The organism is Massilia sp. (genome assembly GCF_031995545.1).
Lineage (GTDB): Bacteria > Pseudomonadota > Gammaproteobacteria > Burkholderiales > Burkholderiaceae_D > Telluria.
Map to the genome: position 1 here is coordinate 1 of NZ_DAMAGA010000042.1, position 42,424 is coordinate 42,424.

Below are 42,424 nucleotides of genomic sequence, written 5' to 3' on the forward strand. Positions count from 1 at the left end.
TGAGTCTGGGTGGGCGTAGTCCAGTGCAGTACAGGACTCGCCCCCTTTCAACTTGATCAAAAAAGCTGTCCGACTAAACGGGGTCAGTTCAGAAGGCGGGAACCTAAGTTCGTATCCGGAGCTCCTTAAGGCGATCGGCGGCTGCTCGAGGGAACTTGGGTCCCCGCCTTCGCGGGGATGACGTGCTCAAGTAATCGGCCTGGCGTGGCGTGTATCAATAACGCCAGGTGCCGCGGCGCGACGACGCCATCGGACGCTTCATCACCTTGGTCTGGAACTTCTTCCACAAGAATCCGGCCAGTGCGGCCATGATAATTTTACGCATGGGTTTCTCCTGTTGGTCAATGTGCGGCCGACGGTCCGGCCGCTTTCGTTCTCAGCATAGCGCGCCGGCGGGGCGCGTGGCGCAGGATTGGCGCAGGACGACTGCAGCAGCCGCAAGCGGCGCCGATGCAGTAAAATCGCTATCTTTCTGGCAACCCAATCTGGCGAACGATGGACGACGCGCACAATCAACTCAAACGTGGACTGAAGAACCGTCACATCCAGCTGATCGCCCTCGGCGGCGCGATCGGCACCGGCCTGTTCCTCGGCATCGCCTCGACCATCCAGATGGCCGGTCCCTCGGTGCTGCTGGGCTACGCCATCGCCGGCGCGGTCGCCTTCCTGATCATGCGCCAGCTGGGCGAGATGATCGTCGACGAGCCGGTGGCCGGCTCGTTCAGCCACTTCGCCGACAAATACTGCGGACCGCTGGCCGGCTTCGTCTCGGGCTGGAACTACTGGGTGATGTACATCCTGGTCAGCCTGGCCGAGCTGACCGCGCTCGGCATCTACATGCAGTACTGGTTCCCCGAGGTGCCGACCTGGGTCTCGGCGCTCGGCTTCTTTGTGCTGGTCAATTGCCTCAGCCTGTTGAACGTGAAAGCCTTCGGCGAACTCGAATTCTGGTTCGCCGTGATCAAGGTGGTGGCGGTGGTCGGCATGATCGTGTTCGGCCTGTACCTCTTGACCAGCGGCGGCGCCGGTCCCGAGGCCGGGATTTCGAACCTGTGGCGCCACGGCGGCTTCTTCCCGAACGGCATTGGGGGGCTGGTGATGGCGATGACAGTGATCATGTTCTCGTTCGGCGGCCTGGAGATGATCGGCATCACCGCCGCCGAAGCCGACGATCCGGCGCGCACCCTGCCGCGCGCCACCAATAACGCCCTGTACCGGATCCTGATCTTCTATATCGGCGCCCTGGCCGTGCTGCTGGCGCTGTATCCGTGGCAGAAGGTCGTCACCGGCGGCAGCCCGTTCGTGCTGATCTTCCAGGCGCTCGACAGCGGCTGGGTGGCGAATATCCTGAACCTGGTGGTGCTGACCGCCGCGCTGTCGGTCTACAACGGCTGCGTGTATGCCAACAGCCGCATGCTGTTCGGCCTGGCGACCCAGGGCAACGCCCCGCGCGCCCTGCTGCACACCACGAAGCGCGGCGTGCCGGTCAACGCGCTGGCGGTGTCCGCCATCGCGACCGGCTCGGCGATCCTGATCAATTATTTCCTGCCGCGCGAAGCGCTCGGCACCGTGATGAGCCTGGCCGTGGCGGCGCTGGTGATCAACTGGGCCATGATTTCGTGGAGCCATCTGCGCTTCCGGCGCGCCAAGGATGCGGCCGGCGAACGCGCGCTGTTCCGCAGCCCGTGGTTCCCGCTGGCGAACTACCTGTGCCTGGGCTTCGTGGCGGCGCTGCTGGTAATCATGTTCATGACCCCGGGCCTGCGCATCTCGGTGTACCTGATCCCGGCCTGGCTGCTGGTGCTCGGCGTCGGCTACTGGCTGCGCCAGCGCCGCGCCGCCGGCAGCGCCGCGGTCGCCGGCTGAGCAGACGTGCCGGAATGAGCGCGCCCGATTCCGACACACCCGACAGCACCGTCGGGCCCGCACTTCCGGCCGCCGGCGCCTGGCGCCGCTTTCTGGCGCGGCTGTTCGACCTGTCGTGGCAGCTGGTGCTGCTGGGCGCGGCGCTCGGCGCCTGCCTGGCCATGTTCGCCAGCGGCAACCTGGGCTGGATGCAGTCGACCGCCGGCGGCTTCCTGCTCGGCGCTGTCCTGATGCTGCTCGGGCTGCTGCTGGACGCGGTGCTGCTGGCACGCTTCGGCAGCACGCCCGGCAAACGGCTGCTCGGACTGCGTGTGCTGACGGTTGCCGGCCAGCGGCTGCCATTGCGCGCCGCCGTGCTGCGCAATCTTGGGGTATGGGTGAGCGGACTGGGTCTGGCCCTGCCGCTGGTGAACCTGGTCACCATGGGCCGCCAGGGCTGGCGCGTCGCTCAAGGCCGTCCCGCCAGCTACGACCAGGACCGGTTCCAGGTGCAGGCGCAGCCGCTGCGCGCCTGGCAGCGGGCCAAGTTCGGCCTGGCCCTGCTGGTGCTGTTGCTGGTCGTGGGCGCCTTCAACCGCAGCGGCCCGCAAAGCGCGCCAAGCCGCACGGCCGCTGCGCCGATCAGCTGGACCAATCCCGAGAACGGCCAGGTCGCCACCATCGCGCCGGGCTGGTCGCACGACATGGTGTACGGCGACGACGGCAAGCCGCGCCACCGCTTCGTGCGCAACGGCGGGCGCGCCGCGCTGCTGCTGTCGTCGGAGCCGGTGGGGCCGATGCCGCTCGCGGTGTTCGTCCGCACCGTGGTCGACGACATGGCCGCACAGGTCAAGCTCGAAGGCCGCTATGAAACCTTTCTTGGCAGTCCTTCATGGGCCGCCGAGAACTTCATGGACGATCGCAAGGTCACGCGGATCGAGGTGCGGGTGCTGCAGCACGACGGCGTCTACTGGCGCATGACGTCGGCGCAGGAATATCCTTACCGCGACACCGACGCCACCGTCGAAGCGCTGCGCGCGCAGCTGTGGGCCACGCTCGCGGCGCCGGGTGAAGGCAGTTAGAACGTCGCGAAGTCGTCCTTCTCGTCCTTCAGGCTGGCCATGTCGATCACGTAGCGGAAGCGCACGTCGCCCTTGATCACCTTCTTGTAGGCGTCGTTGATCTGCTGGATCGGGATGATCTCGATGTCCGGCCCGATGCCGTGTTCGGCGCAGAAGTCCAGCACTTCCTGGGTGTCGGCCAGGCTGCCGATCAGCGAGCCGGACACGTTCTTGCGGTGAAACGCCAGCTCCTGGTTGTCGACGCCCTTCATGGTATCGAGCGCGCCCACCACGCAGATGGTGGCGTCGCGCTTGAGCAGCGCGATGAAGGGATTGATGTCGTGCTTCTCGGGCACGGTCGAGAGCATGAAGTCGAAGCTCATCGCCAGCTGCTCGAGCGCCTTCTTGTCGTCTTCCAGCACCCCTGCGAAGCCCAGGCGCGCCGCTTCATCCAGTTTCTCCTTGGTGCGCGTGAACACCGTCACCTCGGCGCCCATCGCCTTGGCGATCTTGGCCGCCATGTGTCCCAGGCCGCCGAAACCGAGCACGCCAACCTTGTCGCCCGCCTTCACCTGCCAATGCTTGAGCGGCGAATAGGTGGTCACGCCGGCGCACAGGATCGGCGCCGCCACTTCGGGCGTCAAGCCGGCCGGGATCTTCAGCACGAAGTCTTCGTTGACGGTAACGATGTCGGAATAGCCGCCGAAGGTGTTGTCGCGGCCGTAGATGTTTTCGCCGTCGGCCTGGCTGGCCGGCACCATCGGGCCGTTGTAGGTGGCGAGCCAGCTGTTCGGGCTCTCGCAATAGTTTTCCTCACCACTCTTGCACGGTTCGCACTGGCGGCAGCTGTCGATCATGCAGCCGACACCGACCAGGTCGCCCACCGCATGCTTGCCGACATGGGCGCCGACCCTGGTGATGCGACCGACGATCTCGTGGCCCGGCACGCAGGGGTACACGGTGTTCGACCATTCGTTCTTGGCCTGGTGGATGTCCGAGTGGCACACCCCGCAATACAGGACTTCGATCTCGACTTCGTGCGCGCCGGCTTCCTGGCGCTCGAACTGATACGGCTTCAGATCGGTAAACGAATGTTTGGTGCCATAGCCTTTTGCTGTAATCACGATCACTCCCGGGTTCAATTGGACGAATTTGACCAAGAATAGGATGGGGCCGGTGACGACGCCGCACGATTGATGGATCGGTCCGTTTCACCGGGGCCGGTTATGGAGCATGGGCAATCATTCGCCGGGCAAACGCTTTGCTGCTATGCGCCAAACGGATTCCGCGGGCAAGCGCGCCATGCCGGTGCTGGGGCATGCTTCCCGGCACACGGCCATTGCGTGATGCCGGCGTGTTGCATAGCAATATGAAAATACTTTGTTCAAGTTGACGTATACGTCAATTCTCCGCGTATTATCGTAGAGTCGCACCACCACCTCACAAGGGAAACAACGCGTATGAGCCAGAGTAAGCCTCTGTCGCTGCACGTACCGGAGCCTACCGGCCGCCCGGGCTGCAAGACTGATTTTTCGTATCTCCAGGTTAGCCCGGCCGGCTCGGTCCGGCGGCCCGCCATCGATGTCGCCCCGCTCGAGACGGGCGACATCGCTTCGCAACTGATCCGCGTCCTCGACGACGACGGCAACGCCGTCGGCCCGTGGGCCGAGCAGCCCGACCGCGAACTGCTGCGCTTCGGCCTGCGCACCATGATGAAGACGCGCATTTTCGACGCGCGCATGGTGATCGCCCAGCGCCAGAAGAAGATGTCGTTCTACATGATCTCGCTCGGCGAGGAGGCGATCGGCACCGCCCACGCGCTGGCCCTGCAGGACGGCGACATGAACTTCCCCACCTACCGCCAGCAAAGCCTGTTGATGGCGCGCCAGGTGCCGCTGGTGGACATGATCTGCCAACTGCTGTCGAACGAAAAAGACCCGCTCAAGGGCCGCCAGCTGCCGGTGATGTACTCGGTGAAGAGCGCCGGTTTCTTCACCATTTCGGGCAACCTGGCCACGCAATACCCGCAAGCGGTCGGCTGGGCCATGGCATCGGCGATCAAGGGCGACACGAAAATCGCCTCGGCCTGGATCGGCGACGGCGCCACCGCCGAAAGCGACTTCTCGACCGCCCTCACCTTCGCCCACGTGTACCGCGCGCCGGTGATCCTCAACGTGGTCAACAACCAGTGGGCGATCTCCAGCTTCCAGGCCATCGCCGGCGGCGAGAGCGTGACCTTCGCCACCCGCGGCATCGGCAGCGGCATCGCTTCGCTGCGCGTCGACGGCAACGATTTCCTGGCCGTGCTGTCGGCGTCGCGCTGGGCCGCCGAGCGTGCGCGCTCGAACCTGGGCCCGACCCTGATCGAATGGGTGACCTACCGCGGCGGCCCGCACTCGACCTCGGACGACCCGTCGCGCTACCGTCCCGCCGACGACTATTCGCGCTTCCCGCTGGGCGACCCGATCGCGCGCCTGCGCCAGTACCTGACCAAACAGGGCTGGTGGTCGGATGCGGAACACGACGCCGTGCAGGCCGAACTGGAAGCCGAAGTGCTGGCCGCGCAGAAGCAGGCCGAAAGCTACGGCATCCTGGGCGACGAGCGCGCACCGAGCGCCGCCACCATGTTCGAGGACGTTTATAAAGACATGCCGGAGCACCTGCGCCGGCAGCGCCAGCAGTTGGGAGTATGAGGATGGCACGAGACGATCAACCGAAAGACGCGGCGCAAGCGACCGCGCCGATGACCATGATCCAGGCCCTGCGCTCGGCCATGGACGTGATGATGGAACGCGACAACAACGTCGTGGTGTATGGCCAGGACGTGGGCTACTTCGGCGGCGTGTTCCGCGTCACCGACGGCCTGCAGGCAAAATATGGCAAGAGCCGCGTGTTCGACGCCCCGATCTCCGAGGGCGGCATCGTCGGCACCGCGGTCGGCATGGCCGCCTACGGCCTGCGCCCGGTGGTCGAGATCCAGTTCGCGGATTACTTTTATCCGGCGACCGACCAGATCGTGTCCGAGGCGGCGCGCCTGCGCTACCGCTCGGCGGGCGAGTTCACCTCGTCGATGGTGATCCGCATGCCTTGCGGCGGCGGCATCTACGGCGGCCAGACCCACAGCCAGAGCCCGGAAGCTTTCTTCACCCATGTGTGCGGCCTGCGCACCGTGATGCCGTCGAATCCCTACGACGCCAAAGGTCTCTTGATCTCGTCGATCGAGAACGACGATCCGGTGATCTTCCTGGAACCGAAGCGCTTGTATAACGGCCCGTTCGACGGCCACCACGACCGGCCGGTGGTGTCGTGGAGCGGCCATCCGAAGGGCGACGTCCCTTCCGGCTACTACACCGTGCCGCTCGATAAAGCGGCGATCGTCCGCGCCGGGAACGACGTCACCGTGCTGGCCTACGGCACCATGGTCTGGGTCGCGGAAGCGGCGGCGCGCGAGAGCGGCGTCGATGCCGAAGTGATCGACCTGCGCAGCATCTGGCCGCTGGATCTCGACACCATCGTCGAATCGGTCAAGAAGACCGGCCGCTGCGTGATCGTGCATGAAGCGACCCAGACCAGCGGCTTCGGCGCCGAACTGGCGGCGCTGGTGCAGGAACACTGCTTCTACCAGCTGGAGGCGCCGATCGGGCGCGTGGCCGGCTGGGACACCCCGTATCCGCATGCGCAGGAATGGGCTTACTTCCCGGGGCCCGACCGTGTCGGCGCGGCCTTGAAACGCGTGATGGAGAAATAAGATGGGTATTCATGTGATCAAGATGCCGGACCTGGGCGAAGGCATCGCCGAGGTCGAAGTGGTGGCGTGGCATGTGCAGCCGGGCGACACGGTCAAGGAAGACCAGGTGCTGGCCGACGTCATGACCGACAAGGCGACGGTCGAGATTCCGTCACCGGTGCATGGCGTCATCACCAGCCTGGGCGGCGCCATCGGGCAATCGCTGGCGGTGGGCGCGGAGCTGATCCGCCTCGAAGTCGAAGGCGCCGGCAACTATTCGGGCGACAAGGCCAAGCAAGAGCCGGCCAAGTCGGCGGCTGCCAAGGCACCGGCCGAGGAAGTGGCCGAGCCGCAGCTGGAAGCGGTGGCTGAAGCGGCCACACCGGCGCCGGCAGCCCCGCCTGCACCGGCACCGAAGCCTGCGCCGCGCGCGCCGCAGAAATCGTCGTCCAACGCGCCTGCGATGCGCGCCGCGGGCGAAAAACCGCTGGCCGCACCGGCCGTGCGCCAGCGCGCCTGGGATCTGGGCGTCGAGCTGCAGTTCGTTGCCGGCAGTGGCCCGGCCGGGCGCATCACGCACGCCGACCTGGATGCACACGTCGAAGGCCACCGCATTGGTGCCAACGGCGGCGGGCGCGACGAGCGCTACGCCGAGCAGCACGGCGAACACGCCGCGCCGGTGATCGGCCTGCGCCGCAAGATCGCCGAGAAGATGCAGGAAGCCAAGCGCCACATCCCGCACTTCACCTACGTCGAGGAAGTCGACGTCACCGAACTGGAAGCGCTGCGCGCCCAGCTCAATGCCCGCTACGGTCTTGAACGCGGCAAGCTGACGCTGCTGCCGCTCTTGATGCGCGCCGTGGTGCTGGCGCTGCGCGCCTATCCGTCGATGAACGCGCGCTACGACGACGAGAGCAATATGCTCACCACTTACGACGCGGCCCACATCGGCATCGCCACCCAGACCGAGACCGGCCTGATGGTGCCGGTGGTGCGCCACGCCGAAGCGCGCGATCCGTGGTCGAGCGCGGCCGAGATCCTGCGCCTGGCGGAAGCCGCGCGGAGCGGCAAGGCCACGCGCGACGAACTGTCGGGCTCGACCATCACGATCACCAGCCTCGGTCCGCTCGGCGGCATCGTCACCACGCCGGTGATCAATCGTCCCGAGGTCGCCATCATCGGCACCAACCGCATCGTCGACCGTCCGGTAATCCGCGACGGCGCCATGGTGGCGCGCAAGATGATGAACCTGTCGTCTTCGTTCGACCACCGCGTGATCGACGGCATGGTGGCGGCCCAGTTCGTGCAGACGATCCGCGGCTACCTCGAGTTCCCCGCAACCCTGTTCGTGGAGTGAGCCGATGGAGACGATCAATACCACATTGCTCATCATCGGCGGCGGGCCTGGCGGCTACGTGGCCGGCATCCGCGCCGGCCAGCTCGGCATCCCGACCGTGCTGGTGGAAGGCGCGCAGCCGGGCGGCACGTGTCTGAACGTCGGCTGCATCCCGTCCAAGGCGCTGATCCATGCGGCGGATGAATTCTGCAAGGTACGCGGCTACGCGGCCGAAACGTCGAGCCTCGGCATCACCGCCAGCAGCCCGCGCATCGATCTCGATCGCACCGTGGCCTGGAAGGACGGCATCGTCAAGAAGCTGACCGGCGGCGTCGGCGCGCTGCTCAAGAAAAACGGTGTACGCCTTGTGAACGGCTGGGCCACCATCCTCGACGGCAAGACGGTCGAGGTGACCCCTGGCGGCGCGGCCGAAGCGACCGTCCGCATCCGCTGCGAGCACCTGCTGCTGGCCAGCGGTTCGCAAAGCGTCGAGCTGCCGTTCATGCCATTCGACGGCACTGTCATTTCGTCGACCGAGGCGCTGTCGCTGGACCGTGTGCCGGAGCGGATGGTGGTAGTCGGCGCCGGCTACATCGGCCTGGAGCTGGGCACCGCATTCCGCAAGCTCGGCGCGCAGGTGACGGTGGTGGAAGCGGCCGAGCGCATCCTGCCGGCCTACGATGCCGAGCTGGTAAAGCCGGTGGCGGCGTCGCTGGCGCGCCTGGGCGTCGAGCTGCGCCTGGCCACGTCCGTGCTGGGCATGGAGGACGGCCGCGAGGGCAAGCAACTGCGGGTGCGCGATGCGTCGGGCGTGGAAGCCTTCCTCGAAGCCGACAAGGTGCTGGTCGCGGTTGGCCGCAAGCCGCGCACCGTCGGCTGGGGCCTGGAAAACCTGATGCTCGACATGAACGGGCGGGCCTTGAAAGTCGACGACGGCTGCCGCACCTCGATGCGCAATGTCTGGGCGATCGGCGACCTGACCGGCGAACCGATGCTGGCGCACCGGGCGATGGCGCAGGGCGAGATGGTGGCCGAGATCATTTCCGGCAAGCGCCGTCACTTCGCCCCCGCCGCGATTCCGGCGGTGTGCTACACCGATCCCGAGATCGTGGTCGCGGGTCTGTCGCCTGCCGAGGCGGTGGCCGCCGGCATCGACGCCATCAGCGCCAGCTTCCCGTTCAGCGCCAACGGACGGGCGATGACGATCGAAGGCACGGACGGGTTTGTGCGAGTCGTGGCGCGCAAGGACAATCACCTGATCGTCGGTTGGCAGGCGGTGGGGGTCGGTGTATCCGAGCTGGCCGCAGGCTTCACGCAGTCGATCGAACTGGGAGCATTGCTGGAAGACGTCGGCCGCACGATCCATGCGCATCCGACGCTGGGTGAGGCGGTGCAGGAAGCGGCGCTCAGGGCGCTGGGGCATGCGCTGCACATCTGATACCGGGGTCCCCGCCGAGTGCGACGTTCGTCCGGGGACGACAGGCATGATGACGCGGTGACCGCCTAGCCGGCCGCCGTTCCCGCGCTGCCCTGCTCCTGCGGAGCGGCCGCCAACACCGTCCCCATCTTCAGCGCCGACTCCACCGCCTGCTCGATCGGCGGCTGATACCCATTGCCGATCCAGCGCAGCGCGATGGCGATCACGCCGCCCACCACGCCCGCCTGCAGCAGCTCGTCTTCGACGGCGCCGGCCGGCGTTGTCATGCGCGCCACTTCCTTGCCGATCGCCTTGAGCGCGTCATCGAACGCGGCGTCCATTGCACGGCTCACGCCCCTGATCTCGACCAGGAACACGCGCGCCTTGCGCGACTCGCGCTGCAGCGCCGAGAAGTACGCATGCAGCATGGCACGCGAGCGCGCCAACGGGTCCGGGGCGGCGGCAGCACCGGCGCGCACGATCTCGCCCATCACGGTGGCCGTCACCACGTGAAAACAATCGATGAGAAGCGCTTCGCTGTTGACGAAGGACTCGTAGAAATAGCGCTCGGTGAGGCCAGCGGCCTCGCATACGCCTTTGACGGTTGCCTGGTGGTAGCCGCGTTCGCCATAGACGGCGATCGCCGCGGCGATCAGGCGTGCGCGGCGTTCGGCACGGCGTTGCTCCTGCGACTGGCCGCGATAGGAACGGGTGGAAAGCTCTGCTGTCATGACGCTATTTTGACACATTCTTGCCATAGGTAATTTGACAATGTAGAGTGTCAACATTCAACCAGTGGATACAGAGACCAGATGGCTCCAGTTTTTCCGGCCGCCGCAGACCCTGATGCGCCTCTCCAGGCGCCTCTGGAAGACCCCGGCGCGCCAGCGCATACGCCCGATATTCTCGACGTCCTGATCGTCGGCGCCGGCCTGTCCGGCATCGGCGCCGCGGCCACGCTGCAGCGGCGTTGTACCGACAAACGTTACCTGATTCTGGAGGAGCGCGCCGCCATCGGCGGCACCTGGGACCTGTTCCGCTATCCCGGCGTGCGTTCCGATTCCGACATGTACACGCTCGGCTACGGCTTTCGGCCGTGGACCGCGCAGGACGCCATTGCCGATGGCGCCACCATCCGCGACTACATCGCCGCCACCGCGCGCGAACACGGCATCGAGCGCCACATCCGCTTCGGCCACACGGTGGTCGATGCCGCGTGGTGCAGCGAACATGCCCACTGGACCGTGCAGGCGCACCGCGCCGACGGCAGCAGCGTGGTGCTGCACGCGCGCTTCCTGCACCTGTGCAGCGGCTACTACGACTACCAACGCGCGCACCGGCCGCGCTTCCAGGGCGAAGCGGCTTACCGCGGCCGCATCGTGCAGCCGCAGTTCTGGCCGCATGACCTCGACTACGCCGGCCGGCGCGTGCTCGTCGTCGGCAGCGGCGCCACCGCCGTCAGCCTGGTGCCGGCGCTGGCCCAGACGGCCGCGCACGTGACCATGCTGCAGCGCTCGCCGAGCTACGTGGTGGCGCGTCCACGGCGCGACCGCTTCGCCCTGCGCCTGCGGCGCTGGCTGCCCGAGAAAGCGGCCTACGCGCTGGCGCGCTGGCGCATCGTGCTGGAGAGCATCGCCCTGTACCGGCTGCTGCGCGTCCTGCCCGGCTTCACCCGCCGGCGCATGATCGCGATGGCGGCGCGCATGCTCGGCCCCGGCATCGACGCCGGCACCCACTTTGCGCCCGGCTACAAGCCGTGGGACCAGCGCATCTGCGTTGCTCCCGGCGGCGACCTGTTCCGCGCGCTGCGTTCCGGCCGCGCCGAGGTAGTCACCGACGAGATCGCGCACTTCAGCGAGCGTGGCGTGGTGCTGGCGTCCGGGCGCGCACTGGAGGCCGACGTGGTGGTGCTGGCCACTGGCCTGCGCATGAAGATCCTGGGCGGCGCCACGCTCAGCGTCGACGGGCGCCGGGTCGATCCGAGCCGCGCCATGTCGTACAAGGGTATGATGCTGAGCGACGTGCCGAACTGCGCGCTGACCTTCGGCTACACCAACGCTTCGTGGACGCTGAAGGCCGACCTCACCGCCGAATGGGTGTGCCGCCTGCTGCGCTGGATGGACCGGCGCGGCCTCGACATCGCGGTGGCGCGGCGCGACCCATCGGTGCCCGATGCGCCGTTCCTCGACCTGAGTTCGGGCTATGTGCAGCGCGCCGCCACCATCCTGCCGCGCCAGGGCCGGCGCGGTCCTTGGCGCGTGCACCAGAACTACCTGCGCGACCTGGCCGCGATCCGCTGGCGCCGCATCGACGACGGCACGCTGCGCTTCGGCCGCGCCGGTGAGCTGCCCGGTGACGATGTTTTGACCACTCCCACGAAAGCCGCATCCCGATGATCGTTGTTGCTTCCTTCTGCTTCCTGTTCCTCAGCCTCGCCCTGGTGCTGGGCGTGTTCGCCTGGTACACGCGTGGCACGGTGCGCCGCATCGAGGAAGCGCTGCCGCCGCTGGGGAGCATGATCGAGGTCGACGGCCAGCAACTACACGTGCGCGACCAGGGCGGCGGACCGGCGCTGGTGCTGCTGCACGGCCTGGGCGGCCAGATGCGCCATTTCGATTTCGGTGCCATGGCCGACCTGCGGCTGGGATTCAGGGTGATCAGTGTCGACCGCCCGGGTTCGGGCTATTCGCGCCGCGCCAAGGGGCAGAGCGCCGTCCTGGCGGCGCAGGCACGTACGATTGCGGCGCTGATCGACAAGCTGGGCCTGGAGCGGCCGACGGTCGTGGGACATTCGCTGGGCGGCGCGGTAGCGCTGCAGCTGGCGCTCGATTACCCGCAGACGGTGGGCGCGCTGGCGCTGGTGGCGCCGCTGTCGCATGTGCCGGAACGGGTACCGGCCGTGTTCCAGGCGCTGGCGATCCGCCCGCGCTGGCTGTGCGCGCTGTTCGCGCATACGCTGGCGCTGCCGGCGACCGTGATCGGCGGCGGGCGCCTGATGGCGCGCGTGTTCGGCCCGGAACCGGTACCGCGCGACTTCGCCACGCGCGGCGGCGGCCTGCTGGCGCTGCGGCCGTCGCAATTCCTGGCCGGCGCCGCCGACCTGGCCTCGCTACGCACCCACATGCCGCCGCTCGAGCGGCGCTACCGCGACCTGACCGTGCCGCTGTCGGTGCTGTACGGCCGCGACGACGAATTGCTCGACTGGCGCGCCAACGGTCGGCAGCTGGTGGACCAGGTGCCGGGCGCACGGCTGCACCTGACCGACGGCGGCCACATGCTGCCGATCACCCGCCCGACCGTTACCGCGGACTTCATCGCGCAAGCGGCGGCCGAGCGCAAGCTGGCGGCGTAGCTCCGGGCATTAGCCCGGCGCGGTGCCGCCGGCTCTCGATTACTGCTTGTCTTTGGACTGGTCCGACTGGCGGTTGCCGGTGCCGGCCGCTGTCTGGCTGCCCTGCTGCGGCGACTGGCCCTGGAAACCCTTGTCGGACTGCTCGGCGCTGGAACCGCCGGCCAGCAGGTCGTCGGTGCGGCCGGCTTGCGCGCTCTGCTGGTTGTCCTGGCGGCCGGCCTGCTGGCTGCCTTGCCCAGCATCCGGTCCCGGAATCGCGCCCACGTCGCCGGTCGAGCCGGCGCCCATGCTGCCGGCACTGGTGCTGCCGTCGGTGATCTGGTGGTAGTTACGTCCTTTGGCGTCCTTGCCTTCGCTTTGCATCGACATGGCGATCTCCTCGTGATTGATAACGTCCATCCATCTTAGCCAAGGCTGCCGGGGCCACGAATAGGCGGCGGGCGCCAGGCGCTGTAGGACTGGACGCGCAACGGCCGAGATCGTTTCGCCAACAATCTTGTCGCCCACACCACGTTTTGCTGCAGAGCAACAAGAATTGCTTTATTGATCTATACTATCGATACACAGATTCCAATTAACATCCATCAGGGCTGGCACACGGCGGCAAACGTCCGTCACGTTGCCCGTGCCGCCCTGCCGCACAGGAGTAGCACCATGAAAAACCTGAATATCGGAGCCCGTCTCGGGCTCGGCTTCGCCGTCGTCATTGTTCTGTTGCTGGTCATGACCTTCACCTCGCTCACCCGCATGGGCGAGGCCGGCGCACTGACCAGCCGCCTGGTCAACACCAGCATGAAGAACCAGGCCACCGTGGCCGAATGGCGCACCCTCACCGAAGTGAACAACGCCATCATGGACACCATCTACCATGGCGCCGATGCCGGCATCGTGGCGGAATACGAACCGCGCCTGCGCGCCAACATCCAGCGCGGCAACGAGCTGCAGGCAGACGTCGACGCCAACCTGCTCAATGCCAAGGTGCGCGTCTACCTGGACCGTGCCAAGGCGCTGCGCGCCGACTTCAGCCAGGCGCGCGAAGACGTGCTCAAGGCGCGCCTGGCCAACGACCCTGCCGCGATCGAACAAGCCTACAAGCGCCGCTTCGAGCCGGCCAGCAAGGCCTTCGTCGACGCGCTCGACGAGTTCGCCAAGCAGCAGAGCACGGCCACGGCCGGCGTCGGCACCAGGATCCTCGATTCGTTCGCCGAAACCCGCGTGATCCTGATCGCGCTCGGCATCGTCGCCGTCGTGTTCGGCATCGCCTGCGCCATCTTCATCACCCGCACCATCACCGCGCCGCTGGGGCGCGCGCTGGAAGTGGCCGAGCGCGTCGCTGCCGGCGACCTGACCAGCCGCTTCGAGAGCAACCGCCGCGACGAAGTCGGCCAGCTGATGGACGCCCTCGGCCGCATGAACGCCAGCCTGGCTGCCATTGTTGGCCAGGTACGCGACGGCACCGCCACCATCGCCCGTGCCTCGGACGAAATCGCCAGCGGCAACCAGGACCTGTCGAGCCGCACCGAACAGCAGGCCAGCTCGCTGGAAGAGACCGCCGCCTCGATGGAAGAACTGACCGCCACCGTGCGCCAGAACAGCGAACACGCACGCCGCGCCAACGGCCTGGCCGGCAGCGCCGCCAGCATCGCCAGGGAAGGCGGACGCATGGTCGGCGACGTGGTGGGCACCATGGGCAAGATCGACGCCTCGTCGCAGCGCATCGTCGACATCATCGGCGTGATCGACGGCATCGCGTTCCAGACCAATATCCTGGCGCTGAATGCCGCGGTGGAAGCGGCGCGCGCCGGCGAACAGGGGCGCGGTTTCGCGGTCGTCGCCAGCGAAGTACGCAACCTGGCCCAGCGCTCGGCCACCGCTGCCAAGGAAATCAAGACGCTGATCGACGATTCGGTCGAGCAGGTGCAGGAAGGCACGCGCCAGGTCGGCCGCGCCGGCGCCACGATGCAGCAGATCGTGGACAGCATTGGCCAGGTGACGACCATCGTCAGCGAGATCGCCGCCGCCAGCGAGGAGCAAAGCGCCGGCATCGATGGCGTCAACACGGCCGTGGTCGAGATGGACCGCGTGACCCAGCAAAACGCGGCCCTGGTGGAACAGGCTGCCGCTGCCGCCGAATCGCTGCGCGAACAGGCGGCCCAGCTGGCGGACGTGGTCGGTACTTTCCGCCTGGCCGCCGGACAGGAAAGCCCGGTAGCCGCTGCCGCGCCGCAGCGCACCACGGCGCCACGCCCGTTACTGTCAGCCCAGCCCGCCTGAATGGCGGCTGCAGCAATTGCAACATCGTGAAATTTTTATGTTGCAGATTTGCCGCAAAGGAACACAACCGATTTTTCCGGATTTATACTATTGTTCTCGCGCTCCTGCTTGTCATGAGCGCCACCGCCCTCACCCGCATGCAATCGGCGGGCGACCTCACCTACCGCCTGGTCAACACCAGCGTCAAGAACCAGCGCAGCGTCGCCGAATGGCGCCGCAACATCGAAGTCAACAGCGCGATCAACGATACGGTCTATCACGCCGCCGACGCCTCGGTACTGGAACAGATGGCGCCCAAGCGGCGCGCCATCACTGAGCGCTCCAACGCGCTGCAGAAGGAAATCGACGCCTCGCTCAAGAACGAGCAGGTGCGCGAACAGTTCAAGGTGGTCAAGGAAGAGCGCCTGGCCTATATGGCCGCGCGCGACGCCCTGTTCGAGGCGCGCCGCGGCAACGACCGCGCGCTGATGGACCGGATCTACCGCGAGCGCCTGCTGCCGAGCACCACCTCCTACCTCGGCACCATGGCCAAATTCGCCGACATGCAGATCGCCGCTTCGGACGTGGTGGCCGACACCATCCTCGACTCGTATGCAAGCACGCGCACCATCCTGTTCGTGCTGGGCGCCGGTGCGCTGCTGTTCGGCGCCGCCTGCGCCTGGTTCATCACCCGTTCGATCACGACCCCGCTGGGCGCCGCGGTGCGCGTGGCCGAGCGCGTGGCCGACGGCGACCTGACCAGCCGCTTCGACAACACGCGTCGCGACGAAGTCGGCCAGCTGATGGATGCCCTCGGCCGCATGAACGCCGGCCTGGCCGCCATCGTCGGCCAGGTGCGTGACGGCACCCAGGCCATCTCCCAGGCATCTAGCGAGATCGCCAGCGGCAACCAGGACCTGTCGAGCCGCACCGAGCAGCAGGCCGGTTCGCTCGAGGAAACCGCAGCCTCGATGGAAGAGCTGACTTCCACCGTGCGCCAGAACAGCGAGCACGCCCAGCGCGCCAATGGCCTGGCCGGCAACGCGGCGGCGATCGCGGTCGAGGGCGGCGCCATCGTCGACGGCGTGGTCCGGACCATGGGCGCGATCGACGCTTCGTCGCAGCGCATCGCCGACATCATCGGCGTGATCGACGGCATCGCCTTCCAGACCAATATCCTGGCGCTGAATGCGGCGGTGGAAGCGGCGCGTGCCGGCGAACAGGGGCGCGGCTTCGCCGTCGTCGCCAGCGAGGTGCGCAACCTGGCGCAGCGCTCGGCCACCGCGGCCAAGGAAATCAAGGCGCTGATCGACACCTCGAGCGCCCAGGTCGCGGCCGGCACGCGCCAGGTCGACCAGGCCGGCGCCACCATGCGCCAGATCGTCGACAGCGTGCAGCAGGTAACCCTCATCATCGGCGAGATCGCCGCCGCAAGCCAGGAGCAAGGCGCCGGCATCGAGCAGGTGAATACGGCGATCGTCGAGATGGACCGCGTGACCCAGCAGAACGCGGCGCTGGTCGAGGAAGCGGCGGCAGCCGCCACCGCGATGCGCGAACAGGCGGCGCAGCTGGCCGGCCTGGTGGGCACCTTCAAGACCGCACCGGAGAGCCGTGCCGCCATCGCGCGGCCGGCGCTGGGAAGCGGTTACGCGGCACTGCCCGCGTAAGCAGTCAGTCGAGGGCGACGCAGCCGACGCCATTCCGGCCGGCTGCGCGCCTGCGGCGAATCGGCCAGATCGTCTAATTTTGACAAGGGCGCGTTGCAAACGCGTCCTTTTTTGTTCGTTAACTCATCGTAGGACTATTTCCTGTAGTAATCCCCTGCTAGACTGACGAGCTTTGCATCCCGCTGCGCAACGTAGATTGCCAACAAGAACATAAAGCGCGGATGTGTTTCTCATGACGAGAAACTGACAGTCTAAACACAGGGAGTTTGTCCATGAAAGCATCACAGGTCCGCCCAGCCAAAAAGCTGCTGGTCGCGGCAATCTCGGGTATTGTCTGCAGCATCGCCCAGGCGCAGGTCGCGCCTAGCGCCGCGCAGTCCAACAGCAACGAAGTGCCGGAAGTCGTCGTCACCGCCCAGCGTACCGCCTCGCTGGCTTCGCGCACCCCGGTCGCGATGAGCGTCGTCACCGGCGAACAGCTGCGCGACATCGGCGCCGACAGCGCCGCCACCCTCGGCCCGCGCCTGCCGAACGTGCACTTCGACCAGGCCTTCTCGGGCCTGCGCGTCACCATCCGCGGCATCAGCAACAACGACACCACCGACAAGGGCGACCCGTCGGCGGCCTTCATGCAGGATGGCGTGTACATCTCGCGTCCGGCCGGCCAGTCGGCCAACTTCCTCGACGTCGACCGCGTCGAAGTGCTGCGCGGCCCGCAGGGCACGCTGTACGGCCGCAACACCACCGCCGGCCTGGTCAACGTGATCTCGAACGCCCCGACCGACCGCCTCGAAGGCGCTGTCGGCGCGGAACTGGGTACCTACAGCAACCGCAAGGTCGATGGCATGATCAACGTGCCGGTCAACGACATGCTGTCGCTGCGCGCCGCCGTCAGCGCCCGCAAGCAGGACCCGTTCCTGAAGAATAACCAGGGCACCACCCACCGTCCGGGCATGGACCGCGACGAACGCGACGCGCGCCTGAGCGCCAGGCTGAAGTTCAACCAGGACGCGACCCTGGTGCTGCGCTACGACCACAGCGATACCGAAGGCAACAACGACCGCTTCGTCCCCGACACCAACTTCTATACCGGCGTGGCGCAAGGCGCGCCGGTATGGCGTCCGGGCAGCACCGACGAGCGCCTGACCAACAGCTTCCGTCCGTTCAACATGACCCCGGTGCAGGGCTGGAACGACCGCCGCATCCGCGGCCTGACCTCGGACCTGACCTGGAACCTGGGGCCGGCGACCGTGTACTACATCGCCTCGCACCGCGAGCTGGACCAGGAAATCCGCCAGAACTACTACTACCGCGTGGCGCCGACCCTGGCGCTGGGCGTGATCAACAACTACGACGGCCACAACAAGCAGGATTCGCACGAGCTGCGCATCGCTACCAACGGCACCGGGCCAATCAGCGCCCAGGGCGGCCTGTACTACTTCAGCGAAGAGTCGGACACCTCGTACTTCTTCCAGGGCCTGCAACCGGTCGGCCTGCCGCCGGTGTACTCGTTCCCGCTGCTGACCAGGGCACAGAGCAAGGCCATCTTCGGCCAGCTGACCTGGCGCGTGCGTGACGACCTGCGCCTGACCGCCGGCGCGCGCCGCACCGAGGACGACAAGAGCCGCCTCGGTTCGACCAACTTCCAGCAAGGCCCGGTCTTCAATCCGGCCACGGATCGCGCCCAGCTGAACACCGCCAGCCTGGAGCACGGCGAGACCACCTGGCGCCTCGGCGCCGAGTTCGACCTGGCGCCGGCCACCCTGCTGTACGGCAGCGTCGCCACCGGCTACAAGGCCGGCGGCTTCAACGACGGCTGCCTGGCAGGCAGCAGCGCCATCGGCCTGACCTGCCCGGCCGCCACCGCCGTTACCGAATCCGCGCTGTACTACCAGCCGGAGCAGCTGCGTGCGTATGAAGCAGGCCTGAAGAGCCGCCTGCTGGGCGGCCGCGCGACCTTCAACGCCGTCGCCTTCTACTACGACTACACCAACCTGCAGCTGTCGGGCAATGCGATCGTCTCGGGCGCCCCGCGCATCCTGACCCGCAACGCCGGCCAGGCCCGCTCGCGCGGCATCGAGCTCGATGGCGAAGTGCGCGTCGGCAGCAACGGCCGCCTGAGCTACAGCGCGACCCTGCTCGACGCCGAGTACGTGCAGTACAGCCCGAACGGCAGCGTATCGTGGGCCGGCCGTCCGCTGGACCGCGCGCCGAAGCACGTGTACATGCTCGGCTACGACCACCGCTTCGCGGTGTTCGGCGGCCAGCTCAATGCCGGCGTGTTCGCGCGCAGGAGTAGCGAGTACGTGATCGCGGTGCCGAGCCAGCTGCTGGAGTACCGCATCCCGCACTACACCAGCACTGACGCCACCCTACGCTACCAGCCGGACGGCGCTAGCTGGAGCCTGCTCGCACGCGTGCGCAATATCGAGGACAAGGTGCGCCCGTCGATCATCGACAGCTTCGGCATGACCACGCCGACCGCGCCGCGTACCGCCGACCTGCGTCTGGACGTGCGCTTCTAAGCGCCGCCCCTCTGGACCATCATCCGGCCGCTTGCGCGGCCGGGTGTACGTCTGGAACTGCAATTAACGCTGTCACCATCTATCCCAACTGATCAAAGAATTAGGAGGCTGCATGCAACGCGACGACCACCAGCTGCTATCGCCCACTTTCCGCGCCGACGCGCCGGCCGACGACACCGTCGCCCGCATGCTCGAGGGCTGCGACGGCCCGCATGAACTGGCCGACCGTATCGCCGCCATCAACCGCGAGATCGTGCGCTGGGATTCGAACGGCATGCTGGCCGGTTGGCAGCCTGCGCCCGACCTCGATCCGCGCGCGGCCGCCGCGCTGAAGGATTACCTGGCGCGCTGCCCGGCGCTGCCGGAGTGGGCCGACCCGGCGAAGATCGCGCGCGCCGAAGCGCTGTTCATGGACATGAGCATGCTGTCGTGCACCCTGCTGTTCTGCGCCAGCCTGCCTGAATGCTATGTGCTGCCCGACCTGTCGGCGGTGCTGCACGCGGCCGGCCAGCTCGAGGCCCACACCGACTACCGCGTGCGCTCGACCGCCGCCATGATCTTCCCGGTCATGATGAAGGGCGGCCTGACTTCACCCGAGGGCGCGGGCGTGGCCCAGACCCTGAAGGTGCGCCTGATCCATGCCACCATCCGCCACCTGGTCCTGCGCGGTGCGCCGCGCGATGCGCTGGGCGCGGCCCCGCTGCCGGCGATGAACCCGGCCGGCGGCGGCATCTACCACCAGCTGTACGCCCACGGCTGGGATACGGCGCGCGACGGCCTGCCGTGCAACCAGGAAGAGCTGGCCTACACCCTGCTCACCTTTAACTACATCTTCCTGCGCGGCCTGCGCCGCCTAGGCCTGGGGCTGGAGCGCGCCGACGAGGAAGCCTACCTGCACGCCTGGAACGTGCTGGGCCACGTGCTCGGCATCGAGCGCGAGCTGATGTCCTGGACCATGGACGAAGCCGAAAGCGCATTCGCGGCGATGCAGGCGCGCGGCCGTGCGCTGGTGCGCCAGCCCGACCCGCGTCCGCCGCTGGCCGCGGCGCTGATGAAGGCGATCGAGAACGAGATTCCGTTGGCGATCCTGAAACCGTTCCCGACCCTGCTCACGCGCCTGCTGTGCGGCCGCGACGCCACCGCCGACCTGGGCCTGAATGCGCGCCTGCCGCTGTTCTCGCGCCTGCTGTTCACGGGCGGCCTGGGCGCGATCCGCGCCTTCGACGCCGTGGTGCGCGTGTTGGTGCCGAACTTCTCGATCACGCGCATGGTCACGCGCGCGCTCGGCTACCGCCTGGTGACGCGCTTCCTGATGGACGAGACCCGTCCGCTGCGCCTGCCGCCGGCGCTGCTCGAACAGATCGAAGACGCGACCGACGCCTGGCGCCACGACCCGCAGGCACCACGCTGGGTCAGCCGCATCGAAGCGCGCCTGAATGCCGGCGCCGATGCCGCAGCCGCCGCTCCAGGAACCGCTACTACCCGCTGAACTTCATGACCGTCACTTCGCCTGCGCCGCTTCCGGCGCCGCTCCTGGCACGCCTGCTGCGCGCCGCCATCCTTCCGTTCATCCTGCTGCTGGCATTCGCCGCGCTCGCGCCATCGGGCGCGCACGCGGCGGCGCTGGAACTCAAGCGCGACACCGCCAGTCTCGACGCCTGGAGCGCGCTCTCGCTGCTGTACGATACCGAATCCAGACTCGACGCGCCGGCGGCGCTGGCGGCCGGCGAACTTTTCAGCGCTCCCAGCCTGGCCACCGGCGTGATCGGCATGCGCAAGGAACCGACCTGGGTGCGCATCCCGCTGCGGGTGGCGCCGGATGCGCCGGCGACCTGGGTCGCGGTGATCGATTATCCGCTGCTCGACTGGGTCGACTTCCACCTGGCCGAAGCAGGCCGGCCGGAGACGCTGCACAAGATCGCCGACGCCGGCCGCCGCCAGCAGGAAGACGGCGCACTCAAGGGCCGGGTGCCCGAAGTCGTGCTGAACCTGACGCAGGGCCGCGACTACGTGCTGCTGGTGCGCATCGCCTCGCGCGGCCCGCAGATGGCGCCGATCCGCATCATGCAGCCGGTCGCGTTCCACCAGTCCGCGTTGGGCGAGCAGATGCTGCAGGGGATGATGGTCGGCCTGGCGCTGTGCCTGTTCCTCTACAGCCTGGCCCAGTTCGTGACGCTGCGCCAGAGCCTGTACGGCAAGTACGCGATGTTCGTCGGCGGCCTGGGCGTGTATGCGGCCTGCTGGTTCGGGCTTACCGAACAGTTCCTGTGGCGCGACAACGACTGGCTCAGCTCCCACGTCACCGGCATCGCCTCGCTGATCGCCGGCGCCGGCGGCTACCTGTTCGTCCAGCACGTGCTGGCCCGCCCCGGCAAGGACCGCAAGTTTTCGCTGCTGATGCGCACCATGGCGGCGCTGTGCCTGATCATCTGCGTGCTGTGGATCTTCGACCTGGTCCCGCCAGCGGTGCTGGTGCTGTTCGTGACCACCGCCGGCTCGATGCCGATGATGTTCGGCCTGCCCGGCGCGGTGCGCCTGATGCGCGCCGGCGAGGCGATGGGTTTCTACTTCCTGATCAGCTGGGCGCTCAGCTTCACCACCACGGTGGTGCAGATCCTGGTGGCGGCCGGCAAGCTGCCGTCGAACTTCCTGACCATGCACGCGATGCAGTTCGGGATCGCGATCGACATGCTGATGTTCATGCGCATCCTGGGCCTGCGCACCAAAGACATGCAGACCGCGCTGCTGCGCGCCGAAGCCGAAGCGCGCATGAAGAGCGAGTTCCTGGCCAATATGAGCCACGAGATCCGCACCCCGATGAACGCGATCCTCGGCATGAGCCGCCTGGCGCTGATGAGCGACCCGGCGCCGAAGCTGCGTAACTACCTGGGCAAGATCCTGGGCGCGGGCGAGCACCTGCTGGCCCTGATCAACGACATCCTCGACCACTCGCGCATCGAGGCCGGCAAGCTGAATATCGAAGCGGTGCCGTTCGAACTGGACGACATGCTGGAACACCTGTCGACCCTGACCGGAGTGAAGACCGACGCCAAGGGCATCGAACTGATCTTCCGGGTCGGCCCCGGCGTGCCGCAGCGCCTGATCGGCGACCCGCTGCGCATCGGCCAGGTCCTGATCAACCTGACCGGCAACGCGGTCAAATTCACCGAGCGCGGCGAGATCGTGGTCTCGGTCGAGGCGCGCGCCAGCGAAGCTGGCCGGGTGACGCTGGCGTTCTCGGTCAGCGACACCGGCATCGGCATGACCCCGGAACAGGTCAGCCGCCTGTTCCAGGCCTTCAGCCAGGCCGATACCTCGACCACCCGCAAGTACGGCGGCACCGGCCTCGGCCTGTCGATCTCGCGCCAGCTGGTGGAACTGATGCACGGCGCGATCTCGGTCCAGAGCACGCCGAATCAGGGCAGCTGCTTCACCTTCACCGTGCCGCTCGGCGTGGCCGACGGCCAGCTGGCGGCCAATGCGGTGCGCCAGGCGATGCTGGCCGACGTCCGCGCGCTGGTGGTCGACGACAGCGCCAGTGCGCGCGCCGCCCTGGCCGAGATGCTGGCCACGCTCGGCGTGCAGGCCGACACCGTGGCCTCGGGCGAAGAATGCCTGAAGGCGCTGGCGCGCGCCCAGGAGCTCGATCAGCCTTACGGGATCGTGCTGATGGACTACCTGATGCCGGGCATGGACGGCGTCGAGACCATCCGCAACATCAACAAGTATGTGCGCGACGCCGCGCCGCCGGCGATCCTGATGGTGTCGGCGGTGAACCGCGACGCCGTGCTGGCACAGGAAGGCGAGCTGCCGGTGGACGCCTTCCTGCACAAGCCGATCGGCCCGGCCCTGCTGTACCACAGCATCCTGCAGGTGCTGCACCCGCAACTGGGCGCGGTCGAGAGCCTGGGCACGCCGCTGGCGCACAGGATGCCGATCCCGGATCTGCCGCGCCTGGACGGCGCGCGCATCCTGCTGGCCGAGGACAACGCCAACAACCGCGAAGTCGCGCTCGATTTCATGGCCGCGGCGCGGATGCAGGTCGATGTCGCCTTCAACGGCGTGGAGGCGGTGCGCATGGCGCAGCAGGGCGACTACGACCTGGTGCTGATGGACATCCAGATGCCCGAGATGGACGGCCTCACCGCCGCGCGCGAGATCCGCAATGTGCCACGCCTGGCCAGGCTGCCGATCGTGGCGATGACGGCGCACGCGATGGCCAGCGACCGCGCCCTGAGCCGCATGGCCGGCATGGTCGACCATGTGACCAAGCCGATCGACCCCGACCTGCTGTTCTGCACCCTGCTCAAGTGGATCGACCCGGCGCGCCTGCACGGGCGCGCCGTGCCGCAGCACCTGGAGGCGCCGCGTGCGGCGCCGGCGGTGCGCGAGCCGGTCGGCGCGCTGCCGGTGGTGGCCGGCATCGACTGGCACCTGGCGCTGGAGAACGTCGACGGCCAGCGCAGCCGCCTGGAAAAACGCGCCGGCAGCTTCGTGCGCGAATACGGCGGCGCGCCACGCATCCTGCGCGAAGCGCTCAGTGGCGGCGACCATGGCCGCCTGCAGTCGCTGGCGCACAACCTCAAGTCGAGCGCGGCCTACGTCGGCGCGTTCGAACTCTCGGGCGCAGCCAACCGGCTGGAACAGGACTTGCGCGCCGGCCTGTACGACCGTGTCGCGGTGCAGGTGCCGTCGCTGGTGACCGCGGCCGAAGGGGTGCTGGCCGGCCTGGCCGACCTGGCCGCTGCCGCGTTGCCGCGCGCGCTCGACCTGCAGGCACTGGCGCCGCTGGCCGCGCCGCTGGTGGCGCGCCTGGAAGGCTACCTGCAGGACGACGATGCGCGCGCCGAAGACGCGCTGCGCGAACTGGCCGCGCTGCTGGCCGGCAGCGCATTCGAGGATGGCCTGGCGCCGGTGCGGCGCGCGGTAAATGAGATCGAATACGAGGCGGCACTGGCGCCGCTGGCGACGCTGGCCGCGGCGCTCGGCCTGCAGACTGCCGGCCCGGACACCATGAAAGGCCCGGCATGATCACGGTCGTCGAATCGCAGAAAGTGCTGGTGGCCGACGACGACGCGGTCAACCGCGAAGTGCTGGGCGACCTGCTCAAACCCGAGTACACCGTGCTGCTGGCGCGTAACGGCGCCCAGACCCTGGAGCGCGCCGCGCGCCACCTGCCCGACCTGATCCTGCTCGACGTCCTGATGCCCGACATGGACGGCTACGAGGTGCTGCGCCGCCTGCGCGCCGATCCCCAGACCGAGCACATCTCGGTGATCTTCATCTCTGGCCTGAACCGGCCCGAGGACGAGGCCAACGGCCTCAAGATGGGCGCCTCGGACTACATCGTCAAGCCGTTCAACCCCACCGTGGTGATGGCGCGCGTGGCGCTGCACTTGCAGGTGCTGCGCCAGCGCAGGATGCTGGAACGGCTGGCGAATATCGACGGCCTGACCGAACTGGCCAACCGGCGCCGCTTCGATGAGATGTACACGCTCGAATGGCAGCGCGCACGCAGGAGCGGCCGCCCGCTGTCGCTGGCCCTGCTCGACATCGACGCCTTCAAGCAGTACAACGACCGTTATGGCCACCCGGCGGGTGATCGCGCGCTGCGCTCGGTGGCGCGGGTGGCCGGCGCCGCCATGCGCCGCCCGGCCGACCTGGCCGCGCGCTACGGCGGCGAAGAGCTGGTGCTCCTGATGCCCGAAACCGACGCCGCCGACGCCCGGCGCATGATCGGCCAGCTGCGCGAGACCGTGGCCAGCCTGGCGATCCCGCACGAAACATCCAACGTGGCGCCGGTGCTGACCGTGAGCGTGGGCGGCGCCACGCTGGTCCCCAACAGCGGCGAACAGCAGCCTGAATTGTTCGAGGCCGCCGACGCCCAGCTGTACCTGGCCAAGCAGGCCGGCCGCAACCGCATCGCCTGGCGTCCATGACCGGCCGGCGCTGAAAATGCCGGCCGCGGGCATGCCACAGCCGGTCCCGACCTGCTAGACTGATGAGGTTTGCGTGCAATGCGCACGCCGGAGCCGCCTCCGGGCGCCACCGGCCTGCGTCGAAGGGCACGCGCCGCCGTTCAATCCCGTCAAGAGGATCACGACCATGTCGACCTTGCCGCTTCAAACTTCGCGCCTGCCGCTCTTGCCACGCTTTGTCCTGCTGGGTAGCGCCGCCCTGGCCCTGCTGGTTCCCGTGCTGCTGCACGGCTGGCCGGCCCAGACCCAGTTGATCGTCGCCAGCGCACTGCTGATGGCCGCCCTGTGCTTCGCCAGCGCCGTCAGCGTGCTGGGTTCGGACGCCGCGCTGCGCCTGACCGCGATCGCCGTCGCCGGCGGCTGGTTCGCCGAACAGATGGGCGCCTCGCACGGCTGGTTCTTCGGCGACTACGACTACACCGAGGTGCTGGGCCCGCGCCTGGGCCAGGTGCCGCTGGTGATCCCGCTGATGTGGTTCGCGCTGACCTATACCGGCTACGTGATGGCCAACCTGATCGTGTGGCAGACGCCGGTCGACGGCGCCAACGGTGTGGGACGCACGGTCACCATGGCCTTCCTGGCGGCGCTGATCGTCACCGCCTACGACCTCGGCGTCGACCCGTACATGGTCTACAAGCTGGGCGCCTGGGTCATGGACAAGAAGGACGGCTGGTGGTTCGGCGAGACGCTGCAGGGCTTCGCCGGCTGGATGCTGGTGGCGTTCGCGATCGTGAGTGCCTTCCGCGCATCGTCGGCGCGACAGCTCAAGGAAGCGGCCACCGCGCGCCCGGCACTGCGCCATGTGGCAGTGCCACTGCTGCTGTACGCCGCCCTGATGGTGTATGAAGTGACCCAGGGCGTGCCGGTCGAAACCCGCACCATCGCCCTGTTCGTGATGGGCATTCCGCTGTTCTGCGCCTGCTGCGGCCTGGCGCGCTGGCATGGCGAACGCATGCCTGCCGCGCGCGGAGAACCGGCATGACGGCAGGCGGCATGTCGTTCCGCATGCGCGTCGTCAGTTCGCTCCTGAGCACGCTGCTGCTGTTCATGCTGCTGGCCGCGTTGCCGCACCTGGCCGCGGCGCAGACGCCGCTGGTGCTAGGTCCGGACGTGCGCCAGGTCGACGCCTGGCCCGCCATCACTATCCTGCGCGACCCCGAACGCAGTTTCCAGGCCCAGGAAGCGCTGGCCGCGAAGGAGCGCTTCGTACGTCCGGACACCAGCTACGCCACGCTCGGCATGCAGCCGGGGACGACCTGGGTCCGCATTCCGGTATCGGTACCGGCCGACGCCCCCAACGCCTGGGTGATGCAGGTCGACTTCGCCCTGCTCGACCAGCTCGACGTCCACGTCGCCGCTCCCGATGGCCTCAGGCAGGTGGCCAGCGCCGGGCGCATGCAGGTCCAGAGCGGCGACGCGCTGCGCGGCCGGGTGCCGACCGTGGTGCTGCGCCTGACGCCGGGCGCCGACTACACCGTGCTGCTGCGGGTGGCCGCGGTCGGCCCCAAGATCCTGCCGCTGTCGTTCATGCAGGTCAACGAGGTGCTGCCAGGCTCGCTCACCGAACAGATGCTGCAAGGCGTGATCCTGGGCCTGGGCATCTGCCTGTTCCTGTACAGCGTCGGCCAGTGGCTGACGCTGCGCGAACCGCTGTTCGGCAAGTACGCGATCCTGGTCGGCGGCGTGACGCTCTACTCGGCCTGCTGGTTCGGCATCGCCGGCCAGTTCCTGTGGCCGGGCAATGCCTGGTTCCTCGAGCACGGCGCCGGCATCTCCTCGATCATGGCATCGTGCGGCGCCTACCTGTTCGTCGAGCAGTCGCTGGCGCGTCCAGGCATGGACCGCCTGTTCAGCCGCCTGATGCGCGGCTTCGCCGTGGCCTGCCTGGTGACCGCGATCGGCTTCGGCCTGGGCCTGATCAGCCACAAATACCTGGTGGCGATCGTCGGCACGCTCGGCATCATGCCGATGCTGCTCGGTCTTCCCGGTGCGGCGCGGCGTGCGCGCGCCGGCGACACCATCGGCACCTGGTTCCTGATCGGCTGGGCGGTGAGCTTTTCGAGCTCGCTGATCACGGCCCAGGTGATCAACGGCCGCCTGCCGGCCAACTTCTTCACCATGCACGCGCTCGAATTCGGCAGCACCTTCGACATGCTGGTGTTCATGCGCATCCTCGGCCTGCGCACCAAGGCGATGCAGACCGCGATGCTGCGCGCCGAAGCGGGGGCACGCATGAAGTCGGAATTCCTGGCCAATATGAGCCACGAGATCCGCACCCCGATGAATGCCATCATCGGCATGAGCCGCCTGGCCCTGATGAGCGATCCCGCGCCGCGCCTGCGCAACTACCTCGGCAAGATCCTCGGCGCGAGCGAGCACCTGATGGGCATCATCAACGACATCCTCGACTTTTCCAAGATCGAGGCCGGCAAGCTGACCCTGGAAAACGTGGCGTTCGATCTCGACGAGATGCTCGACCACCTGTCCACGCTGGTGGGCGTAAAGACCGATGCCAAGGGCATCGAGCTGATCTTCCGGGTCGGCCCCGGCGTGCCGACACGCCTGGTGGGCGACCCGCTGCGCCTGAGCCAGGTGCTGATCAACCTGACCGGCAACGCCGTCAAGTTCACCGAACGGGGCGAGATCGTGGTCGCGGTGGAGCTGGCCAAATCCGACAGCGACGGCGTCACGCTGGCGTTCTCGGTGGCCGACACCGGCATCGGCATGGCGCCGGAACAGCTGCCGCAGCTGTTCCAGTCGTTCAGCCAGGCCGACAGCTCGACCACCCGCAAGTACGGCGGCACCGGCCTCGGGCTGTCGATCTCGCGCCAGCTGGTCGAGCTGATGCAGGGCACGATCGCCGTGCGCAGCACGCCGGGCAGCGGCACCACCTTCACCTTCACCGTGCCGCTCGGCGTGGCCGAGGGCCATGGGGCGACCGGCGCCGGCAGCGCCGCGCATGCCACCCGCCTGGCGCTGCTGCTGGACGTGCGCGCGCTGGTGGTCGACGACAGCGCCACCTCGCGCGCGGCGTTGGCCGAGATGCTGGCCGCGTTCGGCGTGCAGACCGAGGCGGTCGGCTCGGGCGAGGAATGCCTGGCGGCGCTGGCACGCGCCCAGGAGCTCGGCCAGCCCTACCAGATCGTGCTGATGGATTACGTGATGCCTGGCCTGGACGGGATGGAGACCATCCGCCGCATCCGCCAGTACACGCGCGACGCGGCGCCGCCGTCGATCCTGATGGTGTCGGCGCTGACCCGCGAAACGGTGCTCGAACAGCAAGGCGAGCTGCCGGTGGACGCCTTCCTGCACAAGCCGGTCGGCCCGGCGCTGCTGTATCACAGCCTGCTGCAGGTGCTGCATCCGCAGCTGGCCGCGCTCGAAGGCGCCGGCGCCGCCAGCGGCAGCGCGCTCGACGCCCAGAACGGCGTGATGGCAGACATCCCGCGCCTGGACGGCGCGCGCATCCTGCTGGCCGAGGACAATGCCAACAACCGCGAAGTGGCGCTCGACTTCATGGCCGCGGCGCGCATGCAGGTCGATGTCGCCTTCAACGGCGTCGAGGCGGTGCGCATGGCGCAGCAGGGAGACTATGACCTGGTGCTGATGGACATCCAGATGCCCGAGATGGACGGCCTCACCGCCACCCGCGAGATCCGCGCCAAGGCCGGCAGCGACGCGCGTCTGGCCAAACTGCCGATCGTGGCCATGACGGCGCACGCCATGGCCAGCGACCGCGCCCTGAGCCGCATGGCCGGCATGAACGACCACGTGGCCAAGCCGATCGACCCCGACCTGCTGTTCTTCACCCTGCTCAAGTGGATCGACCCGGCGCGCCTGGAAGGCCGTCCGCTGCCGCCGCGCAGCGCGCGCCAGGGCAGCGCCGCGCCGGAACCGGCCGGCACCCTGCCGGCGGCGCCCGGCATCGACTGGCGCCTGGCACTGGAAAACGTCGACGGCCAGCGCAGCCGCCTGGAAAAGCGCGCCGGCAGCTTCGTGCGCGAATACGCCGGCGCGCCACGCATCCTGCGCGAAGCGCTCAGCGCCGGCGACCATGCGCGACTGCAGTCGCTGGCACACAACCTGAAGTCGAGCGCGGCCTACGTCGGCGCTTTCGAACTCTCGGGTGCGGCCAGCCGGCTGGAACAGGACCTGCGCGCCGGCATGCTGGAGCGGGTCGGGGTGCAGGTGCCGGCGCTGCTGGCGGCGCTCGACAACGCGCTCTCGGGCCTCGCGCGCATGGCCGCCAGCGCCCTGCCGCGCCCGCTGCCGGACGAGGCGGCGGCCGCGGTGGCGGCGCGCCTGGACAGCCACCTGCGTGCGGACGACGCGCGCGCCGAAGACACGCTGTCCGAACTCGAGGCGCTACTGGCCGGCAGCCCGCACGCGGCGGCGCTGGAACCGGTGCGCCGCGCGATCGACGAGATCGAATATGCTGCCGCTGTGGAGTCGCTGGCCGTACTCATAGCCCAGCTGAGCGCGCAACCGGAAGCGCCGGCCAATGCCCCCGCAAACAACAGCGCAACCCAGAGCAGCCTCGAAGGAAGCACATGAACGCAGTGGAGACGCAAAAAGTCCTGGTGGCGGACGACGACGCCATCAACCGCGAAGTGCTGGGCGACCTGCTCAAACCCGAATACACCGTACTGCTGGCCCGAAACGGCGCCCAGACCCTGGAGCGCGCCGCGCGCCACCTGCCCGACCTGATCCTGCTCGACGTGATGATGCCCGACATGGACGGCTATGAAGTGCTGCGCCGCCTGCGCGCCGATCCGCACACGGCCCACATCTCGGTGATCTTCATCTCGGGCCTCGACCGTCCCGAGGACGAAGCCAGCGGCCTCAAGATGGGCGCCTCGGACTACATCGTCAAGCCGTTCAACCAGACCGTGGTGATGGCGCGCGTGGCGCTGCACCTGCAGGTGGTGCGCCAGCGCAGGATGCTCGAACGCCTGGCCAACATTGACGGCCTGACCGAACTGGCCAACCGGCGCCGCTTCGACGAGATCTTCGCCATCGAATGGCAGCGCGCGCGCCGCAATCACGCGCCGCTGTCGCTGGCGATCCTCGACATCGACGCCTTCAAGCAGTACAACGACCGCTACGGCCACCCGGCCGGCGACCGCGCGCTGCGCTCGGTGGCACGCGTGGCCTATGCCGCCATGCGCCGCCCGACCGACCTGGCGGCGCGCTACGGCGGCGAGGAACTGGTGCTTCTGATGCCGGACACCGATGTCGCCAACGCCCTGGGCATGATGGAAGAACTGCGCGAAGCGGTGGTCAACCTGGCGATCGCGCACGAAGCGTCGTCGGTGGCGCCGATGCTCAGTGCCAGCATCGGCGGCGCGACGCTGGTGCCGGGCGGCGCCGAGCTGCAGTTCGAACTGTTCGAGGCGGCCGACGCCCAGCTGTACCGGGCCAAGCAGGCCGGGCGCAACCGCGTGCACTGGCGCGGGCGCGACTGATTCATCGGACGCCGCGGCCGTCAGCCGCGGCAGGCCAGGCCGAATTTGGTGGCGACGCAGCCGCGCCGCGCGCACTGGCTGGCGTGGTAGCCGGCGGCGCGGCACTGGCGCAGGGTCTCGGCTTGCGACAGTGCCGGTTCGGAAGCGGCCGGCTTCGATGGTGGCGCGGTGCGCGCAGCGGCTTTGCGTTCAGTCTTTTTCGCGTCGGCTTTGCGTGGCTCGCTTTTCGCGGCCGCTTTGCGCGTGTCCGCCTTGCGCGCCTCTTCTTTCGACTGCACCTTCTTGACCGGTTCCTTGCGCGGCGCCGGCTTGCGCTCGGCCTCCTTGCGCACTTCGGACTTCGCTTTCGCCGCAGGCGCGGCTGCGGCGATGGCGGCAGCGGCAGCGGCCGGCGCAGCCTTCACCGCCGTGTCGGCGAACTTCTCTTCCTCGCCCTCTTCCACCTCGCCCGCACTGTCGGGCAGGCGGACGTCGAGCTGGCGCGAGTCGTCCATCTCGGGTACTGGTTCAACCGTCGACGTCCCCGGCTTGACCAGCACCAGCGGCGGCGCCGGCTCCGGTGCCGGCGGTACATAAGGGACGATGACGGCGGCCGGCGCGCTTTCGCCGGCGACCAGCGCCAGCGTCGCGGCCACCTTGCGGTCCTGATAGACCCAGGCGCCGGCGCCGACGACTGCAACGCCCAATAACGCGGCGGCGCCCCAGGCCACCAGCCTGCGCCCGCTGCGCTCGAACCAGGACGGCTGGGTGACCGGGAAACGCAGTGCTCCATCGGGTGCGCGGCTGGCGAAGGAAGGAATGACATCCGCAGCCGGCTGCGGGGCCGGCCGCGATGCGAACATCGGTGCCGGTTCGGGCGATACGGGCGCGGGTTCGGACGGTGGCGGCGCCTCCGGCGCCACCGACTCCGGCGCCGCGGCTTCGCGCGCACGCCACACCGGCGGTGCGCTTGCACGCCGGGCACGCCAGACGCGCGGACGCTCTGCGGGCACGCCGGCGCTCGCCTGCACTTGCGGCGCAGGATCAGGCGCCGCCTGCGGCGGACGCGGCGGGGAAACAGGTGATGGGACGGCCGGTAGCGAGCGGCTATCCCCGAAATCTTCCAGCAACTGACTTTTCATGTGCACGGGCGTGGCATCGAACACGCCGATTGTAGCCGCATCGCGCGCGGCAGGACACAATCAGCGCACACCGGCGTGCGCTCGCGGCGCGGCGGGCGTTGCGCGCACGCCGCGCCGGACTCGGGTCTGCGGGTTCAGGCCTTGCGCGACTTGAAGGTCGCCACGCGGTACAGGTACCAGCCCACCAGGCCGATCAGCACCGCCTTCGACACCGGATCGACATAGTCGGCGACGCGCTCGTACTGGCTCTCGAGCAGGTAGCCGGCGCCGGTCAGGATCCCGGTCCACAGCAGCGAGCCGACCGTCGAATACAGCAGGAACTGCGCCAGCGGCATCTTGGCCAGGCCGGCCGGCACCGAGATCAGGGTGCGGATGGCCGGAATCAGGCGACCCAGCAGCACCACCTTGCGGCCATGTTTTTCGAATGCGTCCATCGCGTGCTCGATGTCGCCGTGGGTCACGGTCAGCCAGCGCGCGTGGCGGTCGGCCAGCTTTTCCAGGCGCTCCTTGCCGTACACCTTGCCCGCGTAGTACCAGGGCAAGGCGCCGGCCACCGAACCGGCGGTGCCGGCAATCAGCACCCCGACCACGCTCAGGTCGCCTCGCGCGGCGACGAAGCCGGCGAACGGCATGATCAGCTCGGACGGGATCGGCGGGAAGATGTTCTCCAAAGCCATCAGGGCGAATACGCCGAAATAGCCGCTGTTTTGCATGAACTCGGTAATGAAATCGAACACGGGAAAGGCTCCGGCGTGGTTGTCAGCCCCTACGATACCAATTTTGTCGAAATAACACTGTTTTCCAAAGGTATCGTGTTCTGGTCCATTTTGCGACGGCAGTGTTCACTGTTGCCGCAGCGCCAGGCGTGGGGCGCAACGCCGATGGTCTCGTGGAAGGTGCGCGTGAAATGCGACTGGTCGCAAAAACCGTGGGCATGCGCGATCGCCGTCAGCGGCGCGTCGGACGCCAGCATCGCCGCGCAGGCGGCCGCCAGCCGGCGCCGGATCACGAACACCCGCGGCGGCACGCCGACGCTGTGCTTGAAGGCGCGCGTGAAGTGGCTGACGCTCAGACCGACCGTGGCGGCCAGGCTGGCGGTGCGCAGGGTGGCGTCGAGATTGGCATCGATATAGGCGGTGACTTGCCTGATCTGCCAGCCGGGCAGCCCACCGGGGCGCAGCGGATTGTCGAAAGTCGGGGTCAGGGGCGCGATGTGCACGGGGCGTCTCCAATGTGGCCGAACGGGGATCGTTCAGGCCACGATGGTGCAGCGCGGGAACGATCCCGCCCAGACCGGATCAGGGCAGCCCCGCACCCCACGAAAGTGTTGGTTCGGTTGCCTGCTCTTCAGTCCGTGCTACCATGGGTCTTGATCACCTCGCTTCACGTCCACATGAAACACCGCTTGTTCCTGTTCGACCTCGACGACACCCTGCTCGATTTCCGCGCCTCCGAACGGCTCTCCTTCGTGCGCACTCTGGAGGCGCTCGGCGCCGACGGCCCGGTACTCAATCCCGATGCGCTGTTCGCCGACTACCAGACCATCAACCTGGCCTTGTGGAAGGCGTTCGAGCTGGGCACCGTGACCAAGGATTTCCTGAAGGTGGAGCGCTTCCGCAAAGCGTTCGAGGTGCACGGCATCGAGCGCGATCCGCAGCAGGCCAGCGCCCTGTACCTGGAAGCGCTGGCCGATACCGTGGTGCTGCTCGACGGCGCCGTGCAGCTGTGCGAGACGCTGGCTGCGGTCGGTGAAATCGGCATCATCACCAATGGCGTGCACCAGATCCAGACCCGGCGCATCGCCGCCTCGGGGCTGGATGCGCACATCTCCTTCGTGGCCACCTCGGAAGCCTGCGGCTTCGCCAAGCCCGACGTGCGCTTCTTCGAATATGCAACCGGCATGGCGCGCCGCTTCGTGCGCGAGGAAACCGTGATCGTGGGCGACCGCCTGGACGCCGACATCCTCGGCGCCAACCGCTTCGGCATCGACAGCTGCTGGTTCAATCCGGACGGCTCGCCGAACAACTCGCACGCGGTGCCGGACTGCGAAGCGGCCAGCCTGCACGAAGTGATTCCGGCGCTGCGCGAACTGGCGCCGGCCTGACCGGTTTCGGCGCGCCACTGGCGCGGTTGGCGCCGTTAAACGGCGGGTTCGTCGCACCGCGTTCCGTCGCAGGCTCCTGGAAGGCATAGTGAGGCCATCTCAACGCCATCACCTTCAGGAGTCGACCATGTCCCAGATTCTCACCCACACCCCTGTCCATGTCTGGGCCATCCTGGCCGGACTGATTGCGCTGGGAGTGTCCGCCATGCGCGACCGCGAGATGACGCCGCGCCGGCTGGCCATCCTGCCGCTGGCGATCGTCGTGCTGTCGTTGAGCGATATCGGCAACAAATTTGGATTCGGCGCCCTGTCACTCGGCGCTTGGGCTATGGGCTGCATCGCCGCGGTGATGCTGACCATGCGCTTCGCCCGTTCGCGCATCGCGGCCTCGAACACGCCGGGGCGAGTCCGGGTCGGCGGCAGCGTCGCGCCGCTGGCAATCATGATGGCGGTATTCTGCACCAAGTATGCAACCGCCGTCATGCTGGCGCTGCGCCCGGAACTGGCCGGCGCCGCGCAGGCGGTGCTCGGCGTGTGCGCCGTGTCGGGTCTGTTCAATGGCGTCCTGCTCGGCCGCATGATGCGCGACCTTGGCGACTGCCGCGCGGTCGGCCTGCCAGAAGGCAGCGCGCGCATCGCAGCATGACTCTGGCCGGACGGCGCTAGCCGCCGGCCGCGCTGCGCAGCCAGTCGCGGCCGCTCTGATCGAGGGCGGCCGCGATCACGTCTTCGGGCAGGCTGTACACGGTGGCCCAGGTGGCGCGGCCGTCGACCGCATTCGACGGGAAGCTGGTGGTCTCGATCGGCCAGTGATACTTGCGTTTCAGGGCGCGAACGATGGCGGCCAGCGTGACGCGGCCGCGCAGCGGTTCTGCGCCGGCCTGGTCGGCGTTGGAGAGCAGGACGGCGAGGACGGCGCCGCGCGCCGTGCGCGGGCCGGGGAAGATGGGTGTCTTTCTTGGCATGCGCTCATTCTAGCGCCAACCGCCGCATGGCGATGCCGGCATGCGCACTACAGCTCGATGAAGCCGCGCTCGATCCCGATCGTCACCGCGTGGGTGCGGTTATTGGCCCCGAGCTTGTCCATGATGCTGCGCAGGTGGCCCTTGACCGTGTCTTCGGACAGCCCGAGCGTGCCGCCGATCTGCTTGTTGGCATTGCCGCGCGCGATCAACGCCAGCACCTGCAGCTCGCGCGCGGTCAGCGATTCCTGGCCCAGATGGTGCGCCAGTTCGGCCGCCACCTGCGGCGGAAAATAACGGTGGCCGGCGGCGAGGATGCGCACCGCCTCGGTCAGTTCGCGCCGCAGCGCGCTCTTCAAGAGGTAGCCCTGGGCGCCGGACTTGATGGCCTGGGTGACACGGGCATCGCCGCTGTAGGTAGTCAGGATCGCCAGGCAGGCGTTCGGAAACTCGGCGCGGATCGCCTGCACCGCTTCGAGTCCGTTCATGTTCGGCATCTGCAGGTCGAGCAGCGTCACGTGCGGGCGCAGCTCGCGGTAACGCGCCAGCGCCTCCCGGCCGTCATTGGCCTCGCCCACCACCCGCATGTCCGGCTCGCCGCTGATCACGGCGGCGATCCCTTCGCGCATCAAAGGATGGTCGTCCGCGATCAGGACCTCGATTGGCAGCTGCTTGATGTTCACTCGCTCTCCTCTTTCATTTCAATGCGGCCGGCGCGGACCTGCGCCGTCTGCGGCACCAGCCACAGACAGACCAGCACCACGTGCAGCGCCGAACCGAGGGGCGCATACCACAGCGCCAGCACGACCGCGGCCGCGTACAGCGCCACCGACAGCCGGATTTTTTCGTTCTGCCAGGAGTGGGCATGATCGACCCCGCCCAGCGTCCCCAGGCGCCAGGACAGCAGCATGAACGAGATCGAGCACATCAGCAAGACCACGCCATACAGCGCCACCGGCGCCGACGCCATCGGATGCTCGCCGGCCCACGCGGTCACGAAGGGAATCAGCGACATCCAGAACAGCAGATGCAGGTTGGCCCACAGCGTGGCCCAGTCGACGCTGCGCACGCGGTCGAGCATCGCGTGGTGGCTGACCCAGTAGATACCGACGTACACAAAACTCAGTGCGTAGCGCAGCCAGGACGGGATCACCGCCGCCGCGTCGTGCAGCGTACTGGACGCCGGCGGACGCAGCTCGAGCACCATGATCGTGATGATGATCGCGATCACGCCATCGCTGAAGGCCTCGAGCCGCGTCTTGTTCATGCCGCTGCCGACGCCGGTTTGGCTTCAAGCGCCGGGGCGGGCAGCCACAGGTGCAGGCACAGGATCGCGATCGGCGCCAGCAGCGCGACGAAGCCGAACTCCAAAAAGCCGAAGGCGGCGCCGGCGCAGCCGAGCGCGAAGCCGAACACCGGCCAGAAGAACTTGCCGCAGCGGGCGGCGGTGGCACCGTCGCCGGCGCCGCGCAGCCAGTCGACGCCGTCGATCACCAGCTGGGTCACGTTCCCGGTCATCATCGAGGTCGGCGCCAGGTTAGACAGCAGCAGCTTGCTGGCCGCGCTGTGCGCGCCCATCGCCGCCGTGCCGAGCAGGCCGGCCGCCATCGCCAGTGGCCCCATCTGCTTCGGCACCGGCTCGGCCAGCATGCCGCACACCATGAAGCCGGTCAATAGCACCAGCTGCAGCAGGTAGTTCGGCTTGTGCGCCGAGACGCCGCGCCGCTCGCACGAGGCCACCAGCAGGCGCGCCGCGGCGATGCCGAGGATGAAGGCCGGGAAAGCCAGGATCTTCAGCAGCGACGGTATCTGCTGCGGGTCGGCCAGCGAGGCCCCGAGCAGCACGAAGTTGCCGGTCACGTGGGCGGTGAACAAGCCGAACAGGGCGATGAAGCCGAGCGTATCGACGTAGCCGGCCAGGAAGCCCATGCCGAAGCCGTTCAGGCGTTGAGGTGAAGTGGTTGCCATGATCAGAACGCGAAGCAGCTGCAACCGAGCGCGCCCCAGAAGCCGCCATGGTCCGACACCGGCATGTTGGAACGCCGGGCGCGGTCGTGGCTGTGCGCGTGCACGCCGCATGGGCCGCTGCACTGGTGCGCCAGCGCAGCCACCGGAGCCGCTTTCGGCTCCGCCTTGCGCCAGTGGCCCGACACCTCGCGCACCGGTGACCATTCCGGCAACACCGGAATCGGCGGTGGCCCGAGCGAGGTGAACTCGGCGGCGCCGTACACCATCTTGCCTCCCACCACGGTCAGCACCGATTCGATCGCCTTGATCTCTTCGGCGTCGACGCTGAAGAAGTCGCTCGACAGCACGGCCAGGTCGGCCAGCATGCCTTCGCGGATGCGGCCTTTCTTCTCTTGCTCGTTCGAGAACCATGCGCTGCCCGCGGTCCACAGTTCCAGTGCGACTTCGCGCGGCAGGTGGCCGGCCGTGCCGTACAGCGGCAAGCCGCCCACGGTGCGCCCGGTCACCAGCCAGTACAGCGCGGTCCACGGGTTGTAGCTGGCGACGCGGGTGGCGTCGGTACCGGCGCCGACCGGCACGCCGGTTTCCAGCATGCGCTTGATCGGCGGCGTGGCGCGCGCCGCGTCGGCGCCGTAGCGCTCGACGAAATACTCGCCCTGGAACGCCATCCGGTGCTGGATCGCGATGCCGCCGCCCAGGGCCTGCACGCGATCAATATTGCGCTGGGTGATGGTCTCGCAGTGGTCGAACATCCAGTGCAGGCCGTCGAACGGGATGTCGCGGTTGACCTTCTCGAACACGTCGAGCATGCGCGAGATCGATTCGTCGTAGGTGGCATGCAGGCGGAACGGCCAGCGCTGGGCCACTAGGTGGCGCACCACGCGCTCCAGTTCGTCTTCCATGCCGGGCGCCAGGTCCGGGCGCGGCTCCAGGAAGTCTTCGAAGTCGGCGGCCGAGAACACCAGCATCTCGCCGGCGCCGTTGTGGCGGTAGTAGTCGCTGCCCTGCCCTGGCGTGACCATGCCGGTCCAGCGCTGGAAGTCTTCCAGCTCGGCGCCCTTGTTCTGCGTGAACAGGTTGTAGGCGATGCGGATGGTGAGCTGGTTGGCGGCATCGAGTTCTTCGATCACCGCGTAGTCTTCGGGATAGTTCTGGAAGCCGCCGCCGGCGTCGATGGCGCTGGTCAGGCCCAGGCGGTTCAGTTCGCGCATGAACTGGCGGGTGGAGTTGACCTGCAGGTCGCGCGGCAGCGTCGGGCCCTTGGCCAGGGTGGCATACAGGATCATGGCATTCGGACGCGCGATCAGCATGCCGGTCGGGTTGCCGCCGGCGTCGCGCACGATCTCGCCGCCCGGCGGGTTCGGCGTATCCTTGGTGTAGCCTACCGCGCGCAGGGCTGCGCGGTTGAGCAGGGCGCGGTCGTACAGGTGCAGGATGAACACCGGCGTATCGGGCGCGGCGGCATTGATCTCGTCCAGCGTCGGCAGGCGTTTTTCGGCGAACTGGAATTCGTTCCAGCCGCCGACCACGCGCACCCACTGCGGGTTCGGGGTGCGCAAAGCCTGTTCCTTCAGCATGCGCAGGGCGTCGGCGAGCGAGGGCACGCCTTCCCAGCGCAGCTCCAGGTTGTAGTTGAGGCCACCGCGGATCAGGTGCAGGTGGGAATCGTTCAGGCCGGGGATCACGGTGCGGCCATTCAGGTCGATCACCTGGCTGCCTTCGGTGCGCTGGCGCATCACGTGTTCCAGGTCGCCCACGGCGACGAAGCGGCCGTCGCGGATGGCGACGGCGCTGGCCAGGGGCTGCTCGCGGTCGACGGTATGGAAACGGCCGTTGATCAGAATAAGTGCAGGTGAGGATGCAGACGACGGCGCGCCGGCTGGGGACTGGGATTGCATGCTGGTCTCCGGTGGTTGCCGGACGTGGCGCGCCCGGCGGGGAAAATCACCGGCACGGCGCACAGCGCCGGCCGGCTTGAACACTACTGCGTGACGATGACGCTTACAGCCAAGCGATCAGCGTGCCGGCGCCGGGTCCAGCACTTCGTGCGAACCGGCAGCGCGCGCCGGCGCCTTGTGCACCATGGTGTAGGCGTAGTCCACGCCCATGCCATAGGCACCCGAATGTTCGGTGACGATCTTCATCACGGCGTCGTAGGTGTCGCGGTGGGCCCAGTCGCGCTGCCACTCGAGCAGCACCTGCTGCCAGGTGACCGGCACCACGCCGGCCTGCACCATGCGCAGCATCGCCATGTCGTGCGCTTCCTTGGTGGTGCCGCCCGAGGCGTCGGACACCATGTAGATCTCGTACTCGCCTTCCAGCATCGCGCACAGGGCGAAGGTGGTGTTGCACACCTCGGTCCACAGGCCGGCCACGATCACCTTCTTGCGGCCATTCGCGGCCAGGGCGTCGCGCACTTTCTGGTCGTCCCACGAATTCATCGAGGTGCGCTCCAGGATCTGCTGGCCCGGGAACACGTCCAGCAGTTCCGGGTAGGTGTTGCCCGAGAACGACTGGGTCTCGACGGTGGTGATGGTGGTCGGAATGCCGAACACCTTGGCCGCCTTGGCCAGGCCGACCACATTGTTCTTCAGGGTCTGGCGGTCGATCGACTGCACGCCGAAGGCCATCTGCGGCTGGTGGTCGATGATGATCAGCTGCGAGTTATGCGGGGTCAGGACTTCGAGTTTTGGATGGCTCATGGTGTTCTCCTTGTTGGCTCGTGGTGGGTGGCGCCTCTTCGTGTGAGGCAGCCGTTCTAAAAGGCGGTTCGGATTCAGCCCTGGCGGCTGCCCGGCTCGCAGTCGGCCGCCGCCGTCTGTTGCGGCGCCTTGGCTTCTACGCCAGTGATCTTCGGTTTGCATTCGCTGGCGAACCAGGACACGGTCAGCGGCTCGCCTTCGATCAAGCGCTTGGCCACCGGCACGACCTGTTCGCCGATCAGCATGCCCAGCAGGCCGATCAGGGCAATCGCCGGCGGTGCCGGCGAGCGCACGTTGATCACGCCGTACAGCAGCCCGGCGAGAATGCCGGCGCCGAGTGAAATCAAATACATAGCAGCTCCCGTTAGGCGGGCGCATCGGGTCGCGCCCACTCGTTGAAGTATCGTTTGACCGCCGTTACGGCGATAGAATCAGATTGCTGTGTTGATGCGCATGAAACTACGGGCTACCATGCGGCACCACCATTACAGGATTGCACCTTGCTGAAACTGAGCCTCGACGCCCTCCAGATCATCGACACCATCGCCCGCAAGGGCTCTTTCGCCGGCGCCGCCAAGGAACTGTTCCGCGTGCCGTCGACGATTTCGTACACCGTCTCCAAGCTCGAGGAAGACCTGGGCGTGCGCCTGTTCGACCGTTTCGGCCCGAAGGTCACGCTGACTCCCGCCGGCCAGGAACTGCTGAAGGAAGGCCGCTACCTGCTGCGCGCCGCCGGCGACCTGGAGTCACGGGTGCGGCGCGTCGCCTCGGGCTGGGAAACGGAGATCGCCCTCGGCATGGATTCACTGTTGACGGCGACCGGACTGCAGGCCGACATCGAAGCCTTCTACGCGGCGGCCGACCAGACCCGCCTGCGCATCGTGCGCGAGTCGCTGTCGGGCACCTGGGACGCCCTGCTCGACCGCCGCGTCGATCTGCTGGTGGGCGCGGCCGGCGAAGGCCCGTCGGGCGGCGGCTACACGGCCGAACCGATCGGCACCAGCGCCTTCGTGTTCACGGTGGCGCCGCACCATCCGCTGGCCGCCGCCGTCCACCCGCTCGACAAGGCCGATCTGCTGCCGTACCGGGCGATCTCGGTGTCCGATTCGGCGCGCCTGCTGGGCGCGCGCACCGTCGGCCTGCTGTTCGGGCAGGACACGCTGGCGGTGCCGGACATGACCACCAAGTACGAGTTCCAGGTGCGCGGCCTCGGTTTCGGCTTCCTGCCCGAGGCCTGGGCCCGGCCGGCCATCGAGCGCGGGCTGCTGGTCGAAAAACAGGTGGTGGAGCCGAAGGCCGATGAAACGTTCTATCTCGCCTGGCGCAGCGGCGAGGATGGCGCCGCGCTGCGCTGGTGGATCGAGCGCATGCGCAGCAACTCGCCGTTCGGCCGCATGCTGCGCGACCCCTGCGCCTGATTACACGGCCTCGGTCTGGATCCGGATGGTGCCGGACAAGGTTTTGTGTACCGGGCACTTGTTGGCGATATCGAGCAGGCGCACCTTCTCGTCCGCACCCAGCGCGCCGACGAATTCGATGTGGCGCTGCAGCTCGTAGGCGCCTTCTTTCTGGCCGTGCTCGATGCGCACCTTGACGTCGTCCAGCGCCATGCCCTTGCGTTTGGCATACATGGTCACGGTCAGCGCGGTGCAGGCGGCCAGTGCGGCGGCCAGCAGGTCGTGCGGTTCGGGGCCGCTGTTCTCGCCGCCGAGCGCTTCGGGCGCGTCGGACAGCAGCTGGTGCTTGCCGATCTGGATCGCGTATTGCAGCGGGCCGGTCCCGCGTTGGGCTGTGACTTGCATGGCGTGCTCCTCGTTCTCTTTAATCAGGCTCGGTGATCGCGCCGTCCGGGCGGGACGGCGCACCGGCATTTACTGCGGCAGGTCGAACACCAGCACTTCGGCCGCTTCCGCCTGGACCAGAGTGACCGCTTCTTCATCCGTCACCTTCAGCGCGTCGCCGCCGTTCAGGGCGATGCCGTTGACCGTGACGCGGCCCCGGATCACGTGGACATACGCCTGACGGCCGGCGGCCAGCGGATGGCTCACCGCGTCGTCGCCGTTCAGGATCGAGGCGTAGATCGACGCATCCTGGCGCATCGAGACCGAGCCCTCGCGGCCGTCGCTGGAGGCGACCAGGCGCAGCTTGCCGGTCTTGGAGGCGGTATCGAAGTGTTTTTCTTCATAGCCGCCCGGCTCGCCGCGGCGGTTCGGCTCGATCCAGATCTGCAGGAAGTGCACTTCTTCGGTCTTCGAGTGATTGAACTCGCTGTGCACCACCCCGCTGCCGGCGCTCATGCGCTGCACGTCGCCGTAGCGCAGCACCGAACCGTTGCCCATGCTGTCCTTGTGCTCCAACGCGCCGTCCAGCACGTAGGAGATGATTTCCATGTCGCGGTGGCCGTGCGGCTCGAAGCCGCGGCCGGGCGCCACGTGGTCTTCATTGATCACCCGCAGCGGACCGAAACCCATGTGTTTCGGATCCTGGTAGTGACCGAACGAGAAAGTGTGTTTCGAGTTCAGCCAGCCAAAGCTTGCACCGCCGCGTTCATTGCTTTTACGTACGTTCAACATGATGAGCTCCTTGTATGTGGTTAAGATCATCGAACAGCTCGACCCTGCGTTCCAGCTGCTGCCGCTTCTACTGCGTCTGCTGCAACACGTCTTGTGTTCGATGCGATGGAGTCATTATGCTCGGGTCCAGACAGCTTGAAAAACGGATAATTTCCAGCCCTATGATCGATTTTTTCGACGATCCATCCAGCCGGTACACATCACGGCAAACATCCTGGTCGCAGCAGGGCACCAGGCCACGGCGCAAAAAAAAGGCGCTGTTATCGTTAAATATGGATGAGTGTTGAACTGCTGAGCCGTCTAGCGGTCCAACCCTTCTCGTCATCCATAGGAGCCGATCATGAAGGCGCGCAGGTTCAAGAAGCTGT

Annotated in this window: 35 protein-coding genes; 20 read left to right on the forward strand and 15 right to left on the reverse strand. The window is 67.7% G+C overall.

Annotated features, from left to right (window positions below; all coding sequences use genetic code 11):
• Window positions 1-495: 495 nt before the first annotated feature.
• Both RTQ83_RS20880 and RTQ83_RS20885 read left to right on the forward strand, forming a co-directional pair.
• The gene (locus RTQ83_RS20880) at window positions 496-1,866 is read left to right on the forward strand and encodes an amino acid permease (protein WP_312518895.1); all 1,371 of its coding nucleotides are present in this window, start codon (window positions 496-498) and stop codon (window positions 1,864-1,866) included.
• Window positions 1,867-1,880: 14 nt separating this feature from the next.
• Complete coding sequence (locus RTQ83_RS20885; protein ID WP_312518897.1) at window positions 1,881-2,927, forward strand: RDD family protein; 1,047 nt, start codon at window positions 1,881-1,883, stop codon at window positions 2,925-2,927.
• Here RTQ83_RS20885 and RTQ83_RS20890 read toward each other — a convergent pair.
• Window positions 2,924-4,030 carry an NAD(P)-dependent alcohol dehydrogenase gene (locus RTQ83_RS20890; RefSeq protein ID WP_312518900.1) on the reverse strand — a complete coding sequence of 369 codons (1,107 nt, stop codon included), beginning with the start codon at window positions 4,028-4,030 and terminating at the stop codon, window positions 2,924-2,926. The genes RTQ83_RS20885 and RTQ83_RS20890 overlap by 4 nt on opposite strands.
• A 336-nt stretch (window positions 4,031-4,366) precedes the next feature.
• On the opposite strand from RTQ83_RS20890, the gene RTQ83_RS20895 reads away from it, so the two are divergent.
• Genes RTQ83_RS20895 through lpdA form a run of 4 tightly spaced genes read left to right on the forward strand, consistent with a single transcriptional unit; the run spans window position 4,367 to window position 9,407 of the window.
• Window positions 4,367-5,599 (forward strand): 3-methyl-2-oxobutanoate dehydrogenase (2-methylpropanoyl-transferring) subunit alpha, encoded by a 1,233-nt coding sequence (locus RTQ83_RS20895; RefSeq protein WP_312518903.1) that lies wholly within the window; start codon window positions 4,367-4,369, stop codon window positions 5,597-5,599.
• A gap of 2 nt (window positions 5,600-5,601) precedes the next feature.
• On the forward strand, window positions 5,602-6,654 hold the full coding sequence (locus tag RTQ83_RS20900; protein ID WP_312518906.1) for an alpha-ketoacid dehydrogenase subunit beta: 1,053 nt from the start codon (window positions 5,602-5,604) through the stop codon (window positions 6,652-6,654).
• A 1-nt stretch (window position 6,655) separates the two neighbouring features.
• Window positions 6,656-7,990, forward strand: a complete 1,335-nt coding sequence (locus RTQ83_RS20905) for a dihydrolipoamide acetyltransferase family protein (protein WP_312518909.1) — start codon at window positions 6,656-6,658, stop codon at window positions 7,988-7,990.
• A 4-nt stretch (window positions 7,991-7,994) separates the two neighbouring features.
• Complete coding sequence (lpdA, locus tag RTQ83_RS20910) at window positions 7,995-9,407, forward strand: dihydrolipoyl dehydrogenase (RefSeq protein ID WP_312518912.1); 1,413 nt, start codon at window positions 7,995-7,997, stop codon at window positions 9,405-9,407.
• A gap of 65 nt (window positions 9,408-9,472) precedes the next feature.
• Here lpdA and RTQ83_RS20915 read toward each other — a convergent pair whose 3' ends face one another.
• Window positions 9,473-10,117: a TetR/AcrR family transcriptional regulator gene (locus tag RTQ83_RS20915; RefSeq protein WP_312518915.1), complete on the reverse strand. Its 645-nt coding sequence runs from the start codon at window positions 10,115-10,117 to the stop codon at window positions 9,473-9,475.
• A gap of 81 nt (window positions 10,118-10,198) precedes the next feature.
• Here RTQ83_RS20915 and RTQ83_RS20920 point away from each other — a divergent pair, with 81 nt between their 5' ends.
• Window positions 10,199-11,782, forward strand: coding sequence for an NAD(P)/FAD-dependent oxidoreductase (locus RTQ83_RS20920; RefSeq protein WP_312518917.1), 1,584 nt, complete (start codon window positions 10,199-10,201; stop codon window positions 11,780-11,782).
• On the forward strand, window positions 11,779-12,738 hold the full coding sequence (locus tag RTQ83_RS20925; RefSeq protein WP_312518920.1) for an alpha/beta hydrolase: 960 nt from the start codon (window positions 11,779-11,781) through the stop codon (window positions 12,736-12,738). The genes RTQ83_RS20920 and RTQ83_RS20925 overlap by 4 nt, the downstream gene beginning before the upstream one ends.
• A gap of 39 nt (window positions 12,739-12,777) precedes the next feature.
• Here RTQ83_RS20925 and RTQ83_RS20930 read toward each other — a convergent pair whose 3' ends face one another.
• Window positions 12,778-13,107: a hypothetical protein gene (locus RTQ83_RS20930; protein WP_312518923.1), complete on the reverse strand. Its 330-nt coding sequence runs from the start codon at window positions 13,105-13,107 to the stop codon at window positions 12,778-12,780.
• 285 nt (window positions 13,108-13,392) lie between these two features.
• Here RTQ83_RS20930 and RTQ83_RS20935 point away from each other — a divergent pair, with 285 nt between their 5' ends.
• From RTQ83_RS20935 to RTQ83_RS20975, 9 genes are all read left to right on the forward strand, one after another.
• Window positions 13,393-15,012: a methyl-accepting chemotaxis protein gene (locus RTQ83_RS20935; protein WP_312518925.1), complete on the forward strand. Its 1,620-nt coding sequence runs from the start codon at window positions 13,393-13,395 to the stop codon at window positions 15,010-15,012.
• Between the two features lie 113 nt (window positions 15,013-15,125).
• A complete protein-coding gene (locus tag RTQ83_RS20940; RefSeq protein ID WP_312518928.1) occupies window positions 15,126-16,658 on the forward strand; it encodes a methyl-accepting chemotaxis protein in 1,533 nt (510 codons plus the stop codon).
• Between the two features lie 272 nt (window positions 16,659-16,930).
• A complete protein-coding gene (locus tag RTQ83_RS20945) occupies window positions 16,931-19,183 on the forward strand; it encodes a TonB-dependent receptor domain-containing protein (RefSeq protein ID WP_312518931.1) in 2,253 nt (750 codons plus the stop codon).
• 112 nt (window positions 19,184-19,295) lie between these two features.
• Entirely contained in the window at window positions 19,296-20,672 is a 1,377-nt protein-coding gene (locus RTQ83_RS20950) for an oxygenase MpaB family protein (protein WP_312518934.1), read from the forward strand.
• A gap of 5 nt (window positions 20,673-20,677) precedes the next feature.
• A complete protein-coding gene (locus tag RTQ83_RS20955; protein WP_312518937.1) occupies window positions 20,678-24,214 on the forward strand; it encodes a response regulator in 3,537 nt (1,178 codons plus the stop codon).
• A complete protein-coding gene (locus tag RTQ83_RS20960; RefSeq protein ID WP_312518939.1) occupies window positions 24,211-25,122 on the forward strand; it encodes a diguanylate cyclase in 912 nt (303 codons plus the stop codon). The genes RTQ83_RS20955 and RTQ83_RS20960 overlap by 4 nt, the downstream gene beginning before the upstream one ends.
• A gap of 166 nt (window positions 25,123-25,288) precedes the next feature.
• Entirely contained in the window at window positions 25,289-26,143 is an 855-nt protein-coding gene (locus RTQ83_RS20965; RefSeq protein WP_312518942.1) for a carotenoid biosynthesis protein, read from the forward strand.
• On the forward strand, window positions 26,140-29,715 hold the full coding sequence (locus RTQ83_RS20970) for a response regulator (protein ID WP_312518945.1): 3,576 nt from the start codon (window positions 26,140-26,142) through the stop codon (window positions 29,713-29,715). The genes RTQ83_RS20965 and RTQ83_RS20970 overlap by 4 nt, the downstream gene beginning before the upstream one ends.
• The gene (locus RTQ83_RS20975; protein ID WP_312518948.1) at window positions 29,712-30,626 is read left to right on the forward strand and encodes a diguanylate cyclase; all 915 of its coding nucleotides are present in this window, start codon (window positions 29,712-29,714) and stop codon (window positions 30,624-30,626) included. The genes RTQ83_RS20970 and RTQ83_RS20975 overlap by 4 nt, the downstream gene beginning before the upstream one ends.
• A 20-nt stretch (window positions 30,627-30,646) precedes the next feature.
• On the opposite strand, the gene RTQ83_RS20980 is transcribed toward RTQ83_RS20975, so the two are convergent.
• From RTQ83_RS20980 to RTQ83_RS20990, 3 genes are all read right to left on the reverse strand, one after another.
• A complete protein-coding gene (locus tag RTQ83_RS20980) occupies window positions 30,647-31,747 on the reverse strand; it encodes a hypothetical protein (protein ID WP_312518951.1) in 1,101 nt (366 codons plus the stop codon).
• A 134-nt stretch (window positions 31,748-31,881) separates the two neighbouring features.
• On the reverse strand, window positions 31,882-32,484 hold the full coding sequence (locus RTQ83_RS20985) for a DedA family protein (protein WP_312518953.1): 603 nt from the start codon (window positions 32,482-32,484) through the stop codon (window positions 31,882-31,884).
• Window positions 32,485-32,513: 29 nt separating this feature from the next.
• The gene (locus tag RTQ83_RS20990) at window positions 32,514-32,966 is read right to left on the reverse strand and encodes an AraC family transcriptional regulator (protein WP_312518956.1); all 453 of its coding nucleotides are present in this window, start codon (window positions 32,964-32,966) and stop codon (window positions 32,514-32,516) included.
• 174 nt (window positions 32,967-33,140) lie between these two features.
• On the opposite strand from RTQ83_RS20990, the gene RTQ83_RS20995 reads away from it, so the two are divergent.
• Window positions 33,141-33,851 (forward strand): YjjG family noncanonical pyrimidine nucleotidase, encoded by a 711-nt coding sequence (locus RTQ83_RS20995; RefSeq protein WP_312518959.1) that lies wholly within the window; start codon window positions 33,141-33,143, stop codon window positions 33,849-33,851.
• A 127-nt stretch (window positions 33,852-33,978) separates the two neighbouring features.
• Window positions 33,979-34,497, forward strand: coding sequence for a DUF6622 family protein (locus RTQ83_RS21000; protein WP_312518962.1), 519 nt, complete (start codon window positions 33,979-33,981; stop codon window positions 34,495-34,497).
• A 16-nt stretch (window positions 34,498-34,513) separates the two neighbouring features.
• Here the strand turns inward: RTQ83_RS21000 and RTQ83_RS21005 are convergent, their stop codons facing one another.
• The 7 genes from RTQ83_RS21005 to RTQ83_RS21035 form a co-directional block, all read right to left on the reverse strand.
• Window positions 34,514-34,816: a hypothetical protein gene (locus RTQ83_RS21005; protein ID WP_312518965.1), complete on the reverse strand. Its 303-nt coding sequence runs from the start codon at window positions 34,814-34,816 to the stop codon at window positions 34,514-34,516.
• A gap of 47 nt (window positions 34,817-34,863) precedes the next feature.
• Window positions 34,864-35,496: a response regulator transcription factor gene (locus RTQ83_RS21010; RefSeq protein ID WP_312518967.1), complete on the reverse strand. Its 633-nt coding sequence runs from the start codon at window positions 35,494-35,496 to the stop codon at window positions 34,864-34,866.
• Window positions 35,493-36,080, reverse strand: a complete 588-nt coding sequence (locus RTQ83_RS21015; protein ID WP_312518969.1) for a TMEM175 family protein — start codon at window positions 36,078-36,080, stop codon at window positions 35,493-35,495. Before RTQ83_RS21015 ends, RTQ83_RS21010 begins: the two co-directional genes overlap by 4 nt.
• Window positions 36,077-36,781 (reverse strand): YoaK family protein, encoded by a 705-nt coding sequence (locus tag RTQ83_RS21020; RefSeq protein ID WP_312518972.1) that lies wholly within the window; start codon window positions 36,779-36,781, stop codon window positions 36,077-36,079. The genes RTQ83_RS21015 and RTQ83_RS21020 overlap by 4 nt, the downstream gene beginning before the upstream one ends.
• Before the next feature lie 2 nt (window positions 36,782-36,783).
• Window positions 36,784-38,679 carry an amidohydrolase gene (locus tag RTQ83_RS21025; protein ID WP_312518974.1) on the reverse strand — a complete coding sequence of 632 codons (1,896 nt, stop codon included), beginning with the start codon at window positions 38,677-38,679 and terminating at the stop codon, window positions 36,784-36,786.
• Window positions 38,680-38,796: 117 nt separating this feature from the next.
• A complete protein-coding gene (locus RTQ83_RS21030) occupies window positions 38,797-39,483 on the reverse strand; it encodes a hydrolase (protein ID WP_312518977.1) in 687 nt (228 codons plus the stop codon).
• Between the two features lie 74 nt (window positions 39,484-39,557).
• Window positions 39,558-39,836 (reverse strand): XapX domain-containing protein, encoded by a 279-nt coding sequence (locus RTQ83_RS21035; RefSeq protein WP_312518980.1) that lies wholly within the window; start codon window positions 39,834-39,836, stop codon window positions 39,558-39,560.
• Between the two features lie 147 nt (window positions 39,837-39,983).
• Here RTQ83_RS21035 and RTQ83_RS21040 point away from each other — a divergent pair, with 147 nt between their 5' ends.
• Window positions 39,984-40,901 carry a LysR substrate-binding domain-containing protein gene (locus RTQ83_RS21040; protein ID WP_312518982.1) on the forward strand — a complete coding sequence of 306 codons (918 nt, stop codon included), beginning with the start codon at window positions 39,984-39,986 and terminating at the stop codon, window positions 40,899-40,901.
• Here the strand turns inward: RTQ83_RS21040 and RTQ83_RS21045 are convergent, their stop codons facing one another.
• Together RTQ83_RS21045 and RTQ83_RS21050 are read right to left on the reverse strand one after the other, a co-directional pair.
• Window positions 40,902-41,285 (reverse strand): OsmC family protein, encoded by a 384-nt coding sequence (locus RTQ83_RS21045; RefSeq protein WP_312518984.1) that lies wholly within the window; start codon window positions 41,283-41,285, stop codon window positions 40,902-40,904.
• Between the two features lie 69 nt (window positions 41,286-41,354).
• On the reverse strand, window positions 41,355-42,056 hold the full coding sequence (locus RTQ83_RS21050; protein ID WP_312518987.1) for a pirin family protein: 702 nt from the start codon (window positions 42,054-42,056) through the stop codon (window positions 41,355-41,357).
• Window positions 42,057-42,424: the final 368 nt, after the last annotated feature.

Coding starts and splice junctions, on each gene's coding strand:
- RTQ83_RS20920 (WP_312518917.1), top strand. CDS start 10,199: ATGGCTCCAGTTTTTCCGGCCGCCGCAGACCCTGATGCGCCTCTCCAG.
- RTQ83_RS21030 (WP_312518977.1), bottom strand. CDS start 39,483: ATGAGCCATCCAAAACTCGAAGTCCTGACCCCGCATAACTCGCAGCTG.
- RTQ83_RS21020 (WP_312518972.1), bottom strand. CDS start 36,781: ATGGCAACCACTTCACCTCAACGCCTGAACGGCTTCGGCATGGGCTTC.
- RTQ83_RS20970 (WP_312518945.1), top strand. CDS start 26,140: ATGACGGCAGGCGGCATGTCGTTCCGCATGCGCGTCGTCAGTTCGCTC.
- RTQ83_RS20895 (WP_312518903.1), top strand. CDS start 4,367: ATGAGCCAGAGTAAGCCTCTGTCGCTGCACGTACCGGAGCCTACCGGC.
- RTQ83_RS21045 (WP_312518984.1), bottom strand. CDS start 41,285: ATGCAAGTCACAGCCCAACGCGGGACCGGCCCGCTGCAATACGCGATC.
- RTQ83_RS21000 (WP_312518962.1), top strand. CDS start 33,979: ATGTCCCAGATTCTCACCCACACCCCTGTCCATGTCTGGGCCATCCTG.
- RTQ83_RS20935 (WP_312518925.1), top strand. CDS start 13,393: ATGAAAAACCTGAATATCGGAGCCCGTCTCGGGCTCGGCTTCGCCGTC.
- RTQ83_RS21025 (WP_312518974.1), bottom strand. CDS start 38,679: ATGCAATCCCAGTCCCCAGCCGGCGCGCCGTCGTCTGCATCCTCACCT.
- RTQ83_RS20955 (WP_312518937.1), top strand. CDS start 20,678: ATGACCGTCACTTCGCCTGCGCCGCTTCCGGCGCCGCTCCTGGCACGC.
- RTQ83_RS20905 (WP_312518909.1), top strand. CDS start 6,656: ATGGGTATTCATGTGATCAAGATGCCGGACCTGGGCGAAGGCATCGCC.
- RTQ83_RS21050 (WP_312518987.1), bottom strand. CDS start 42,056: ATGTTGAACGTACGTAAAAGCAATGAACGCGGCGGTGCAAGCTTTGGC.
- RTQ83_RS20900 (WP_312518906.1), top strand. CDS start 5,602: ATGGCACGAGACGATCAACCGAAAGACGCGGCGCAAGCGACCGCGCCG.
- RTQ83_RS20975 (WP_312518948.1), top strand. CDS start 29,712: ATGAACGCAGTGGAGACGCAAAAAGTCCTGGTGGCGGACGACGACGCC.
- RTQ83_RS20995 (WP_312518959.1), top strand. CDS start 33,141: ATGAAACACCGCTTGTTCCTGTTCGACCTCGACGACACCCTGCTCGAT.
- RTQ83_RS21035 (WP_312518980.1), bottom strand. CDS start 39,836: ATGTATTTGATTTCACTCGGCGCCGGCATTCTCGCCGGGCTGCTGTAC.
- RTQ83_RS20930 (WP_312518923.1), bottom strand. CDS start 13,107: ATGTCGATGCAAAGCGAAGGCAAGGACGCCAAAGGACGTAACTACCAC.
- RTQ83_RS20960 (WP_312518939.1), top strand. CDS start 24,211: ATGATCACGGTCGTCGAATCGCAGAAAGTGCTGGTGGCCGACGACGAC.
- RTQ83_RS20965 (WP_312518942.1), top strand. CDS start 25,289: ATGTCGACCTTGCCGCTTCAAACTTCGCGCCTGCCGCTCTTGCCACGC.
- RTQ83_RS21015 (WP_312518969.1), bottom strand. CDS start 36,080: ATGAACAAGACGCGGCTCGAGGCCTTCAGCGATGGCGTGATCGCGATC.
- RTQ83_RS20980 (WP_312518951.1), bottom strand. CDS start 31,747: ATGAAAAGTCAGTTGCTGGAAGATTTCGGGGATAGCCGCTCGCTACCG.
- RTQ83_RS20925 (WP_312518920.1), top strand. CDS start 11,779: ATGATCGTTGTTGCTTCCTTCTGCTTCCTGTTCCTCAGCCTCGCCCTG.
- RTQ83_RS20945 (WP_312518931.1), top strand. CDS start 16,931: ATGAAAGCATCACAGGTCCGCCCAGCCAAAAAGCTGCTGGTCGCGGCA.
- RTQ83_RS20950 (WP_312518934.1), top strand. CDS start 19,296: ATGCAACGCGACGACCACCAGCTGCTATCGCCCACTTTCCGCGCCGAC.
- RTQ83_RS20885 (WP_312518897.1), top strand. CDS start 1,881: ATGAGCGCGCCCGATTCCGACACACCCGACAGCACCGTCGGGCCCGCA.
- RTQ83_RS21005 (WP_312518965.1), bottom strand. CDS start 34,816: ATGCCAAGAAAGACACCCATCTTCCCCGGCCCGCGCACGGCGCGCGGC.
- RTQ83_RS20915 (WP_312518915.1), bottom strand. CDS start 10,117: ATGACAGCAGAGCTTTCCACCCGTTCCTATCGCGGCCAGTCGCAGGAG.
- lpdA (WP_312518912.1), top strand. CDS start 7,995: ATGGAGACGATCAATACCACATTGCTCATCATCGGCGGCGGGCCTGGC.
- RTQ83_RS20940 (WP_312518928.1), top strand. CDS start 15,126: ATGAGCGCCACCGCCCTCACCCGCATGCAATCGGCGGGCGACCTCACC.
- RTQ83_RS20880 (WP_312518895.1), top strand. CDS start 496: ATGGACGACGCGCACAATCAACTCAAACGTGGACTGAAGAACCGTCAC.